A 41,188-nucleotide genomic window follows, 5' to 3' on the forward strand; every position below is an offset into this window, starting at 1 on the left:
GGCGCCGGCGACGCCGCCGCCGGGCCGCGCATCGGCACGCCCGGCGGGAACGGAGTACGGCGCCGTGCTGACACCCGCCGAGCTCGGTCAGCCACGCCTGCCCCAGCCGAGAGGGGCGCTGTCCGAGTTCCTGCTCGACCGGCTACGCCGCGCGCCGGGCCCCGCCGGGCTCGGGCCGGCGCCGGCCGCGGCTGACGACGTGCTCTACGGCGAGGACGGCCCGCTGGCCCTCTACTGCCTCTACGGCCTGCACTACCGCGGCTTCGCCGAGGTCGACGACGACTGGGAGTGGGAGCCGTCGCTACTCGCCGTGCGCCGCCGGCTGGAGGCGGACCTGCTCGCCCGCCTCCACGCCGAGGTGGGTGCCGTCGGGGCGGTCGGGGACGTCGCGGCCGCGTTGCGGGACGTGATCGCTCGGGCCGGTGGCCGTTCCCTGTCGCGGCGGCTGGCGACCACCGGCACGCTCGAACAGTTCCGCGAGTACGCGATGCACCGTTCGCTGCTCCAGCTCATCGAGGCCGACCCGCACACCTGGGCGATCCCGCGCCTGACCGGCGCACCGAAGGCGGCGCTGGTGGAGATCCAGGCCGACGAGTACGGCCACGGCGTCGAACGGGACATGCACCAGAACCTGTTCGCCGTGACCATGCGTGCCCTGGACCTCGACGCCCGTCCCGGCGCGTACCTGGACCGGTTGCCCGGGCACGCGTTCGCGACCGTCAACGTGCCGTCGATGTTCGGCCTGCACCGGCGGCTGCGCGGCGCGCTGGTCGGCCACCTGGCGCTGTTCGAGATGACGTCGGTGGAGCCGATGGGCGCCTATGCGGCGGCGCTGCGCCGCCTCGGCCTGGCCGCCGGGGCCCGCCACTTCTTCGAGGTTCACGTCGTCGCCGACGCCCATCACCAGACGGTCGCCGCCCGCGACCTCGCTGCGGCCCTCGTCGCCCAAGAGCCGGCCTTGGCTGTCGACGTCGCCTTCGGCGCCCGGGCGACGACCGTGGTCGAGGGCCGCTGCGCGGAGGCGATCCTCAGCGCGTGGGACGAGGACCGTTCCTCCCTGCGCGGTGCGCCACCGGCGCCGCGGTGAAGAAGTCGAGCGTGGCGCGTGTCTTGGTCTGTTGCGGTCCGGCCAGATCGAGGCCGTGGCGGCGCAGGACGGCGAACATCCGGGCGGCGGTGTGCGCGGCCGCCTGCGGCGTGGCGCGGGTCGACAGCTCGAGCAGGCGGGAGCCGTCCGGGAACGTCCACCGTTCGGCCTGGAGCACCCGATCGAAGCCCTCGGGGCGCAACCGGTGCCGGGCGGCCTCGATCGGCCCGAGGACGGCCAGATCGTCGATGTGGCCGGCCCCGGGCAGGTGGGCGGCAAGCAGCCGGGCCTGCTTCGGCGAGAACAGGTTGTGCAGCGAGCCGCGGCGGGCCATCGCGCGCCGCACATCGTCGGGACCGAGGCTGGCCCGCAGGGCGGCCGAGCAGACGTAGGCGCCGGGCATCGCGTCGACCTCCATGACGAACTGCTTTGACCGCCGCAGCCGCGGGGCGACGTTCGCCGGCACGACGGGTCGGAGTTTGACGACCGAGTCGTCCGGTCTGCCGCTGGTGCTGCGGACGCGGACCACCACTCCGCGCCGATGCAGCAGCCGGTCCGGGGTGTCAAGGTAATAGACCCGTTGCCGCCGGGCCCTCGTCGCGGCGAGCTCGAACATCTCGGCCGCCCGCCGGTGCGCACTGGCGGGCACGACGAACTTGAGCTCCACCCGGTCCACCTGGCGGGCGAGTTTCACGAGCGCGGCCAGGTCGTCGTCGGGTAGCTGCCAGAACTTCTGCGCCGCGCGCATCACGGACGAACCGCCTGCGGCAGCAGCCATTGCAGCACCCTCCCACCCATCTGTTCCGCGGCGCACAGCCTCGTCACGCCGCGACCCGATGGTTTCAGGTGTCCACCCTTCCGTGGCAGGAGTGCTCATACCACCTGGACGGTCACTTAAACGAAGGGCCCGGCGGAGGTTCGCCGGGCGGGCGGCAGCCACAGATCGCCGCCAGTTCCAGGTCGGCGCCGTCGGCGGTCGATCCGCGGGCCGGGTATGGCCGGCGCGATGTCGGCCGCGCTCGGGTGCGGCGGACTGGCCCCGAGGTGCCAGTGGCCGTCCTTTCCGGCGAACATGTTTTGCTGGCCGGTGCGCGTCGATCGGGGGGCTGCGCCAACTGATCTCCGCCGTGGTGTCGGTGCGGGACCGGCCGTCCCGCGGGGCCGCTGTCCTACGATTCTGACCGACCCCCGGAGGAGGACCTCATGCTCGATGGATCGGTGCGCCGAGGTAAATCAGCGCGCGGTGGCATCTCGGCGCGTCGCGGAATGTCGGCGTGCCGTGGCCTCTCGGCGTGCCGTGGCCTCTCGGTGCGTCGCGGAATGTCGGTGCGCCGCGGCAGCCTGACCCGCGGGATGACCGCACGACTGATGCGAGAGAACCGGCCGCCGCGGTCCGTCCGCGTCATCTTCGGCTACGACCCGACCGATCCGATCGCCGTGACCCTGACCGTTTCCGGCGCGACCGGGGCGGGTTCCGTCGTCTGGCGCTTCGCCCGCCGGCTGCTCGCCGACGGGGCGCGCCGACCCGTGGGTCTGGGCGATGTGCGGGTCCGCCCGATCGTGCTGCGCGGCCAGCCCGCGCTCGCGCTGTCCCTGTGCGGGCTGGCCAGCACCGCCGAGTTGGAGTTGCCGGCGCGGGAGGTGGCGGCGTTCCTGTGGCGCACGTACGCCAAGGTGTCGATCGACGCGGAGGCCGCGACGATCGACTGGACCGACGAGTTCCGCTTCATGACCGGTGTCGGTGCACGCCGGTCCCGGGTCCGGCCCGGCGTCCGGACGCACCACGCCCGCACCTGACCGGCGGCCTCGACCGCCGGTGCCGCACGCCGCACGCCGGGCTCGGGCCCGTCCGCCCGGGCCCGATGGTGGTGCTGGGGTGCCGTCCCCAGGTGGGCGTCGATCGCCGGGGCGAGCAGGACGTCACGGGGCTGGAGACCCTCGGGTACCCGCCGAAGGTCCCTGGTGGGCAGCGGCGCCACAGGGCACCCTTGGGGATCCGCAGACGTTTCAGCGGGATGAACCGGGAGGTCGGCCGTGGGTGACATCCCGATGCCGCAGCCCCGCCCGCCTTCCGACTCCGAGCCCGAACCGACCCCCGTCGGCGGGTCGTGCGCCTGCGGCATGGGGGCCTACTGGCGGCTGCACCCGGTCACACCCGGCGCCAGCGGGGACTGGGTGGACGTGTTCGGCCTCGACGACGGCCGGCTGGCGATCTGCGTCGGCGACGCGGCCGGGCACGGCTCGCAGGCGGCGGCCTTCGCGGGCCGGGTGCGGGCGGTGCTGCGCCGGCGCCTGCTGGCCGGGGAGGAGCCCGACGCCGCCGTCAGCGGCACGGTCGGTGAGGTCGCCGGGCTGGGTGACCTCGGGGAGATGTTCGCCACGGCCTTCGTCGCCATCGCCGACCCGTCGACGGGCCGCGTGGTCTACGTCAACGCCGGCCATCCGCCCGCCGTGCACCTGACCCGACGCGCCGCGCATCCGACCCGATCCAGCGCGGACCCCGGCCCGGTGGCGCCCGGCCCCGCTCCTGGTCCCGCTTCCACCTCCGGTCCCGCTTCCGGTCCCGGTTCGGCTTCCGGCCCCGCTTCCGCTTCCGCTTCCGGCCCCGGTTCCGCTTCCGGTTTTGGCTCCGGCCCTGACCCTGGTCCCGCCGGCCTGCCGCTGGGACCGACCGGCCCGATCCTGTCGGACCTGTTCGCGGGTACCTGGATCTGGACGTCCCGATCCCTGCGGATGGCCCCCGGCGACCGCCTCGTGGTCTATACCGATGGCCTCAGCGAGGCTCGCGACGCCGCCGGCGAGCAGTTCGGCACGGACCGCATCGGTGCGGCCGGCGGTGACAATCCGGACTCCGCCCCCGACCTGCTCATCGACCGGATCTTCGCGCGGGCCGCCGCCCACAGCAGTGCCGACGCCCGCGACGATCGCACCGTGGCGGTTCTGACCCGTCAGCCCGTGCCTCCCGCCACGACCGCGCCGCTCCAGTGACCGCGCCGCTCCAGTGACCGCGCCGCTCCAGTGACCGTGGTGTCCGGTCTGTCTCGATGGCTGGGAAGGTCAGCGATGCCGCGGCCGGCGGGTGGCGCAGGGGAGGCAGGTGCGGGCCGAGGGGCGGGCGGCCAGGCGCTGCTCGCCAACGGTTCGCCCGCAGGTCTCGCAGACGCCATAGGTTCCGGCGGCCAGCCGGCCCAGGGCGGCGTCGACCTCCGCCAGACGGTCGGTCGCCTGCCGTAGCGTCGCGCGCACCTGTTCGCGCTCGAACGGCATCGACGCACCCTCGATGTCGTGCTCGTCGTCGGCATCCCGGTCGGCGGTGTCGTCAAGGATGCGGTCGAGCCCATCGCGCAGTGCGGCGACGCGAGTGGCCGCGTCGAGGCGTTCGGCCAACAGCTCGGCTCGCACGTCGGTCTCGGCGGTCACCGTCGTCCGCTCCCATCGTTCGCGCAGGAACCAGGCAAGCTCTGCACTCTGCCCTGAGCGTGCAGCACCAACTGACTGGGCTTCGGCGGTAGGCGGCCGCGGGCCGGCGGTGGGCGTGGTGACGGCCGGGGCGGGGCAGGCCCGACGGTGTCAGGGGTGGGTGGCGTCGGTGATGCGCCCCATCAGGGAGCGGCCGGCGGACACCACCTTCTCCCGGTCGTGCGTGATGACGAACTCGAATCGACGATCGATATCCGGACCTTCGTCGGCGAGATCGCGGGCGATGAGCGCGCTGGCGTAATGCGGCCCGACGGCGGTCACAGCCCATTCTCCGACCAGCGGATCCGACGCGGCCAGGGAGACGTCGCACACGCCCGGACAGGCCGCCGGGGTGAGGCCGGCCGCCAGAACGCCGACGAAGGGGCAGGCGACGGCGAGGCACGCGTACTGCCGGCTCGTCGCCGAGGTGAAGTTGCCCGCGGTCTGAAAGGTGGACAGCACCACCGGTGGATCACCGAGGGACATCGCCTGCCGCTCGATCTGATGCGACATCGCCAGGAGAAGCTTCTTGCGACCGACCCGGAGATCGCCGCCGTCCCGGACGAGCTCGAACGGGGTCGTCGGCGGCCTCGCCGGTCGTTGCGTGAATGGTAGGCGAGCCGTCGACGCGGCCTTTGCGAGTGGCCCCGGGTGGCCGAAGAACCAGCCTTGCCCGTACCTCGCGCCGAACGCGAGAGCCTGCTCGAGATGGCCTCGGGTTTCGATGCCCTCGGCCAGGATGACGGCACCGGTCCGCTCGGCGTGCGCCATGACGGCCGCGATCGTGCGGGCCTGATGTGGCAGCGGTGTCTGCTGCACGAGCGACAGATCGAGTTTGATGACGTCGGGGGCCACGAACGGCAGCAGCGCGAGCGAGTCCGGGTTCACGCCGACATCGTCGAGAGCGATCCCCCAGCCCTGGTCCCGAGCCCATCGGATGGTTCGGAGCAGCCCGGACGGGTGGCTCGCCAGCGAGTTCTCCGTCAGCTCGAGCACGACGCGCAGCTCGCGAATCGCCTCGTCGACCAGGTCCCGGGCCGCCGGCGGTTGCGGGCTCACAAAGGATGGAGCCGCCGCGTTGACGAACAGGGTCTGTTCGTTTCCCAACGACACGTCGAGCGCGCCGCGCAGGGCGGCGAGCCGGCAGGCCCAGTCGAGTTCCGCCAGCCGTCCCTGGGCCTGGGCCTCGGCGAACGCGGTGATCGGCTCGACCCGACCGATGGCCGGCCAGCGGGCGAGCGCCTCGTACCCGGCGATCGCGCCGGATTCCAGGTCGACGAGGGGCTGGTAGCTCGGCACCAGGGCACCGGTGGCGAGGATCTCGTCGAGATCACATCTCCGGTGGCTGTCGACCGGTACCCGCACCGCCATCCGCTCACCCCCACCTGCGGCCGATCGACACCCGGCCCTGCGGCTCGGTCGCGGTCGGCATATGCGGCACGGTAGGCGTTGCCGGAGACGGTCCACGCCGGCAGGGACAGCGGCGACGCCGAGCCCGCGGGTCTTTCGACTTCCCTTCCGACGCTACGCCCCGGCGGCCGGATCGACCTCGCCGAATCCGAGTGGGGCCGGCGAAGATCGTCGCGGCTCCGCCACCCGATCGGGGCAGAACACCCCGGCCCAGGACATCACGGCGCAGTAGGAACTTCTCGCCACCTTCCACCGCCCGTCGACGAGAACGGCCTCCCCCAGCTGAGTGCCGTAGGAGGGCGCGCTGCTCAGCACCACCTCGAAGGGAAGCGACGCGTGGGTCGGGTCGCTGAAGACCGGCTCCCCGACCAGCACCCGTGCGCTTGCCGTCGGCCGTGGATGCAGTTCGCGCACGGTTGCCAACGTCGACCTCAGAGCCGCGCCGTCGTCGACGGCGGCCAAGACCGTCTCGACGTCCTGACCTCCCGTGAAGGCCGTGGTGAAGGCCGCTTTGACCTCGGCCGCGGCCGCCGCGACCTCGGCCGGCGGCGCCCCGGGCTCGGGCAGTCCAGCGGCCGGCCACAGATCGACGGCACGGTCGGCGGCTGCCCGGATCGCGGCGCCATCCACGCTGACCCGTGACTCTGGCAGGCCGCGGGCGAGGAACTCGGCGACGAAGGTCAGCGGGCCTTCCGGCGGCAACGGCCAGAGCCAGTACCGCAGCCGGTGCGCCTGTGCTGCCCGCGAACTGACGACGCCCGCGGAGCCATATGTGACCCCTCGTCGCCGGACGTCCGGGCGCACGAATGGGAATGGTTCGTACTGAGACCTCGGCTCGTCCGCCGCGGTCTGCGCCGGCAGGACCGTCAGCAACGGGCCGCCCGGCTCGCCGAGGCGGGTGGTGAGTGGTTCCCCGGCCGCGGCCGCGACGGCTCGCGATCCGTCGGGAAGCGCGACCCCGAACCGGACCATCCGGGTGGCGTCCCGGCGCCAGTCCACCGCCAGCCGCGGATCGACATCGGGTCCGGTGCCGGGCCGCAGCCGGATCTCCAGGGTGATCTCCACTCCCGCGGGGTACGCGGCGAGGCACGCGACCGACACGGCGGTGTCGGCACTGTGGCCGATGGTCAGGGCGAGGGGAACCACCCCGGCGAGCTGGTGGTCCGGCGGGGTGAGCCAGAGGCCGACCGGGCGCGGTGGGACAGCCGAGGAGGCACCGTCAAAGAAGGTCATGGTTCACGAACTGTGGCGTCGTCGCTACGGCCGGGTCAATCGGATATACGCAGATGGGCGAGATACGCGGCCGGACTTGCGAAGCCGGCATCCTGAGCGCCGCCGCGCACCAGGTCGAGGCCGCCGTCGGAACGTAGCCGGAGCATCGTGGTCGCGGCCTGCCGCGGCTCGGCGCCGGGCCACCCGTCCGCGTCGAGGACCGGAATACCCGCGCCGAACATGGCGACGGCGTCCCGAGCGCGGGAGGCGGGATGCTGCCCGGTGCGGTTGGCGCTGCTCACGTACAGCACGTCGAAGGGGGCGAGCAACGGCAGCAAGGGTGCCCAGCGCGCGCCGAACAGCAGCGCGTAGCCCGCGCGGACCGCAGGAGCGATCCAGGCCGGGAGGACACGGTCGGGACGTAGCGGGACGAGCAGGGTCACCAGTTCCTCGACCAGGAGCCGGTACGCCAGCCCGAGCGCCGGCGGGTCCAGCACGAGCACGGCCGCCAGCTCCCGGAAGGCGGGATCGTCCCTGATCCAGGCCGCGACCTCCTGGTCGTGGGGGCGTCCCTTGGCCGTGTTGACCGAGCCGGGCGACGTGGCGACGACGACATAGGTCAACGGCGGCGGATTAGGCACCACCGCGGCCGAGCCGGCCAGCAGGGCGGCACGCACCGGTTGAAGATCGGCGGCGGTGGGAGCCCAGGTCACTGCGACTCCCGCGAGACATCTCTGGCGGCGCCGAGGCCGTCGAGGAAACTCGCCAGCTCCTCGTCCGGGACGACCGCCTCGTTCCGCCGGTACGCCCGGGCCTTCGCCCACCGCAGCGCGGTCGTGGTCTGCGCGCGGTCGAGGCGGTAGCCGAGACGCTCGGCCACCGCCCGCACGACACGTCCACTCGCCAGGTGGGTGAGAAGCACGGTGGCCTCGATCCCGAGCAGGCGTTCCGGATCAAAGGGCTGAAAGACTTCCGGGTGGACGAACGGTGTACCGGTGGAAATCGTGCCGACTCCGGTGCCGACGATCGGAGTGGTGACCGTCAGCGGAATGCCGGTCTCGGCGGAGACCATGCGGGCGATCGGCGGCAGCAGCGTCAGATCCGGTGCGGTCCACCACAGGTCGCAGTCCGGGCCGAGCAGATCGCGGCCCCGGTCCTCGCGGTGGGCGAGGAGGAAAAGGAGCTGCTCGGTGGCCACCATGCCGCTGCGTTCGGCGACGCCCAGCCAGGAACTGGACGCCACCCGAACGCCGGCGCGTAATCCCTCGAGCGTGTTGGCCAGGCCAAGGCCGAGATCGTTGTGCAGATGCGAGGCAAGGATTACCTCGTCGCCGACGGCGGCCCGTAGCCCGGTGAACAACCTCGACGTGTCGGAAGGAAGCAGATCGCCGACGGTGTCGGCGATGACGATGATTCCCGCGCCGGCGTCGGTCAGGCGTGCCGCCTGGTCGGCGAGCAGTGCGGGATCCGCGTGCGGAGCATCTGCCAGGCAGACGTCCACGGCCACGCCGTCCGCCGCGGTGAAGGCCGCGTCCAGCAGATCGGTGGCGAGACCCAGGGCGGCCCGCGCCGGGCGGTGCAGCATCGCCTCGGCAATGCGGTCCGAGGCCGGGACCACCATCATGACGCGGGCGTTGGCGGCGCCCACCACCGCCGCGCAGGCCAGCCGCACGTCTTCGACCGTGGCCCGGCAGACCGCCGCCGGACTCACCGCACCGGCGGACTCGAGCGCGACCGTCCGCGTGGCTTCGAACTCCTCGGAACACACCGACGGAAAGCCGGCCGCGAAGACGACATGGCGCGCGCCGTCCGACCCGAAGATCCGCCCTTGTTCCCGGGCCAGCCGGAGCCGGAAACCGGCACTCATCAACGTCTTTCCCTGGGCGCCGTCGCGTGCCGACTCCTCCCACAGCACCAGCCGACCGGCCTGCGCCGACTCCCGAACGACGTCGCTGGGCATATCCATCCTTTGCGCCGGTTCCGCAGGTCGAACGACTGTTCCCAGAGCGAGTGTTGTCGGCGCGTTCTGGCAACGCAAGGTCGGCCATGTCACAGGAACGGTTCCAGCGAATCGGAGAAATACGGGATCCGGGAATGCCTGCGTCACGACGGGCGAGTTCGCCTCCCGGCGATATGACCGTTTGATCCGGCCCGCCCCCGAAATTGGCGTGAGTGCATCCTGCGGGTTTTCCGCAATACCTGTCCGGGATTTCCCGCTCAGGAGCGGAAGTCGACGGCGAGGCGGTCCGGCCCCGTGAGCTCCACGACGCGGAAGTCACCGACATGCCCCAGGCCGACGCCGATGTGCACCGTCCCCTCGAAGTCGCCGGCCAGCGCGTAGCTCAACCCGGACTGGCCCGTGCCGTCCGGCGCCGTGCGCAGCGTCGAGGTGCCCTGGTCGTCGTGGGCGGCGGTGGAGGTCAGGACCAGTTCGAAGTCCGCCTGCCCGGCCAGCGGCAGCGGTGCGCCGGAACCCGGCCGGATCACCTGCGGCACGAATCCGGCGCGGTAGCCGGGGACACCCCCCGCGAACTCCAGCACGAGCCGCTGGAAGTGGACGCCGTTCTCCACATTGGTCCCACTGCGCAGCGACACGAGCCGGACGGGCCGGGTCGCCTGGCGCGTGGCCGTCGCCGGCTGGCTCGACCAGCTCCGCGCGTCGGCCCGCGGTCCCAGCGAGGCAGCGGCGGTCGCCGTCCCCCGGGAGGTCGGAGCGGGTGTCGCGGCCGTGCCACCCGAAGTCGCCGGCGAGGTGACGCTCGCCGAGGCTGTCGGAACAGGAGAGGTCGACGGTGAGGCGGTTCCGCCGCCACCGCCGCCACCGGACCCGGAGCAGGCGACGAGCACCACCGCCAGCATCGTCGCGAGCAGGCCGGCACGAGTCGACCTGCGCCGCCCGCCCGGACCAGCGCAGCCGCCCCCGCCCTGCTTCGGCGGAACTCCCGCGGACCTCGCCCCCGTGGACCCCGCCCCCGCCCCGACGATGCTTCCCATCCGCAACGCCCCGCTTTCCACGACAGACGGCACGAAGCCGGCCCATCCGTCATACCCGACGCGCCCCGACCAGGAACCCGATCATAGAGCGATCACGCGGACTGGACCGTGGGCGAGGCCGCCCGCGCCGGCGACCCGGGCCAGTGGTGCGGCCGAGCCGAGCCCGCAGTCGGGTATCGTGAGATCGCCGGCCGGCGTGGCGCAACTGGTAGCGCACCCGACTTGTAATCGGGTGGGTAGGGCTTCCGCTATCCTCGCCGGCTCCAGACATACCCATCCTGACCTGCGGATTCGCGGACACGAAGATTCTCTACGCCGCCGCCAAGATCGAATATGGGCTCATTATGGGCTCATTCCGCACGACTCTGTCAATCAGGGACCCGTTGGCCGCGCGCTGTCGGCGTTGCTACCGCCCTCCAGCCGTGCCGTGGCAGACCAGCATCGGCACCTCAAAGGACGGGGTTGCAGGGGATGATCATCCCCGGATCCGCATCAGCGGATGATCGTCAAGTGGTGACTGGCGGTTACCGTCCGGGGGGCGTCGATTGCCTGACCCGGCTGGGGTAGCCAATCGGACGGCGGCGGGTTCAGTCAGATGTATTCGTCTGCGAGTTCGCACAGGCGGAGGACGACCGGGAAGCGTGTCGCCTGGTCAGTGTGAAGGTAGTTCCGGCGCATCATGCTGGTGAAGGTCGCGAAGACAGCGGGATCGTCGTCGGGTTGAAGGAAGGCGGGGAAGACCTCGAGTGGGGCAGGGTTGGCGACCTGGCGAGTGTGGTTCCCCTGGATGTCGGGGTCGAGCTTGGTCGCTTTGAGTGGGGTCTGCATCTGGTCGGGACGAGGGTTGAGGGAGTAGAAGACCCGGTCGCTGTAGGCGAAGAGACCGCTAATGCGCACGGGCCCGTGGCCGGGGGCGCCAAAGCCGCGGCTCACTTCCATGCGGCTGCCCTGCTCGCGGACGCGGATGATACGCAGTCCCGGGCAGTCGGCAGGGAGGAATGTTCGCGCTGGCGGCTGGTCGTCGTCGAGGCGGACCCCTGGAAGAACGAGCCGGTCTGGGGCGACGTGCTTGTCCTGGAGCCAGTCCCAGCCCCAGGACCGAAAGCTGGCGGACCGGGCGAACACGAGCCGGTTGTGGGTGTCCTGGCCCACGGCGTCGCCGACGCCGAGGGCGTTGGCGAGGAACTGGGAGATGGCTGTCCTCTGGGCCTCGGCGGGGCCGCGGAGGCGACCGTGTCCGGATGCCAGGGCTTTCGGAAGGTCGCGGTAGTCGATGGGTTCTGGCGTCCCGTTGCGGTCCGTCGCTAGGTGGGCGACTGTGCGGCCGTCCGTGCCGAGCCGGACGACAATCGGGATGCGTGTGCTGCCCACGTGGTGGAGCCAGATCCCGATCTGTTCGAAGTCTGGAAGGTCCGTCGGCGCGGCGTAGACACCGATCCTTCCGAGCTGCCGGAGCACGTCCCGGACGGCGGCGGCGGCGCGTTCGCCCGATTCGACGGCGAGATTCGTGCCCGGGTATGGCGCCTTCGGCCGCCGGCCCTCCTTTGGTGGCGCGGTGGGCGGGGTGAACTCTTTGACGGGGCGTAGGCACTGTAGCAGCCGGCCGGTCCGCCCGAATGCCTTCTTGAGGGCTGGTTTCGGGTCGACTTGTTTGTTGCGCGCGAAGTGCTGCGCGCCTTCAAGTTCGAGGATGATGGCCGTAGGGGTGTCGCTCTTCCCGATGACCTGGGCGATGTGCTTTGCGTGCTGGTGCTGCAGATTGGTTTCGCCGCGGGTATCGCCTTGCTTCCTGTCGATGCCGGCGGCCACGATGCCCGCCTGTCGGGTCGAGAGAATGATGTCGATATCGCCGCGGAACCGGGTGGTGCCGGAGTCGGGGGATGTGTCTACTGGGGTGAGGCCCAGATCATGTTCAATGGCGGCGCGGATCGCCTGAACGGTTAGGTTGGACTGGGTCCAGAGTTCGATAGAGTAGACCTGTCCGGCCTCGTCGGCGGGTCGGATAAGGCGCGCGGTCCGGCTTCCAACCCGTTCGAGATCGGCCAGCGGGCGGATTCCTCGCGGCTTGAGTATCGGCGTGAGTTGTCTGTGGATCTCCAGGTGATCTGCGGGGACGAAGCCGCTGTTGGCTGCGTGGACCAGAGAGCGGGCCTTCTTCGGCTCGACTTCGCCGGGCGCGGCAATTTGGTCGTCGACGTCGTCAGCGGTGCTTTTGGTGCCTTCGCTGTAGAGGACATAGGCACGGATCTTGCCTTCGTCACTTGCCGTTGCCGGCTCGGCGAGCACCTTGTCGGGGGCGGGGAATGGCAAATGCGTCAGATGCGAGAGAGCGCGCGCGAGTCCTGGCGTCCAGGCCCATTGGCGCTGCCGGGTCTCCCGAGCCAGAGACTGTTGGGTGTGCGCCGCGAGCAACGTGTGGGGCTCCTGCTGGCGCAGGAAGCCTTCAGGCGCGTACAGCCAGAGGGTTGTTCGCGGAGGGCCGTCACCGCGGGACGGCACGTAGGTTACCGGGTTCAGAGGAAACCGACTGATGGACAGATCGGCATGAATGCGCGGCGCGGGGTCGTTGGGGGCCGTCTCGACGTGGAAAGTGATCTTCGCTGTGACGGCGGCATTCCCGGCCTTCGCGTCATGAAAAGTCTGTGGTGGCCAGAGCACGGCCGCGCGCCTACCGTCCGCGTCAGGAGGACCGAGGATGTAGTCACGCGGTGTGTCCAGGATCGGCAGGCGGTGGGCCACGACCTCGTGCGCGAGAAAGCTGGGTAGGAGCTGAAACATTGCGGGCACTGGGTCGGCGGTGCCGTTGAGGCGGCGGCCGAAGGCAAGCAGGTTAACGGGTTTTGTGGTGAACCGCAGCTCGCCTGGGTCGAGCGTTTCCCACCAGTCCCGGTCGGTATCCCATGGGCTGACTTCTGTGGTCGCCCAGGCGGCGATGCCCGCGGTAAGGACCTCGGTGTCCGCTCCGGGGTAGGTCCAGAGGAAATCCTCCTGATCGCTGCTGCGGTCGATGTAGAGGACCGCTGGATCAAGTCCGATCAACAATTCGCGTAGGCTGCGGATTGGCAGGGACCAGTGCGGCTGAACACCTTCTCGGCGCTGGTACTCGTCCTTGAAGAGCCGGATCCAGTTCAGAGGGAGGCGGGCGACCTGCAGCTCGGTTTCCCATCGGGCGCCCTGCTCGACCGTGAACGTGGTGAGACGCATCAGGTCGGGCGTCTTAGCAGGCACAGTTGGTCCCCCTTTGGGAGCCGAGCGGGTCGTTGCTGTGGAACATGTGACCGAGCAGCCCCCACACCGCTTCGTTGACGGCGTGGACGAGCTGGTCTGACGGGGTGCTCGGCCCGGCCGGTGGTGTGAGCAGCGTCGTGAGCAGCACGTCGGTGGCCACCACGACGCTGGTGCGCGGGGTGTCGGCCGCCGGGTCTTGGCGGGCCAGCCGTTCCGCGAAGGCCGCGTCGCAGAGCAGCACCTTGGTCGGTTGGTTTCCGCGAATGCTGCGGCCGATGGTTTGGCTCATCGGGACGAGGCTGTTCGCGACGAAGGCGGGGCGGAACCGGTCCTCGAGGGTGCGGAAGGCCATGGGCCGGCCGATGACGTCGTACCAGGTGGCGCGGGCCTGGTTCCGTAGCTCGCGGGCGGTCGCGGCCAGCTGCCCGGGTGGCGCGGTTGCAGGCTGCGCGAGGTGGCGCATCGCGAGTTCGGCGACCAGGGAGAGCGGGAAACGCAGTTCCATCGGCGGCGGGTGCGACCGGGTCAGGTAGATCACGGCGCCGAGTGCTGCGGTGTTGTTGGTGTTCAGCACGTTGTAGCCACGCTGGATGGCCATCTCTGCGGCCACGAGGATATCGCTGGTGCCTTTGCCGAAGTCGCCGACGGACCGTCGCGCGATGCCGGCCATGCCCAGATCGGAGGCGTCGGGTACGACGTTGCGCGCTGTGTAGCGACCACGGCTGTTGATGTGCGCGGCGGCGACCTTGGCCTCCTCGCCGGAGAGAACGACGAACAGGAGCCGCTGACGGTCGGCCGGGAGTTGCGCGCGCAGCTCGTCGACGACGCTGCGGTGGCGGCCGCCACCGGGCTCGCATAGCGCGGTCACCAGACGCCGCAACCCGTCGTGCCGCTCGGTGCCGAGACGTCCGGACACGTAGATGGGGCCGCCGCCGGCGGTGTGGGAAGGGCGGACCGCCAACGTGGAGGTCAGGAGCGCTTCGCGGTCCTCCTCCGGTTGCCGGAGTGCCGCGGTTGGTGTGATCGGAATATGGAAAAACGACGAGCCCGGCGTCCAGCTTGTGGCGGAGGTGAGGATCACGTGCGGGCCGTCGATCCCCTCGGACGCGAGCAGGTCGTGGGCGTGGTGGAGCAGCCAACGCCCGATGCCGTGGACCCACAGCAACTGAAGCGATGCCCCACCGTCGCGTTGGGGTACCCAGCGGAGCGCGAGAATGTTGCCCATCGGGGCCTCTGGGACGAGCGGCCGGTAGTCGCGGGGCGGCTGGTCGAGCCAGAAGCGCTCCTCGTCCGGAAGCGAAAGCTGCTCACGGACCGATGGGTAGAGGGTGACCATCTCGAAGAAGGTCGTTGTGATCCGGGCTGCCCAGATGGCGGCCTCGAGCACCAGCCGAAGCAGCGGCTGTTCACGCGCGATCCTGGCGCCGTCCACAGTGCTGGGGGTGTGGTCGTCGATCCAGGCGTCGAAGGCGGCCTCGACCGCCGACTCGTCACGAACCAGCTGGGTGATCGTGTCGGCGGCCGGCCTCAGAGGATGGTCTCTCGTCTCGAGCGGGCTCTCGGCGAACTCCTGCATCTGTCCCTGGTAGAAGTCCTCGGCCGCATGTTCGGTCTGGCTGTCGCCCTCGCCACGGGTAGGGAGCCCATGGAGCGTGCGGGCGACTCTGCGGAAGAGCGAGTGCGCGGTGAAGGGCGCGTCATTGAGCAGCGCCTTGAGCCGTTCGCCCGAGTCTGACAGGGCGATCCTGTGCAGAGTGAAGACCGCCTGGTTGTGGATTTGCACGAGCTCGAACCAGCGCTGGACCTGCGGGTCGGTGGCCGGCGCCATCGCCCTGGTCGCGAGCGCATTGTTGGTGTGGGCGACCATCCGGTGCGACCAGCCGTCCTGGCCCGCTACGAGCTGCTCATGCTGAACGAACCGGCCGTCGAGGACCTCCTGGACCGCGTCGGCTTCGTCGAAGATGACCAGGTCCATCGTGTGCTGGAGCTGCTCGAACCAGCGCATCGCCGCTGTCGCCGGTGCGGCCTTGGTGGCGACCAGGCACTGAGGGGTCGTGACCCAGATCTGCGCCGTGGCGACCTCCCGCAGGGCCTTCCGTGTGGGGCAGACGGAAAGCAGCGGGCAGTCGTAGGCCGTACGGCTCTCGCCTTCGGCCTCGCGCAGGCGGCCCTGGCAGGGGAACTCGTGTGTCTGCAGCGGCTCCCATCGCGGGCTCGGCTGCCACCGGAATGGTTCCAGCAGGCATGAGGTGTTCGCGTACGCGGCGGCGGGGTCGGGCGAATTGTAGTCGTCGGGGACGAAGGTCGCCGCCTCGTCGATCATCGACCGCCAGTAGCGGGCCGCGTGTTCGCCGCGGGATCTCTCCCCGATCAGAGGAACGGCGTCGAGGCCGAGTGTCCGGAGGAACGACACCTTGGCGAGGACATCGCCGACTGAACTGACCACGAGGCAGACCCGATTGCCGTGCTCCGTGACCCTGTTGATTGTGAGGAGGTCCATGAGGGTCGTCTTGCCGGAGTTCATCAGCCCGACGATGTGACTGACCCCGTCCAGCGTGAACTCTTCGGAACGGTCGGCCAGCGTGCCCGCCGCGGGGTCCACGGTGCTGAGCCGGATGTCGGTGAGCCGCTTCGTGAAGTTGCGGTTCGTGACGTCCGGCCGGCCCGCGAGCTGCTCGTCAACCTGAGCAGCGGTTGATGCAAGATCCTCTGTGAGGGAGACGGTCCATGGCGACCGGCGCCGCGATGTTGTGGCGGGTAGCTGTGCCAACGGCAACGGGGCCGGCAGGTGGTTCGGCATCTGGACGTACTGGGTTACGTCGCCGGCGAGGAACGTGTACCGGACTCCCGCCTGCGCCGGTGGCGCCGCCGAGACGGAGACATAGGCCAACGGCTCCGCCAGAGCATTCGCGTAGACCTCGTCCCGACCGGTACACACGGACGTCGCCCGCGGGACGAAGATCGTCTGATCGTTGACCCGGCGTGCCGGGTCGTCCGTGCGGTCGAAGGCGCGGAACCGGTCGGGCACCCGCACGTACTGGTTGAGCAGCGTGCGCCAGTAGCCCCGGCGTGCGACATCGCCCATCCGGTGCCGCAGTCGTCGAACCACCGGAACCAGATCGTCGGGCACCGCCACATAGCCGGACAGGATCGGCGGCAGCACGCCGATGGGCTCATCCGGAAAGTTCCGCGTCAGGAAGTACAGGCCAAGCTCAACCTGGCACAAAGCACCCGCGGGCAGCCCGGTGGACGGCAGCCCGGCGCCAGTAAGCCCCTTGGCGAGGTTGGTGCGCCAATGTCCCGATTCCCTCATCGTCCCAGCCTCCGTGCCCGGTCCGTCACCAGCGCCACCAGACGCTTCTCGTCCACGACCTCGACCCCGTCGGTCCGGCCCTCGAGCTCAGCCTTCAGGTCCGCGATGTAGCCAATCTGGCGTGCCCTGTGATGAGGGAGGACGAGAAAGTGTCGATCACAGGGAAGCGTGTCTGGCCAGCGGAACATCCGTCCCAGTAGCCGCGGGCTCGTCTGGTCCTTCGCATCGACGCCCCAGGTCTCCACAACGTCGGTCCCGTCCCCATCCAGGCGAAGAAACTCGATCAGGACGTCCAGGGTGTCCAGCGCCGGATACGCGGTGACCCTGACCCTCCGGCTCAAGTCGCTGGCGGAGAGCCGGTCAAGAATCCGGGCCTCGACGAGACCCGGGTCATGCACGAACCGGCGGGTCGCCCGGTGCTGCTCGAAGATGGCCGCGAGGGGCGTAACGGTGACAGACTCGGCCGGCTGGTCGACACATCCCGGCGTCGCGCAGCGGGAATCATGGTCTGCCAGGATGTTTCCGCAACCGACACATCGGATGATCACCTGTGGGCCCTGGGCGGGCCGGGCCACGTAGGCCATCTCGATCAGCCGGCGCAGGTACGTGGTGCCATGCCGATCGGCCGCGCGGAACTGACGTTCTAGCTTCTTCAGATCACGATCCGTCAGGAAAGGGCGGTCGATGAGCAGCCGCCGCAGCGCGGCATAGGCCCGGTCGGTCTCGCCGTCCTCGCCGCCGTTCTCGGAAGCTGCGGTCCGGAGCGCCTCGTAGACACGGTTCTCGATCCACTCGGACTCCACGTCCACCGACGGCGCCAGCCGCGTGCTCTGCTCGGCGAGTCCCGACAGTTCGCCATCGACAAGCAGGCTGCTCTGCAGGTCCTGGTCTGACAGCGAGAGCGCGACCGGCCACGCCGCGAGCGGGTGCGCGCACAGGGCCAACAAGTCGAGATCGTTACCCAAGGGGGCGACGCCCTGCTCGTGGCAGCGCCACCACAGCCGACCGAAGGCCGTCCGCCACGCTGCGGGTAGGAGACCGTCGCCATCGTCCGGCTGGCCCGCCCCCGCGCGCTCACGACGCCGCAGCATGCTGGCGAGGCCGCTCGCCAACAGCGCCAAGGTCAGGTAGTCGTCCGCAACCTGACCGGCACCAGGCGCTGTGTGCTCAGACTCGGTCACCATAAAGCCCCCGCAAGCCTCACGTCTGTCGCCGTCCGCAGTCGATCTGCTGCGCCGCGGACAGGTAGACAGTAAACACTCGGCCTCTGACAACTTCGGTGGGGGCTCCGGGAGCGTGACCCACACACCGACAGCATGTCCAGCCACCACGATCGCGGGTGCCCGTGCGCCGCCCGGCCCACAGATGCCGCCTGACGACGCCCACGGCGCCACCGCCGAGGCACTCATCCTGCTCGCGAGGTGCCCGGACGGAGATTGTCTACCTTCCGTCAGACTGTCGACGCAGAGCGGCGTAGAGACGTAGAACAGGTTGCATGATTCGGGGAAACAGCTGGCAACGGTGGCTGCTGCTGGGATTCGGGTTCGGGGGTCTGGTAGTACTCGCGGTGCTATGGAACAAAGCGCCAGTGTTCTACGTGCATGCCAAGGACCCTGGCGGGGCCGTCGCGACCACTCGGACCGGGATCCTCGCCGCGATGGCCGGGTTCATCGCGTTCACCGGCGTCATGCTCAACCTCGCTGAGACCCGCCGCACCAACGAACTCACCCGGGAACGCGACGAGCAGGCCCGGGAGCGGGACCGGGAGATACTCGCGGAAACCCGGCGAGCCAACGAACAGGCCCGGGAGCGGGACCGGGCTACCCATGAGCGGGAGTTGACCGCGCAGCTGGCCGACCGGTACACCGCGGCGATTAGCCAGGTCGGTTCGGACACGTTGGATGTCCGGCTCGGTGGGCTGTACGCCTTGGAGCAGATCGCCCTCGAGTCCGCCACCCACCACCGCACCGTAGTAGAGGTGCTCAGCGCGTTCATCCGCGAGCACACCATCCCCGGCCGACCCGGCGCCTTACGTCGTCTACAGGTCCCCCGTTACACTCCTCCCATCTTGTCAATCCCGGTGGATTCCGACAGCGACAACAAAGAATACCCCGAAATCGAGGCATCCTCGCCGGCAAGTGTAGAGACCGATATTCAGGCCGCGCTGAGTATCCTCGGTGGCCTGCCCCCCCGCGAAGATGTTCCCCGGGGCAACCTCACCGGCGCCGTTCTGACCGGCGCTCGGCTGGATGACGCCAACCTCACCCGCGCCGAGCTGGACGGGGCCGACCTCACCGGTGCCTGGTTGAACGGGGCCAACCTCACCCTTGCTCAGCTGGACGGGGCCAACCTCACCCGCGCCAAGCTGGGTATGGCCACCCTCAAGAGCGCCCGGCTGCGCAAAGCCGACCTCACCCGCGCCGAGCTGGACGGGGCGGACCTCGTCGGCGCCCAGTTGGACGACGCGAACCTTACCCACGCCGAACTCCGTGACGCGAATCTCAGGAACGCGGGAATGGACAGGGCGAACCTCACCAGCGCCGCGCTGTTCAGGGCCAACCTCACTGGTGCGGATCTCCGGGCGGCCGACCTCACCGGCGCCGAGCTGGGCAATGCGAACCTCACCCACGCTGGGCTGGGCGGGGCCAACCTCACTGGCGCTCAGCTGCACGGGACCAACGTCACTGGGGCCAGGCTGGACGGGGCAGACCTCACCGGCGCCCGGCTCAACAGAGCCAACCTCACCGGCGCCCAGCTTAACAAAGCGAACCTCACCGGCACCGGGCTGGACGAGGCGGACCTTACCGATGCCCGCTTGGACCGGGCGAACCTCACTGGCGCGCTTCTCACCGGCACTCAGCTGATTAGGGCGAGCCTCCACGGGGCCCGGCTAAACGGGGCGAACTTGTTTGGTGCGCTGGGATTATCACAAGAGCAGGTGAATGAGGCCCAAGGAGACGCAGACACCGGACCTCTATTTGATCTGGACCGACCGGCCACCTGGTCCTAACCGACTCGATGACGACCTCGCATCTCCCGATGGACGGGGATGCCTGGCAGGCACCGCCCGCGCTCGCCGCACAGGTTCGCGAGTTGCGCGGCCTGACCCGGCCGCCGATGCGGCCGGGGGGTCGCTCGCTCACTCCGTCATCGCTGTGGAGCGGCCGGCAGCCTTACGGCGATGCTTGTATGCCCAGCCTTCACGCAGGCCGGCACCAACAACCCAGGAAAGGATCTCAGCCGCGGGGATGCTCAGCGGGGAGCGGCCATGGCGGTCCCACTCCTGCTGGAACCGGGCCGCAGCGATTTCGCGGGCCTTCGCGGCGCGTGCGACGTCGTCCGCCGGCCACACTGGCACATCGGTACGGCCTGCCGGCTCCGGAGCATCGGTTGCTGCCGCTGCACCTTCCGGCTGGGCGTCGCCGTCCTCAGCTCGGGGCGACGGTACGAAGTCGGCGGCTCCCGGCGCGGCATCCGGTCGCGCGTGGCCGTGCGGTTCCTGCTCGGGGTCGCCGGGCCGGGGCGTTGGGCTGCCTGGCCCTGTGGTGGGCGTGGATTCCCCGGTTGGGGCTGCGGTGCTGTGCGCCGAGCTCGGCAGAACGGCAGCGATGCGCTCCCCGCGGCCGCGCCAGGGCCGCCATCGGTGGGATGCGCGCTCGGACACATCGGCCTCGGACTGGTCCGGCTCGACCGCCCTGTCCGTCGCCGCGTCGGCGGGGTCGGTAGTCAGGGGGGCCGAGCGGCGAGCGATCCGATCTGCCAGGACCGCCGCGCACGGCCACCAGGTCCAGCCCGGCCGGGAACATCCATGCGAATCGACGATCTAGGCCGGCATCGGTCATGATCGTCTACACGTGTACGTCGGCCGTCCCGGCGTGGATCGACGACAACAACCGGTCCGCTCGGGCCACCGTCGGGTCCGTGCGAGCCGTCTGCCAGCGGTTGCGGATCTGGCCGAGCGTGCGGCGCAGGCGCTCGGACTTCACCGCCGCCAGGTCTTCGGCCAGGCCCAGCAGTGTCGCCGCGGCGGCTTCGGGTCGGTGCCGTTGGAGTTGGATCGTCGCGAGTCGGGTTCCCACGAGCGCGCGGGTGCGTCGCTCCGTCGGTTTCCGGGTGGCGACTGATGCGGCGAGGTGTGTCTCCGCGCCGGGTAGGTCGCCGAGGTTCAGCAAGGTCAGGCCCGCTTGGTGTTCGTAGCCTTCTCGCCGGTAGTTCCCGGTCCACTCGATGGCGGGTGGGCTGTCTGCGTGTTCGAGGTCGGTTTCGGTGCTGGTCAGCAGGCGGATCGCGCGGCGCGGGTCGTGGCCGGTGGCGGCCAGGGCTTCGGCGCGCATCCCGGTCACCCATGCGCGTGTGCGGGTGGGTGCGCCGCCGCGTAGTGCGTCGGCGGAGGCGTCGGCGAGGGCGAGTCCGCGGGACGGGTGGCCGAGTTCGACGGCTTGTGAGGCCAGGGAGCGTAGGGCGGTGGCGCGCATCAGGGGTGCGTCGGCTTCGGTGGCGAGTCGGACGGCCTGGATGTAGTAGCGCTGCGCGAGACCGGGTTGTAGATCGTCTGCGGCCATCCAGCCGGCGAGGTAGGTGACTTCGGCGGCGGCGGCGAAGAGGTCGGGGCGGATCTGGCCGGCGGCGACGTGCAGGAGTGGTGCGACGTCGTGGACGAGGTAGGCCGCGACTGCCGAGGGGGCGTGGCCGCCGCCGTAGAGGTCGTCGACGTCGCCGAAGACCTGTGCCATCGCTCGGATGCGGGCGACGTCGGCCGGGCCGACCCGGGCGGTAGTTCGGGTCTGGAGGGCGAGGCGGGTTGCGGTTGTTGGGGGGAGGGTCGCTGCGGCCAGGGAGTAGAGGCCGGCGGTGATTGTGGTGCGCCGATCGAGCATGTCTGTCCGTCCCAGGCGGGTGACCCATGCGACGGGGTCACCGCCCCAGGGGTCGTCGGGTCGCGTTCCGCGGGCTGTATGACCTGGGGACCAGCCTAGGTCTGCCGGGGTGATGCTCGGCTTGTCCAGGAGTCTGGCGAACGTTTCGGTCACTGCGGGGATGATGCCCGGCAGTGGGGTCGAGCCGTTGAGCCAGCGTGCCAGCGATGCGGCCGAGCACTGCGTCTGGGAGCCGTTCTCGCGGCTGACGCGGTTGATGGTGGCGGCGATGGCGTTGTAGGTATGGCCCGTCTGGTCGATAAGCAACGCTAACGCAGCGTTCTGTACAGGCGTGGTGCGGGGTCGCGGCATCTGTCCTTCCCCTCTTCTGCCCGGTGTGCGCGTCAAGGATGCCGGTTCGCGGAATACGAAGCAATACGCGAGATACCACGAGAAACGTCTGGGGCTGTTCCTGCGGTGCATTGAGGGCTTTCCTGATGAGGCAATCCCATGGGGCGGCAGTGGGCCGTTCCGGGTGACGTTCCCGAGGAGCGTGCACATGAGTACCAGCACGAAGCCGGCCACCGCGGCGCCGGCCGCGCCGATCACGCCGACCGTGACGGCTGTCCAGGCGTTCCAGCGGCGGGTTGCCGCGTTCGCCGGGACCGGCGTGACCAGCACTGCTCTGGTCGCCTACCACCGGTAGACGACTGCTCCGGGTGGGGGCCGCGATCTGCCGGTGCGGCCCCCGCCTTCCCATCCCTGTAGAGGAGCCCCGATGCGTTCCGCTGTCGAACTGACGTTCATCGGTCATCAGAGTTGGCACGTCCGGTCCGGTGACGCGGTCGTGCTCGTCGACCCGATCCTGACCTCCACGTTCGGCGCGGGCGCGGTCGATTTCCCGATCTGGCCGCCGCGCACCGTCGACCATCGGGCGATGCCCGCCCCGGACGCGGTCGTCCTCACCCACGAGCATCTGGACCATCTGCACTTCGCGTCGCTGGCGCTGCTTGACCGGTCGGTGCCGATCCACACCGGACACACCCTGCCCGCCGCGGTGGTCGACGCGCTGGCCACGCTGGGGTTCAGCGTGCACCGGCACGACCACACGACGCCGGTCGCCGTCGGCGATCTGGAGGTGTTCCTGTTCCCGGCCGGTGCACGCACCCTGTTCTGGGAGAGCCGGGTCGTGCAGCCGGTGATCCGCCGGGCCGGTTGTGACCGGGACGTGTTCATCGGCGTCGACGCTGACATCTCCGACCTGTATTTGGAACAGATCCGCCTGGGAGGGATGCCAATCCCGGGTCTGGCGGTCGTCTCCAACAACACCCAGTCCGTGCCCTACGGCGCGCTCGGCGCCGACGTCAACCTGCTTCCCGGGCTTGACCGGCCCCGAAGCCGCACCACCGGCATCCAGGCCCTGCACACCCTTCTGATCGACTACCTGGAGCCACTCGAGGGCGTGGCCGACGTCGCGCTGTGCGGAAACGGCTTCACCGGCCCCCGTTCGCCGCACGGACCGTTCCTCTACGCCGATCACCGTGCGCTCGCCGAGTATGCGAACGCGTTGCAACACCTGTTCCGGGTCCACGGCCCCCGGCCCGGCGACCAGCTTGTCATCCCCGACCAGGGCCCCATCGTCGCGGACACCGCCGCCGGCTGGGTCACCGTCGATCTCGCTGCCGAACGCGGGGGGGTCGGTGCGCTCGACGCCTTCGTCGCCGAGCCGCGGCCGGTCGAGCCGGCACCGGTCGGACCGCCGGTCCAGCCCGAGGATCGGCCGGCCGCCGAACGGCTCGTCCTCAGCGAACTTCCGCGCCTCGCCCGGGAGCTGATCGCGACCCGGACCGGCGCGCTCGCGATCGGACTGCACGACTATCTGAACGGCCCGCTCGACGGCCGGCGGCTGGTACTGCGCCTGCTCGACCCGCCCGGCCGTCCCGACGAGGTCGCGATGTTCGCCTGGGACATCACCGGCCCGACGTTCGTGGCCGTCCCGACGACCAGCCGAGACGAGGCCATCGCCACCTACCCGTTCGGAATTGAGATCTACTACCAGGATCTTGTCGCGCTGTTCGCCGGACGGATTCAGATCTGGGACATCGTCGGCGGCTCCTACCAGGGGTGGCACGTCGGCGAACGTCTCGACTCCCCGGTGTATGCCCTGTTTGCCGTCTACGGGGAACATCAGCGGCCGGACCTGGCCGCGCGCTGCTACGCCGAGAGCCTGGCCCGTCTCGACGAGACGCCGATACCGAGCGTGCCGTGAGCGCGGTCGCCGCGGGCCCGCTGGCCGGCGCGGCGCGGGCCCGGCCGGACGGGTGGCTCGCCCAACCGCTCGGCACGGACCCGGCAACCGCGACGGAGCAGGCCAGGACGCTGCTCGCACTCCACCATCCTGACGTGGTCGGCCCGGTGCGCTGTCTGACCGCGCGGTATCGGTCGGCGACGTTCGCCGTCGGCCACCCCCCGCACGCGATCTTCAAGTGGCATGCGGATGAGGCCGCTTACCTCGGGGAACGGCTCGCCTACGACCTCCTGGCCGCCGAGCAGGTGGTACCGGCGCTGAGGGGTAGCTGCGATGAATCCCGAACCCTGCTCGTCGGCTACCTGCCCGACGCGGCGGACCTGGCCGACCTGGATCTGTTCGACGACCTGATCGGCGCGGTGGTGCGCGTGCACACCGCATCCGCGCGATGGAATCGCACCGTCCGCGAGGCGATGGCCCGGTGGCGGACTGCCGCCGCGCTCGCCGGCGATCCGCCATGGGTGGACGACCCGTCGGCGTGGCGGCGGATGCTGCTCCTCGTCGCGGCCGCTCACGGACCGGCGCATGTCCCGTTGGGAAATCTCGACCTGGCCGCCGACCATGTCCGCCGTCACCCGGACGGGCGCCTCGCGCTGGTCGACGTCGAGACCCTCCGCCCGGACGTGACCGGCCTGCCGGACGTGGTGACCCTCGCCTACCTCGCCGCCCAGGCAGGGCATGCCCATCCGGGGCCGTGGGTCCGGGCCCGGTACGTCCGTCACCTTCGCCAGGCGGGGGTGAACTGGGCCGATCGAGACCTGATCGCAGCCTTCACGAACTTCGCGGAGGCGACCGGGCTGACTTCGCTGCACGGGCTCGACCACTGAGCGCCCGGGGGGCGGTGCTGGCTGTGTAGCCTCTTCAGATCATCGTTGCCGGGAGAGGCGTGGCTGTGTTCGGACCTGTCACCACCGTCATGACGTTCGCCGACGATCCGGAGAAATCCGCGCGCTGGTGGGCCGGCCTGCTCGGCGCCGAGGTCCATCTCGATGTCGACGAGGATTCGGTCTATGCCTGGTTGAACGTCGCCGGTGTCGAGGTCGGGTTCCACCAGGCGGACGACGATCGCAATCCGCGCGGCGGATCACCCGTCGTGTACTGGTCGGTCGCCGATCTGGACGCGGCCCGCGAGCGGCTCCTTTCGGCTGGCTGCGTGCACCATCGGGGCCCGCTTCTCGTATCCGAAGGCCGGCGGATCGCTCAGGTCATCGACCCGTTCGGCACGATCGTCGGTGTGGAAGGGCCCTGAGAAGAGAGCGGCAAGGCGTTGGCGAGTGGCCACAGGGCGACGTCCGCCACGTCGACACCTCGATGACGGTCGACGTGATCTTCTGTTGGCGGGGCTGCCGTGTGTGGAGGGCGACAGATGGAACCTCGCCGCCCGCACGGACGCCTCGGCCTACCTGCTCAGCGACGTACTCCCGAACATGATCGTCGCTGTCGATCGCAGGCTGCGGCTGCCCGCGCTCCTGGCTGGGCTCGGCGCCATCGCCGAGCATCGTGGCGCCGACTCGCGTTCGGACGCCGGATAGTAAGCAACGTCTGCATGAGGCTGTATGCGCCACGTCACCGAGGCCCACTGCTAGCGCCCAGACTGCCTCAGCGACGAGGGCACCGCCACCGAAGCCAGTGCCTACAAGGCGGTCGCCTGTTGAGTCTTGGCTACCCGCCATCACGGATCGGCGTGGTGCCGCCCGGGGTTGATCGACACGATCGAACGGCGACCTACCAGAGCCGGTGAGGGGACTCGAACCCCTAACCGCTCGATTACAAGTCGAGTGCGCTACCAATTGCGCCACACCGGCTGGTGCCTTGACGATACCCGACCCTGTACCGCCCCCGGTCGAGGCGCCGGATGTGGGCGCGGCACAGAGGCATCCCTCGATGCCCGAACACACGTCCGGGCATCGAGGGGCCGCCGACCGGCCAGGGCAGGACGGTGTGAGGCTCCAAAATTCTGGTTTCGGCCTGTGAGCTGGCTTTTTACGGTTGACATGATCGTCCGTGGGGGTGGGCAGGCGGCGTTGCGGTACTCGTTGATCAGCCCACCGAGGATGCGCGTGCGTCGGATGGTGGAATCCAAAGTTGGAATGATCACGGGTGGTGCCGCGTCGGGTGGGTGCTGGTCGAGAGATCGGTGGGGCCGGTGGGTGTTGACATGCTCGGCGTAGCTGGTGAGGACCGAGGTCAGGTGCCGTTCGGAGACGATCAACAGTCTGTCGGTGCATTCGCGGCGGGTCGTGCCGATCCAGCGTTCCGCGATCGAGTTCGCCTTCGGGGCTTGCGGGGGTGTGCGCACCACGTCGATGCCGGCCCCGGTGAAGGCGGCGTCGAACGAGGCCGTGAACGTCGCATCTCGGTCACGGATGAGGAACCTGAACCGGCGACTGTGTTCCTCGAGGTCCATCAGCAGGTTCCTGGCCTGCTGGGTGACCCAGGCTGCGGTCGGATGCTTCGTGACCCCGAGGACATGAACGTGGCGGGTGGCGTGCTCGACGACGAAGAACACGTAGATCCGCTGCAGGAACACGGTGTCGACGGTGAGGAAATCGCCGGCCAGCAGGCCGGAGGCCGGCGCGGACAGGAACGCCCGACAGGAGCCCTCTGCCCGCCGGGGCGCGGGATCGACGCCGGCGCGGTGCAGGATCCGCCAGACGGTGGCGACCCCCACCGAGTAGCCCAGCCCGACGAGCTCGCCGTGGATCCGGCGGTGGCCCCAGGTCGGATTCTCCCGGGCGAGGCGCAGGACCAGCTCGCGGATCTCCCGGCGGACCGGCGGCCGTCCGGGGGTCTTACGCGGATAGGTCCATTGTCGTGCGAGGAGCTCACGGTGCCAGCGCAGCACGGTGCCAGCGCAGCACGGTGGCCGGGGTGAGGGAAAACGAACCCCAGCGAGCCCGGGGAAGGAGCCGGGACAGGGCTGCGAGGACCATCCAGCCTGCCTGACACTGGCCCGGTCCGGCAGGCAAACGGGCAGGTCACCGTCCGAATCGGCGTTCTGGAGCCCCGCAGGCATGGTTGTTGATTTCTACCTGTATCTGGCCGCCGTGTTCGTCACTGTCCGTTGCGTGATCTAGAAGGCTCGGGCGACGTACCGCTGGGAGACCCGGCCCACCACTCGACGCCTGAAGTAGCCAATCCTCGGTCGGGCTATGGGGTGGCTGGGACGCGCAGAGCGAGGAGGGCGGTGTCGTCGCTGGCCCAGTCGCCGCTGTGGTGGGCGAGGATGGTGCCGAGGTGGTCGATGATGCCGGCGGCGGTGAGATCATGACACTCGGCGAGGGCGGCGGTGAGAGCCTGCTCACCGAATAGGGGGCGGTCGTCGGGGTGGCCGGTGTCGCGGGCGCGGGCTTCGGTGGCGCCGTCGGTGTAGAGGAGTAGGGCGTCGCCGCGGGCGAGCCGGAACCGGACATCGCTCAGATCGAGATCGTGGTCGTCGACGACGCCGAGCAGGGTGCCGGGTTCGCCGACCGGGTGGATGCGGCCGTCAGCGCGGCGGATCAGGGCTGGTGGATGACCCGCGAGGCAGATTTGACCGGTGATGCCGGCGGGGGTGGTGCGGAAGGTGCTGTAGGCGGCGGTGAGGAAACGTTCGCCGTGGTGCTGGTCGAGCAGTGCGCTGTTCAGCCGGTGGCAGACGGCGGCGGGTGAGGGGTGCTGGGTGGCCTCGGCACGCAGGGTGTAGCGGGCGAGGGCGGTGAGTTTGGCGGCTTCGACACCTTTGCCGCAGACGTCGCCGATCACGGTGCCCCACCGTGGGCCCTGGGTGTGGAAGAGGTCGTAGAAGTCACCGACGACGTCCGCGCCGCCGGTGGCGGGCAGGTAGGAGGCGGCGGTTTCCAGTCCGGGGATGGTTTGCAGGACTGGGGGGAGCAGGCTGTCCTGCAGGCTGCGGGCGAGGGTTTCGGAGGCCCGCAGCGCCGCCTGAGCGGTGATCAGTGAGGTGCGGAGGTTGATTTCGTTGCTGACCGCGCGGGACAGCGTCGCGAGGGCCGCTAGTTCCGCGGGCTGCCAGGAGTGGGGGTTCTCATCGATCACGTACATGCTGCCGAGGACCTCACCGGCCGGGGCGAGGATCGGGTAGCCCGCCCAGGCGCCGATCTTCATCGGGCCGATCGAGGGGTGGTCGTGGGTGCGGGGATCGTGGGCGGCGTCCTCGACCACGAACCGTTCGCCGGCCAGGTCGATGAGGTGGTAGCAGAAGCTGTTGCGCACCGGGCTCTGCCGGGGTGCCGCCGTGCGGGCGTCGACACCGAAGGCGGATTTCCAGAATGAGCGGTGGGCGTCGACGAGGGTGATGAACGCCCGTCCGCAGCCGGTCATCGTCGCGGCAAGGCCGGCCAGGTCGTCGTAGGCGGTTTCCGGATCGGTGTCGAGGAGCCCGGTCGCCGCGACCGCGGCGAGCCGCCGGGGGTCCGCGAGTGCTGCGGGCATGCCGTCGGCACGGACTCCCCGGGTAGACAGCGCGCCGTCCATCGCGGTGTCTCACTCCCGCCTGTACGTCCCGCGCGCGGCACGCCCCTGGCAGGGGCTGCCGCTATCCGCGTGGCGGGCGTCAAGAGTTTTGACGCTTGACGGTCACGATAGCCTGCACGGCCCCGGACAGGACGGACTCGACCAGACGAACCGGCGCGTTCCGTGCGTTGGAGATCCTCGGGACGCGGATCGCGGGGCGCGGATGGTAGGGCTGCGCGACGGTCTAGTCGTCGCCATTGAGGCAGACCAGCAGGTGACCTGCGCGGCAAATCGCGGCGTGTCAACCTCCGCCGGCCCCATGCCGGCGCATCGCCCCAGGTCACAGGCTCAGGACGACTTTTGACACCCCACACGCCAGCGCACCGAAACCCACCACACCCGGCCCCGGCCGCCCACCCGGCCGCCGCAACCGCAGACCAGCACCCCGCCACCACGTCGGAAAGACCGTCAAACGGGACCGGACCATCACCGCCCACCAGCAGCGGAAAGGTTAAACGACAAGGGCAGGACCTCATCACGATGGTCGGTGAGTTCCGCCGGCGCGGGATCGGGTTCCGCAGCCTGCATGAGGCGCTCGCCACCGCCACCCCGGGCGCTGCACTAGGGTGATTTGCGAGGATCGTCCAATACGTATGGGGGTTGGTCGCAGGTGACGAGTGCGGATCCACACGGCACGCAGGTCGGGACGTGGTGGAAGACCCTCGCCGAAGAGCGCAGCCCGGTCGACCTGAAAACCGACCAGCCGCATTCGGCCCGGATGTACGACTACTACCTCGGGGGCAAGGACCACTTCCCGGCCGACCGGGAAGCCGCCGAGCGGACCCTGGCGGTGTTCCCGAACGCCCGCGTCGCCGCCCAGGCGAACCGGGCTTTCATGATCCGAACTACCCGTTATCTGGCCGCGCAGGTCGGGATCCGCCAGTTCCTCGACATCGGCACCGGCATCCCCACCAGCCCGAACCTGCACGAGGCCGCCCAGGGCATCGCCTCCGACGCCCGGGTCGTCTACGCCGACAACGATCCGATCGTGCTCACCCACGCCCGCGCCCTGCTCACCAGCACCCCGGCCGGCCGTACCGCCTACCTCGACGCCGACCTCCACAACCCTGAGAGCATCCTCGACGCTCCCGAGCTGCGCGCCACCCTCGACCTCACCCGGCCGGTGGCCCTCTCCCTCATCGCGACGATCCACTTTTTCCCCGACTCCGACGACCCTCACGGCATCCTGCGCCGGTTCCTGCAGGTGCTGCCGTCGGGCAGCCATCTGACCCTCACCCACGCCACCGCCGACTACGACGAAGGTATGGAGAGGGTCGCCGCCGCCTACCGGGCGGGCGGCATTCCCGCGCAGCAGCGCGGTCGCACCGACGTCGCCCGTTTCTTCGACGGCCTGGACCTGCTCGATCCCGGCCTGCAGATCGTGCACCGCTGGCGTCCCGACGACGACACCCCCAACGACCTCACCGACGCCCAGGTCAGCTTCTACGGGGCCGTCGGACGCAAGCCGTAGCAGCCATCGCCGCGGCGGCGGTCATCCCGCCAGCCCTCCGACACCGCAGCTGGACGGCATCGACCAGATAGTCCCGTTCCTGACAGCATGAGGGCTGACGACCGGGGAGATTGCCGCGCACTCCGCCCGTCTACGGCGCGGAAGTCAGCAAGGACACGATCTTCCGGATCACCGACAGGGTCGTGGCCGAGATGACCGAAGGGGTCCGGACCGCCCGGAGGCGGACGGTTGGCGGCCTGCTGACACCGGGCCTGTCAGGCTTGCCTACCTCCGTTCGGCGGGGATCAGGTGACGATGTCGGCGAGGCGGTCGACCTGATCGGCGTCGGGCGACCAGCAGTAGACGATCGTTTCGTCGGCGCCGAGGCTGGCGAAGGCCTCGAGGGCGTCGCGGATCTGCCGGGGGGTGGTGAGCCACGCGTCGAGGACCTGCTGGGTGTAGTCGCTGGAGCCGTAGTAGCGAGCAATGACCGCGCGCCCTTCGGTGAGCACGCTGTCGGGTCCGAGTGCGGCGTTGACCTGTCCGACCAGCCGGGGCCGGCCGGTGCGGCCAGCCTGGTCCCATTCCTTCTCGACGGTGCGCAGCAGGCCGTCGGCGACGGCCGGCGGGGTGGCGCAGAGGAAACCGTCGCCCCAGCGGGCGACCCGCGCGAGCGCGGCGGCGCTGAACCCGCCGAACAGCACCTCCGGGCCGCCACGGCGAGTGGGCGCCGGTCCGACAGCCCCGAGGCTCTGGCCGGCGGGCTCGCCGGACCAGATGCCCCGCAGGATCGGCATCTGTTCGTCGAGCCGTCGGCCTCGCTGGTGGATGTTCGCCCCTACCGCGCGGTAGTCGTCATCCCAGCCGCCCAGGCCGATGCCCAGGGTGAAGCGGCCGTCGGCGAGACGGTCCAGGGTTGCCGCCTGCTTTGCCAGCAGGATGGGTTCCCGCAGGGGTGCGATCAGTACCTCGGTCTGGACACGGATCCGCGTGGTGGCCCCGACGATCGCGGCGAGGGTGACCAGCGGTTCCGGGTTGTCGTAGACGACCCGGTCGAGGAGACCGAGGGTATGGAAGGGGCCGGCGTCCGCGCGCTGGGCCCAGTCCAACAGTGATCGGGGGTTGCTGATGGGTAGGCCGACACCTACGTGCATGGGTGCTACCTCCGGTCCGGTCGAAGTGGGGGCCGACCTGGGTTCGGGCTCTCATGGAGAGCACGACATCGGCGTCAATCACACCGACCGGTTTCCGGCCGGCTCCGCTTGCTGGGTCCGTGGTGGTGTCACGGAACGACCTCGATGGTTGCCATCATGCCGTGGTCCTCGTGGTTGAGGATGTGGCAGTGGAACACGAACTTCCCGGTGAAGTCGGTGAATCTCATCCGGATCACCACCTGGCCGTGGGCCGGGAGGATCACCGTGTCCTGTGGGCTGACGGCATGGTGGGGTATCCCGTTGACACTCATGACCTGAAAGTCGTTGACGTGGATGTGGAAGGGGTGCTGTTCGCCGGTGCTGTTGCGCACCGTCCATTCCTCCACCGAGCCCAGCCGGGACCGTACGTCGACCCGATCGGCGTCGAACTGCTTGCCGTTGATGAAGAACCTGTTCGACGCGTCGTCCTCGGAGAAGACGATGGTCCGGTGCTGGTCGATCATGGCGTGGGTCAGGTCCTCGGCCGGGGCGAACGTCGTGGGCAGGGTCGCCGGGGTTGTCGCTGGGCCGGTGGAGACGACGGTGGCAAGGTCGACCTGCGGGTACTGGTCGCCGCCTTGGTTGTAGGCGAGGGTTTGTAGCGGGTTTCGGCCGTTCGGGCCGCCCTGTACCAGCACGTCGTAGCGTTTCCCCGGCGGTAGCACCAGCGTGTCGGCGCTCCAGACTGTGCTGACTGGGTTGGCGTCCTCGGCGAGGACATGGAAGGGGCGCCCGGGTAGTCGGACTTTATAGAAGATATCGGCCCCGATATTGGCTAGCCGCCATACTTGTGTTTCTCCGGGCCGGATATGGATGGTTGGATCGAGTTGCCCGTTTACGGTTCGGGTGGTGGGCGCGTTGCTGTCGATGCTGGTGGTGGGAATGGTGCCGTTTCGGACCTGGAAATCTTTCAGGGCGATGAGGTGTTCGGTGACGTGCTGGAGGTCATGCGGCAGGTACTGGTCTAGACCGTCCACGATGATCGCGCCGGACATACCGGCGAAGACCTGGGGTTCGCTGAGTCCATGGAGGTGTGAATGATACCAGTAGGTGCCGGGGTCGAGGTCGTTCGGGAACCGGTAGACGTAGTGGAACGTCTCGCCGGGATGTATATGAAGGAAGACGTCGTCGGAGTTTCCCTGCGGGGAGACGTGCATCCCGTGCACATGCAGGTTCGTGTTCTCCGGCAGCTTGTTCACCAAGGTGAGATCCAGGCGGTCACCGGGGCGGATTCGTATTGTCGGCGGCATGTATTCGCCGTTGTAGACCAGAGCTTGGATGGGTTGGCCGGCGAGTTCCACCTGGCGTACTTCTGCGACCAGTCGTACCTGCAGTAGCCCGTTCCGGCTCACCCATTGCCGCGGCTCCCGAAGTGGGCTGTCCGGCGTTCTCTGTGCCATCTGGCTTATTGATGTCGCCGGTGTCCTGGACGTCCGCACATCCGTGTGATGATGATCGCCTGCGGATTTCCTCGTGGTCGTGGCACATCCCCAGCAAGCGGCCACAACGAGTCCAGCGGCGACCGCAGAAGCCAGCCTGGTAGCAATAGGGCGCATGGTGGGATAGCTCTCGATCGGGCCGTGTACCGTCTACCATGAAGGCGATACCATGACGACAGTCGCAACAACATGGTGAGGTTATTAGAGACCTTGCCGCGGCGCAATTCCATCGCCTTGATCGACAATTCATTTCCTGGCATTAAACTTAAGAACGGCACGTACGTGATAGGGCTGGAAGGAATCTATGTCGTCCTCGGGCCAGTTCTCCGACATCGGGTGATCGTCGATTACCCCAGTCGGAGCGGTGGCGTAAAGGGGTAGGACAGCGAGTAGCGCAGGTACCACCGCGTCCGCGCCCCCGTCGATCAGCGCCGCCGCGACATCGACGTCGTCGCTGCTCGCAGCCCAGTGCGAGGGAGTCTCCGCCGCACCGCCCCCGGTCGTCCGGGCGTTCGGATCGGCTCCCGCCTCCAGCAAAAGCAGGTCCTCGCCATGATGGAAGCCGAACGTGTCGGCTGGATGTCACTGCGCTGTCAACAGCACCCTCCTGCGTTGGCCGTTCAGAGGGGGCCCATCATCTGCGCGGTGAGCGAGAGCGCGGAGACGAGCGCAGGTGGTGGGGCCGCAACCAGTGGGATTCCGCGACAGTTGCCGGCCACCGCGGAGTCGGTGCCCACCGCCGCCGGCGTACCGGTGATACCGGCTCCGCCGACACCGATCAGGCGTACCTCCGGCGGCGCCAGCACCCCGTTCCGAGACAGCCCCGACACCGACCCTCCTCCCACCACGGAGCCGGATCTCTCCTCGGCGGTCAGCGGAGCGCAGCGAGGAGACGAGGCATCCTTCCGGCTGATCTACCGGACGGTCCAGCCGGGTCTGCTGCGATACCTGCGGGTACTGGTGGGCGACGACGCCGAGGACGTCGCCTCCGAGGCGTGGCTGCAGATTGCTCGTGACCTGCCGACGTTCCGCGGGGACGCCGATGGTTTCCGCGGCTGGGCGGCCACGATCGCGCGTCACCGGGCGCTCGACCACCTGCGCAGACGGGGTCGCCGCCAGCGGGAGGACGTCCCGGTCGAGCTGGTGACGGCGCAGCTGGCCGGCCCTGACGACACCGCAGGCGAAGCGTTGGAGGCGATGTCCACTGAGGCGGCCCTGCGTCTGATCACGGGCCTGCCGTTGGACCAGGCCGAGGCGGTGCTGCTGCGGGTGGTGATGGGGTTGGAGGCGAAGACCGCGGGACGGGTCCTGGGCAAGCGGGCCGGTGCGGTGCGTACCGCGGCGCATCGGGGGTTGCGCAGGCTCGCCGAACAGCTCGGTGCGGTCGAACACCCCGGTGAGCGAGGGGATCAGCAAGACCGGTCGGCCAGGAGCAGACGAACATGATCGGGATATCGGCGTGCAGCGATGACCACGGGTTTCGGCCGGGTGTAACACCGGCGAGGACTTCGACGCTGAAGGACGTGAGATGAGCACACACCGACCTCGTCCGGACGGTCGGGTCGACGCGGAGCGGCTGCTTCGCGTCGACCCGGTCAACGCCGGGATCGGTACGGATCCCCTTGCCGATCTGCTCGCCGCCGCGTCCGCTCCGGCCCGCGACGGGGAGCTCGACGGTGAGGAGGCGGCGGTGGCCGCCTTCCGGGAGGCGCGTCTCGTTCACGTCCCCCAGCCGCGGAGAAAATCGATGTTGAAGTTGATGCTCGCGAACGCCCTGACCACGAAGATCGCCGCCGCGGCGGTCGGAGCCACCGTCCTCAGCGGCGCTGCCGTGGCCGCCAGCACCGGAGTACTCCCGCTCACCGGTGGAGGCGGCCGCACCGTGTCGGCGACGAGTACGCCGTCCGCCACGGTGACCACCCCGGTGGTCGCCGTGGCGAGCCCCGGCGCCGCAGTCTCGGCGTCGCTGCTCGCGCTGTGCCACACCTACACGGCGGCCGCGGCGAGCGGCGTCAGCACGGCTCTTGACTCCCCGGGTATGACTGCCCTGGTCACCGCCGCCGGCGGTCGCGACAAGGCAGGCCCCTTCTGCGTGCGGGCACTACAGGCTCAGGTCGATGCCACGGTCGCACCGGGCGCGCAGGCCGATACTCGTCTCGACCCGGGCGGTGTCGGGGCCGGCGCCGCAGTGGGGCCGAACGCGGCGGTGGGCGCGACCGCGGGGCCGGGTAGCGTCGGGGCCGGCGCTCGCGTCGGAGCGGGCACCGGGGTGGGCGCGCAGGCGGGGCAAAGCGGCGTGGGTCTCGGCGCCACCGTGCCAGGAGCCGGTGTCAGCGCCAGCGCCAGACCGAACGGCCTCGGCCTCGGGGTCAGCGCAGCGCCGACGCCTCGCCGCTGACCCTCAGGACCGCTGACCCCCGGAGCCTGGCCATCGAGCCGCTGACCCCCGGAGCCCACACCGCGACCGGTAGGCACCTGCCAGCCTGCCAGCCTGCCAGACAGCCAGACAGCCAGGCACCGCAGCCGGCCCGCCGCCGTGGACATGACTCCCCGGCGGCGGGCCTCCCGCCGCGGCAAGCCCGAGTTCGCCGGCTGCGGGTCAGCCGACGATCCGCATTCCAGTCACACAGGGTGCACATGATCCCCTGCGGCCGGACGCCCACAGCCTTTGACGCCCTCCGAGGAACGTCGAGCACCCGCCGACCTGACGCCCCTTGGAAGGACCGCCCCTCTCCAATCAGGCCACAGTCAAGCCATGATCTCCGGCGTGGCGTTGGGGGTGGGCTCATTGTGGGTGCAGATGTTCCGGCACGGCGCGGCACCCGCGGGCACGCTACGGCACCGAAAACGCCGTGACCTGGGAGAACGGGTCATCGCCCGGCACGTTCCGACATGGCGCGGCACGTCTGCGTGCGTCTTGTAATCGGGCGGTTAGGGGTTCAAGTCCCCTCGCCGGCTCCAAAGCTATCCCACCTGACCTGCGGTTTTGTCGACACCGAGATCAGGGCGCGGGTAGTCGCCGACTCCGCCCGGCTCTTCGGCGATGAGCACCCGGACACGCTGTTACCTGCGGGCTGCCACGGCAGGCGTCAGCGTCTGACCTGCTCCGCGTGAAAGCCGGTACCGGGACTTCTTGTTTCACTGTTCCCCGGGGCCGTGACCAGCCCGGCGTCGCCCCAGAGGAGGGTGACCGGGACGGCCGGCGCCAGGGTCGGGGCGGGGCCGCTGAGGTAGGCCTGGAACGCGGTGGCGAGGGCGAACGTCGCCCCCGCGGCGAACGCGGCGTCGCTGTGGCGGGCGAGCGCGCCGGTCAGCCCGGCGTCCTCGGTGATCACGATCACCCGAGCCCGACCCCGGGCTGCTCGCCCTGACCGTCGACCGGGTCCTTGCCGCAGCGGAGTCGGCCGAATCGGGCCGGGGCGGGTTTCGGCGCCCGCCACGGGGAACCGTGCCAGGCGATGCCCTTCGGGATGGGCGCGAGGACCGCAGATTTTCACCAGCCAGGTAGGGAGACGGACAGTGAGTTCAGCGCGGCCGCCGGAATCGTGCGACCAGAACTGTGGGACGAGTCGTGGCCGAGTAGTGCTTGTCGTGGTGGCGGCACTCGGGGCGGGATTCGCCGGCGGGCGACTGACGCGAACGCGCGGCCGGGTGGTCACGTCGTCGGGCGGATCGACCGACGGACGGGACGCGGGGCGCTCAGGCGAGGTCTTCCCCCGCAGGCCGTCGGAAGGCGGGGCGGCGGCGATGGCCGGCGCCGACGCCAGCGATCCGGTTTCTCCCCTCAGGTTCGGGGGCGAACCCGGTCTGCTCGCGACGGAGGACGCCGCGAATCCACCCTTCGAGGGACTGTCCGCGAACAGTAGCTTCGCCAACGAGATCAAGGAACGCGACAACTGACCGGGGCAGACCGACGTGGTGCCCGGACCAATCAGGGGCCGGACCAATCAGGGGAGTGACAGTGACGAGTAAGAGAAGGGAAGCCGAGCAGGCGCGGTCCGATGTGCCGTCCACCGTGGCGCGCTCGGACGACAAGGCGGTACGAACCTGGAAGAAGACCCACGACTCCGCGGTCGAGTCGTATGGCGAGGGCGAACGGGCGCACCGAGCCGCGTTCTCCTCGCTCAAGTACACCCATGAGAAGATCGGTGACCACTGGGAGCCGAAGGCACAACCGGGCCCGTCGGACCAGCAGGCGGCCCGGAGTGGCGCGGCCGCCCGGCGCGGCGGTCGGACCGCCGAGGGGGTCGACGCGAACGCCTCCGTGAGCCATCTGAGGCAGGTCGCCCGCGAACTCGACGTGCCGGGCCGCTCGACGATGAAGAAGGCGGAACTCGTCGACGCGATCATGAAGGCCAACCGTCGGGCCACCGCCAACGCCGCTTCATCGACCTCCACGAGTACGCGAACGGCTACGAGCTGATCGGGGAAAAGCATTCTCTGGACGGTTTGGAGTGAGGATCCACCCCGCCGCCACCGGCCCCCTCATCCCGGGACGCCGGCTCGGGTGAGGAGCCGGCCGACCGGCGAGTCGTCGAGGTGGGCCAGCAGGTCGTCCGGTCCGGTGTAGACGGCGACCGCGCCGGCGTCGCGCAGCTCGTCGCGGCCGATGCCGCCGGACAGGACCGTCACGCACGGTATCCCGGCTCGGGTCGCTGCGAGGACGTCCCAGCGGGTGTCGCCGACCATCACGGCGTCCGCCGCCGCGACGCCGGACCGTTCCAGCGCGACCTGGACGATGTCGGGCGCCGGCTTCGACGTCTCGGCGTCGGCCGAGGAGGTCACCGCGCTCAGGCAGTCGTCGACGTCGAGGGCCTGGCGCAGCGCCCGCAGCTCGTCGGCCGGCGCCGAGGTGGCCAGCACGACCTGCCCGCCGCGCCGCGCCACCTCCCGTACCAGCTCCCGGGCACCGGGCAGCGGCTGGACGAGGCCGAGGAAGCCGGCGTAGTGCTCGGTGTGGGCGGCGGTCAGGATGTCGTCACGGCGGCGGTCGCGGCGCGGCGCCAGCGCGTCGAGCAGCCGGTCGGAACCCATCCCGACGTGGCGGTGGACGGCGACCATGGTGACCGGGTGTCCCTCCTGGCGGAATGCCCGGAACCAGGCCAGCACGTGGGCGTAGTTGGTGTCGACCAGGGTGCCGTCGAGGTCGAACAGGACGGCGGGAGCGGACTCGGTCACCGTCCGCCCCTACCCCCGGCCCGGCCGGACTACCCGGGTCGTCGGCGCGCCCTCGTCGAGGCGGCCTCGCCCGGTTTGGGGCCGTCGGCCGGGGTCGGCCCGACAACCAGGACGGAGGCCCGAGTCCACGCGGGCCCAGCGGACTTGGTCGCAGGTCGCGAGATTCGGCCTGGACGGGGTGTTGAGCGGCCCGTCGAGGGGTACCGCGACCCCGGCGGACGAGTGGGTCTGCTGGCCACGCCAGGCCCTTCCCACAGCCCGAATTTCGATATTCCCACCGCTCGGAAAGTTTCAATACTCCTACCGCTCGGAGAGGAAGCCGCCGGAGATGGCTCGGACTGTTGCGGATGTGGTGCTGGCACGCCTGCGGGAATGGGACGTCCGGCAGGTGTTCGGGTATCCCGGCGATGGGATCAACGGCCTGCTGGCGGCGTGGGGACGGGCCGGCAACGACCCGCAGTTCGTGCAGTCCCGGCACGAGGAGATGTCGGCGTTCGAGGCCGTCGGCTTCGCCAAGTTCAGCGGTCGGGTGGGGGTGTGCGCGGCGACGAGTGGTCCGGGCGCGATTCATCTGCTTAACGGGCTCTATGACGCGAAGCTCGACCATGTGCCGGTGGTGGCGTTGGTCGGGCAGACCGAGCGGTCGGCGCTGGGCGGCTCCTACCAGCAGGAGGTCGACCTGCTGAGCCTCTACAAGGACGTGTGCAGCGACTACGTGCAGATGTGCACGGTCCCCAACCAGCTCCCGAACCTGCTCGACCGGGCGATCCGGATCGCGCAGGACCAGCGCGCCCCGACGGCGATCATCTTCCCGTCGGATGTGTTCGACCTGTCCTACGAGCCGCCCGAGCACGCGTTCAAGCAGGTCCCGTCCAGCCTGGGGGTGACCCCGGCAACCGTCGTCCCGGATGCCGGCGGCCTGCGGCGGGCGGCGGAGATCCTCAACGCGGGGGAGAAGGTCGCGCTGCTGGTCGGCCAGGGCGCTCGGGGCTGCGTCGAGGAGCTGACGGAGCTGACCGACCTGCTCGGGGCGGGGGCGGCGAAGGCGCTGCTCGGCAAGGACGTCCTGCCCGACGACCTGCCCTGGGTGACGGGATCGATCGGCCTGCTGGGCACCACCGCGTCGGACAAGATGATGCGGGGCTGCGACACACTGCTCACAGTCGGTTCGAACTTTCCGTACTCCCAGTTCCTGCCCGAGTTCGACCAGGCCCGGGGCATCCAGATCGACCGTTCGGCCGCCTGGATCGGCATGCGCTACCCGTACGAGCTGAACCTGGTCGGCGACGCGCGTAGCACGCTGCGGGCGCTGCTCCCGCTGATCCGCCGCAAGCCGGACCGCGGCTGGCGGGAGACGATCGAGAAGAACACCGCCGAGTGGTGGGCGGCGTGTGAGCGCCAGGCACTGACCGACGCCGATCCGGTCAACCCGATGCGGATCTTCCACGAGCTGTCGTCCCGGCTGCCCGACAACGCGATCGTCGCCGCCGATTCGGGTAGCGCCGCCAACTGGTATGCCCGCCACCTGCGGTTCCGTGCCGGCATGCGGGGGTCGCTGTCGGGCACGCTGGCGACGATGGGTCCGGGCGTCCCCTACGTGATCGGTGCGAAGTGGGCTCACCCGGACCGGCCGGCGATCGCTCTGGTCGGCGACGGCGCGATGCAGATGAACGGGCTCGCCGAGCTGATCACAGTCGCGAAGTACTACGAGCAGTGGACGGATCGCCGGCTGATCGTCGCGGTGCTGCACAACAACGACCTCAACCAGGTCACCTGGGAGATGCGGGCGATGGAGGGCTCGCCGAAGTTCGCCGAGTCGCAGAACCTGCCCGACGTCGACTACGCGGCCTTCGCCCGGTCGCTGGGCCTGCTCGGGGTGTCGCTGGCCACCCCGGAGGCGATCGGGCCGGCCTGGGACGAGGCGCTGGCCGCCGACCGGCCGGCGGTCCTCGACATCCGCTGCGACCCCGACGTTCCCCCGATCCCCCCGCACGCCACCGTCGAGCAGGCGATCGGCACCGCCAAGGCCGTTCTGCACGGCGACGAGAACGCCTGGGGTTTCGTCCGCCAGGGCGTGAAGGACAAGGTGGCGCAGCTGCGGCCCGGTTCCAGGGAGCGCTGAGATGGGCGACGCACCGGACCACGGCCTGACGATCGCCGCGACCGCGGAGCGCTGGCGTGTCGACTGACCCGGACGCCGCCGACCCGGACGCCGCCGACCCGAGCGCCGCCGACCCGAGTGCCGCCGACCCGAGCGGCATGGACGTCGCGACCGGGGGGTTCCCTCCGCACGTGCTCCGCGACTATGCCTTCCTCGGCGACGGCGAGCGCGGCGCGATCGTCGGCCCGGACGGTGACCTGGCCTGGATGTGCGCGCCGAGCTGGGACTCCGACGCCGTGTTCGCCGCGCTGATCGGCGGCGGCGGCAGCTACGCGGTGACGCCGGTCGGCCGCTACTCCTGGGGCGGCTACTACGACGACCGGTCGCTGATCTGGAACGGCCGTTGGGTCACCACCGACGGGATAGTGGAGTGCCGCGACGCGCTCGCCCTGCCCGCCGACCCGCACACGGCCGTGATCCTGCGCCGGATCCGGGTCCTGTCCGGCTCCGCGCAGATCCGCGTCGTCCTCGATGTCCGTGCCGGCTACGGCCTGGCGGACATGGACGGGCTCAGCTTCGGCGGCGAGGGGGCCGGCCGGGCGGGCGCGGTCTGGACCGGCCGATCGGGGGCGCTGCGGTGGCGCTGGTCAGGTGCCGTACAAGCGACCCGCGCCGGTGCCGGGCCGCTCGTCCTGACGCTGAAGCTGGCCGCCGGCGAGCAGCACGACCTTCTCCTGGAGATCTCCGACCGCCCCCTCGACCACCCCTCGGACCGCTCCTCGGACCGGCCCTCGGACCGGCCCGGCGATCGGCTCTCGGGCGGCGAGGCGGCCGGCGGGGTGGACGGTCGCTGGCGGGCGACGGAGACCGGCTGGCACGACGCCGTCGGCCCGCCCGACTCGGGGGTTCTGGCCGTCCGCGACGCCGGGCAGGCGCTCGCGGTGCTGACCGGCCTGACCAGCGGTGCCGGCGGGATGGCCGCCGCCGCCACGATGAGCCTGCCGGAGCGGGCCCGCGCCGGGCGCAACTACGACTACCGCTACGCCTGGATCCGCGACCAGTGCTACGCCGGCCGGGCGGTCGCCGCCCACGGCCAGTTCCGGCTGCTCGACACCTCCGTCGGCTTCGTCGCCCAGCGGCTGCTCGCCGACGGCCCCGCGATGAGGCCCGCCTACACGGTCCGCGGCGGCCCGGTGCCCGACGAACGGACCCTGTCGCACCTCGCCGGTTATCCCGGCGGGGCCGACCGGGCGGGCAACCGGGCCAACGACCAGTTCCAGCTCGACGCCTTCGGGGAGGCCCTCGACCTGTTCGCGGTCGCCGCCCGGCACGGCCGGCTCGACGCCGAGAGCTGGCGGGCCGCGGAGGCCGCCGTCGACGCGATCCGGCGCCGCGGCGGCGAACCGGACGCCGGCATCTGGGAGATCGACTCCGAACGCTGGGCC

The 41,188-nt window shown here is 70.2% G+C and carries 33 protein-coding genes, 2 tRNA genes and 1 pseudogene; 17 read left to right on the top strand and 19 right to left on the bottom strand.

The genetic code is table 11. From position 1 onward, the window contains the following. Nucleotides 1-1,087, top strand: a 1,087-nt coding sequence (locus ND748_RS03185; RefSeq protein ID WP_374215829.1) for an iron-containing redox enzyme family protein, incomplete at its 5' end; no start/stop codon positions are given. Here the strand turns inward: ND748_RS03185 and ND748_RS03190 are convergent. Continuing rightward, a complete protein-coding gene (locus tag ND748_RS03190) occupies nucleotides 1,029-1,865 on the bottom strand; it encodes a CYTH domain-containing protein (protein ID WP_251743894.1) in 837 nt (278 codons plus the stop codon). The genes ND748_RS03185 and ND748_RS03190 overlap by 59 nt on opposite strands. 590 nt (nucleotides 1,866-2,455) lie before the next feature. Between ND748_RS03190 and ND748_RS03195 the strand changes: the two genes are divergently transcribed. Both ND748_RS03195 and ND748_RS03200 read left to right on the top strand, forming a co-directional pair. Continuing rightward, a complete protein-coding gene (locus ND748_RS03195) occupies nucleotides 2,456-2,884 on the top strand; it encodes an SsgA family sporulation/cell division regulator (RefSeq protein WP_251743895.1) in 429 nt (142 codons plus the stop codon). A 237-nt stretch (nucleotides 2,885-3,121) separates the two neighbouring features. Beyond that, complete coding sequence (locus ND748_RS03200; protein WP_251743896.1) at nucleotides 3,122-4,075, top strand: PP2C family protein-serine/threonine phosphatase; 954 nt, start codon at nucleotides 3,122-3,124, stop codon at nucleotides 4,073-4,075. A 69-nt stretch (nucleotides 4,076-4,144) separates the two neighbouring features. Here the strand turns inward: ND748_RS03200 and ND748_RS03205 are convergent, their stop codons facing one another. The 6 genes from ND748_RS03205 to ND748_RS03230 form a co-directional block, all read right to left on the bottom strand. Further along, the gene (locus ND748_RS03205) at nucleotides 4,145-4,507 is read right to left on the bottom strand and encodes a TraR/DksA C4-type zinc finger protein (RefSeq protein ID WP_251743897.1); all 363 of its coding nucleotides are present in this window, start codon (nucleotides 4,505-4,507) and stop codon (nucleotides 4,145-4,147) included. 150 nt (nucleotides 4,508-4,657) lie between these two features. Further along, nucleotides 4,658-5,917 carry an EAL domain-containing protein gene (locus ND748_RS03210; RefSeq protein WP_251743898.1) on the bottom strand — a complete coding sequence of 420 codons (1,260 nt, stop codon included), beginning with the start codon at nucleotides 5,915-5,917 and terminating at the stop codon, nucleotides 4,658-4,660. Nucleotides 5,918-6,070: 153 nt separating this feature from the next. After that, nucleotides 6,071-7,189, bottom strand: a complete 1,119-nt coding sequence (locus ND748_RS03215) for a hypothetical protein (protein ID WP_251743899.1) — start codon at nucleotides 7,187-7,189, stop codon at nucleotides 6,071-6,073. Between the two features lie 35 nt (nucleotides 7,190-7,224). Further along, entirely contained in the window at nucleotides 7,225-7,881 is a 657-nt protein-coding gene (locus tag ND748_RS03220; RefSeq protein ID WP_251743900.1) for a hypothetical protein, read from the bottom strand. Beyond that, the gene (locus ND748_RS03225; protein ID WP_251743901.1) at nucleotides 7,878-9,128 is read right to left on the bottom strand and encodes a hypothetical protein; all 1,251 of its coding nucleotides are present in this window, start codon (nucleotides 9,126-9,128) and stop codon (nucleotides 7,878-7,880) included. Before ND748_RS03225 ends, ND748_RS03220 begins: the two co-directional genes overlap by 4 nt. A gap of 257 nt (nucleotides 9,129-9,385) precedes the next feature. Then, nucleotides 9,386-10,195 carry a hypothetical protein gene (locus ND748_RS03230; RefSeq protein ID WP_251743902.1) on the bottom strand — a complete coding sequence of 270 codons (810 nt, stop codon included), beginning with the start codon at nucleotides 10,193-10,195 and terminating at the stop codon, nucleotides 9,386-9,388. A 157-nt stretch (nucleotides 10,196-10,352) separates the two neighbouring features. Between ND748_RS03230 and ND748_RS03235 the strand changes: the two genes are divergently transcribed. After that, nucleotides 10,353-10,428, top strand: a tRNA-Thr gene (locus tag ND748_RS03235). A 325-nt stretch (nucleotides 10,429-10,753) separates the two neighbouring features. On the opposite strand, the gene ND748_RS03240 is transcribed toward ND748_RS03235, so the two are convergent. From ND748_RS03240 to ND748_RS03250, 3 genes are read right to left on the bottom strand one after another with little or no spacing between them, the layout of a single operon-like run. After that, nucleotides 10,754-13,390 (bottom strand): pPIWI_RE module domain-containing protein, encoded by a 2,637-nt coding sequence (locus ND748_RS03240; RefSeq protein WP_251743903.1) that lies wholly within the window; start codon nucleotides 13,388-13,390, stop codon nucleotides 10,754-10,756. Continuing rightward, the gene (locus tag ND748_RS03245) at nucleotides 13,380-16,703 is read right to left on the bottom strand and encodes a hypothetical protein (protein WP_251743904.1); all 3,324 of its coding nucleotides are present in this window, start codon (nucleotides 16,701-16,703) and stop codon (nucleotides 13,380-13,382) included. Before ND748_RS03245 ends, ND748_RS03240 begins: the two co-directional genes overlap by 11 nt. Beyond that, the gene (locus ND748_RS03250; RefSeq protein ID WP_251743905.1) at nucleotides 16,700-17,824 is read right to left on the bottom strand and encodes a hypothetical protein; all 1,125 of its coding nucleotides are present in this window, start codon (nucleotides 17,822-17,824) and stop codon (nucleotides 16,700-16,702) included. Before ND748_RS03250 ends, ND748_RS03245 begins: the two co-directional genes overlap by 4 nt. A gap of 374 nt (nucleotides 17,825-18,198) precedes the next feature. Here ND748_RS03250 and ND748_RS03255 point away from each other — a divergent pair, with 374 nt between their 5' ends. Continuing rightward, nucleotides 18,199-19,713 (top strand): pentapeptide repeat-containing protein, encoded by a 1,515-nt coding sequence (locus ND748_RS03255; RefSeq protein WP_251743906.1) that lies wholly within the window; start codon nucleotides 18,199-18,201, stop codon nucleotides 19,711-19,713. Nucleotides 19,714-20,551: 838 nt separating this feature from the next. On the opposite strand, the gene ND748_RS03260 is transcribed toward ND748_RS03255, so the two are convergent. Next, the gene (locus ND748_RS03260) at nucleotides 20,552-21,580 is read right to left on the bottom strand and encodes a hypothetical protein (RefSeq protein WP_251743907.1); all 1,029 of its coding nucleotides are present in this window, start codon (nucleotides 21,578-21,580) and stop codon (nucleotides 20,552-20,554) included. Nucleotides 21,581-22,118: 538 nt separating this feature from the next. Here ND748_RS03260 and ND748_RS03265 point away from each other — a divergent pair. From ND748_RS03265 to ND748_RS03285, 5 genes are all read left to right on the top strand, one after another. After that, the gene (locus tag ND748_RS03265) at nucleotides 22,119-22,265 is read left to right on the top strand and encodes a hypothetical protein (protein ID WP_251743908.1); all 147 of its coding nucleotides are present in this window, start codon (nucleotides 22,119-22,121) and stop codon (nucleotides 22,263-22,265) included. Nucleotides 22,266-22,337: 72 nt separating this feature from the next. Beyond that, the gene (locus ND748_RS03270; protein ID WP_251743909.1) at nucleotides 22,338-23,828 is read left to right on the top strand and encodes an MBL fold metallo-hydrolase; all 1,491 of its coding nucleotides are present in this window, start codon (nucleotides 22,338-22,340) and stop codon (nucleotides 23,826-23,828) included. Beyond that, nucleotides 23,825-24,694, top strand: a complete 870-nt coding sequence (locus tag ND748_RS03275) for a hypothetical protein (protein ID WP_251743910.1) — start codon at nucleotides 23,825-23,827, stop codon at nucleotides 24,692-24,694. Before ND748_RS03270 ends, ND748_RS03275 begins: the two co-directional genes overlap by 4 nt. Before the next feature lie 59 nt (nucleotides 24,695-24,753). Beyond that, on the top strand, nucleotides 24,754-25,116 hold the full coding sequence (locus ND748_RS03280; RefSeq protein ID WP_251743911.1) for a VOC family protein: 363 nt from the start codon (nucleotides 24,754-24,756) through the stop codon (nucleotides 25,114-25,116). 103 nt (nucleotides 25,117-25,219) lie between these two features. Then, nucleotides 25,220-25,399 carry a hypothetical protein gene (locus ND748_RS03285; protein ID WP_251743912.1) on the top strand — a complete coding sequence of 60 codons (180 nt, stop codon included), beginning with the start codon at nucleotides 25,220-25,222 and terminating at the stop codon, nucleotides 25,397-25,399. 200 nt (nucleotides 25,400-25,599) lie between these two features. Here ND748_RS03285 and ND748_RS03290 read toward each other — a convergent pair. The 3 genes and pseudogenes from ND748_RS03290 to ND748_RS03300 all read right to left on the bottom strand — a co-directional run bounded on the left by ND748_RS03290 (nucleotide 25,600) and on the right by ND748_RS03300 (nucleotide 28,343). Further along, a tRNA-Thr gene (locus ND748_RS03290) sits at nucleotides 25,600-25,672 on the bottom strand. Between the two features lie 212 nt (nucleotides 25,673-25,884). Next, nucleotides 25,885-26,800 (bottom strand): annotated as a pseudogene (locus ND748_RS03295) (integrase core domain-containing protein); the annotation flags it as partial. 217 nt (nucleotides 26,801-27,017) lie between these two features. Further along, complete coding sequence (locus ND748_RS03300; RefSeq protein WP_374215830.1) at nucleotides 27,018-28,343, bottom strand: PP2C family protein-serine/threonine phosphatase; 1,326 nt, start codon at nucleotides 28,341-28,343, stop codon at nucleotides 27,018-27,020. A 649-nt stretch (nucleotides 28,344-28,992) separates the two neighbouring features. Between ND748_RS03300 and ND748_RS03305 the strand changes: the two genes are divergently transcribed. Continuing rightward, nucleotides 28,993-29,853 carry an SAM-dependent methyltransferase gene (locus ND748_RS03305; RefSeq protein ID WP_251743915.1) on the top strand — a complete coding sequence of 287 codons (861 nt, stop codon included), beginning with the start codon at nucleotides 28,993-28,995 and terminating at the stop codon, nucleotides 29,851-29,853. Between the two features lie 284 nt (nucleotides 29,854-30,137). Here ND748_RS03305 and ND748_RS03310 read toward each other — a convergent pair whose 3' ends face one another. The 3 genes from ND748_RS03310 to ND748_RS34910 all read right to left on the bottom strand — a co-directional run bounded on the left by ND748_RS03310 (nucleotide 30,138) and on the right by ND748_RS34910 (nucleotide 33,001). Continuing rightward, a complete protein-coding gene (locus ND748_RS03310) occupies nucleotides 30,138-30,986 on the bottom strand; it encodes an LLM class flavin-dependent oxidoreductase (protein WP_251743916.1) in 849 nt (282 codons plus the stop codon). Nucleotides 30,987-31,114: 128 nt separating this feature from the next. Continuing rightward, nucleotides 31,115-32,326: a multicopper oxidase family protein gene (locus ND748_RS03315; protein WP_251743917.1), complete on the bottom strand. Its 1,212-nt coding sequence runs from the start codon at nucleotides 32,324-32,326 to the stop codon at nucleotides 31,115-31,117. 384 nt (nucleotides 32,327-32,710) lie between these two features. Then, nucleotides 32,711-33,001 (bottom strand): hypothetical protein, encoded by a 291-nt coding sequence (locus ND748_RS34910; RefSeq protein WP_374215831.1) that lies wholly within the window; start codon nucleotides 32,999-33,001, stop codon nucleotides 32,711-32,713. A 171-nt stretch (nucleotides 33,002-33,172) separates the two neighbouring features. On the opposite strand from ND748_RS34910, the gene ND748_RS03320 reads away from it, so the two are divergent. After that, the gene (locus ND748_RS03320; protein WP_285901540.1) at nucleotides 33,173-33,910 is read left to right on the top strand and encodes an RNA polymerase sigma factor; all 738 of its coding nucleotides are present in this window, start codon (nucleotides 33,173-33,175) and stop codon (nucleotides 33,908-33,910) included. An 82-nt stretch (nucleotides 33,911-33,992) separates the two neighbouring features. Further along, on the top strand, nucleotides 33,993-34,862 hold the full coding sequence (locus ND748_RS03325) for a hypothetical protein (protein WP_251743919.1): 870 nt from the start codon (nucleotides 33,993-33,995) through the stop codon (nucleotides 34,860-34,862). A gap of 691 nt (nucleotides 34,863-35,553) precedes the next feature. On the opposite strand, the gene ND748_RS03330 is transcribed toward ND748_RS03325, so the two are convergent. After that, nucleotides 35,554-35,805: a hypothetical protein gene (locus tag ND748_RS03330; RefSeq protein ID WP_251743920.1), complete on the bottom strand. Its 252-nt coding sequence runs from the start codon at nucleotides 35,803-35,805 to the stop codon at nucleotides 35,554-35,556. Nucleotides 35,806-36,115: 310 nt separating this feature from the next. On the opposite strand from ND748_RS03330, the gene ND748_RS03335 reads away from it, so the two are divergent. Both ND748_RS03335 and ND748_RS03340 read left to right on the top strand, forming a co-directional pair. Then, a complete protein-coding gene (locus tag ND748_RS03335) occupies nucleotides 36,116-36,364 on the top strand; it encodes a hypothetical protein (RefSeq protein WP_251743921.1) in 249 nt (82 codons plus the stop codon). 61 nt (nucleotides 36,365-36,425) lie between these two features. Then, complete coding sequence (locus tag ND748_RS03340; RefSeq protein ID WP_251743922.1) at nucleotides 36,426-36,887, top strand: ChaB family protein; 462 nt, start codon at nucleotides 36,426-36,428, stop codon at nucleotides 36,885-36,887. Nucleotides 36,888-36,949: 62 nt separating this feature from the next. Here ND748_RS03340 and ND748_RS03345 read toward each other — a convergent pair whose 3' ends face one another. Then, complete coding sequence (locus ND748_RS03345; RefSeq protein WP_251743923.1) at nucleotides 36,950-37,642, bottom strand: HAD family hydrolase; 693 nt, start codon at nucleotides 37,640-37,642, stop codon at nucleotides 36,950-36,952. 328 nt (nucleotides 37,643-37,970) lie between these two features. Here ND748_RS03345 and ND748_RS03350 point away from each other — a divergent pair, with 328 nt between their 5' ends. Together ND748_RS03350 and ND748_RS03355 are read left to right on the top strand one after the other, a co-directional pair. After that, on the top strand, nucleotides 37,971-39,764 hold the full coding sequence (locus ND748_RS03350) for a thiamine pyrophosphate-requiring protein (RefSeq protein WP_251743924.1): 1,794 nt from the start codon (nucleotides 37,971-37,973) through the stop codon (nucleotides 39,762-39,764). A 56-nt stretch (nucleotides 39,765-39,820) separates the two neighbouring features. Continuing rightward, nucleotides 39,821-41,188: glycoside hydrolase family 15 protein (locus tag ND748_RS03355; RefSeq protein WP_251743925.1), on the top strand; the 1,368-nt coding region annotated here is incomplete at its 3' end.

The sequence above is a fragment of the Frankia sp. AiPs1 genome (assembly GCF_023716945.1).
Lineage (GTDB): Bacteria > Actinomycetota > Actinomycetes > Frankiales > Frankiaceae > Frankia.

What these genes read in the sequence shown, in the direction of transcription:
- ND748_RS03325 (WP_251743919.1), top strand. Translation starts at nt 33,993, where the DNA reads ATGAGCACACACCGACCTCGTCCGGACGGTCGGGTCGACGCGGAGCGG.
- ND748_RS03255 (WP_251743906.1), top strand. Translation starts at nt 18,199, where the DNA reads ATGATTCGGGGAAACAGCTGGCAACGGTGGCTGCTGCTGGGATTCGGG.
- ND748_RS03190 (WP_251743894.1), bottom strand. Translation starts at nt 1,865, where the DNA reads ATGGCTGCTGCCGCAGGCGGTTCGTCCGTGATGCGCGCGGCGCAGAAG.
- ND748_RS03265 (WP_251743908.1), top strand. Translation starts at nt 22,119, where the DNA reads ATGAGTACCAGCACGAAGCCGGCCACCGCGGCGCCGGCCGCGCCGATC.
- ND748_RS03210 (WP_251743898.1), bottom strand. Translation starts at nt 5,917, where the DNA reads ATGGCGGTGCGGGTACCGGTCGACAGCCACCGGAGATGTGATCTCGAC.
- ND748_RS03270 (WP_251743909.1), top strand. Translation starts at nt 22,338, where the DNA reads ATGCGTTCCGCTGTCGAACTGACGTTCATCGGTCATCAGAGTTGGCAC.
- ND748_RS03245 (WP_251743904.1), bottom strand. Translation starts at nt 16,703, where the DNA reads ATGAGGGAATCGGGACATTGGCGCACCAACCTCGCCAAGGGGCTTACT.
- ND748_RS03215 (WP_251743899.1), bottom strand. Translation starts at nt 7,189, where the DNA reads ATGACCTTCTTTGACGGTGCCTCCTCGGCTGTCCCACCGCGCCCGGTC.
- ND748_RS03195 (WP_251743895.1), top strand. Translation starts at nt 2,456, where the DNA reads ATGCGAGAGAACCGGCCGCCGCGGTCCGTCCGCGTCATCTTCGGCTAC.
- ND748_RS03300 (WP_374215830.1), bottom strand. Translation starts at nt 28,343, where the DNA reads ATGGACGGCGCGCTGTCTACCCGGGGAGTCCGTGCCGACGGCATGCCC.
- ND748_RS03350 (WP_251743924.1), top strand. Translation starts at nt 37,971, where the DNA reads ATGGCTCGGACTGTTGCGGATGTGGTGCTGGCACGCCTGCGGGAATGG.
- ND748_RS03260 (WP_251743907.1), bottom strand. Translation starts at nt 21,580, where the DNA reads ATGCTCGATCGGCGCACCACAATCACCGCCGGCCTCTACTCCCTGGCC.
- ND748_RS03225 (WP_251743901.1), bottom strand. Translation starts at nt 9,128, where the DNA reads ATGCCCAGCGACGTCGTTCGGGAGTCGGCGCAGGCCGGTCGGCTGGTG.
- ND748_RS03310 (WP_251743916.1), bottom strand. Translation starts at nt 30,986, where the DNA reads ATGCACGTAGGTGTCGGCCTACCCATCAGCAACCCCCGATCACTGTTG.